This window comes from Citrobacter sp. CK188, assembly GCF_030333525.1.
Lineage (GTDB): Bacteria > Pseudomonadota > Gammaproteobacteria > Enterobacterales > Enterobacteriaceae > Citrobacter_B > Citrobacter_B koseri.
Genome location: NZ_JAOWFU010000032.1, coordinates 57,672 through 113,824, shown reverse-complemented (window position 1 = coordinate 113,824; position 56,153 = coordinate 57,672). Strand labels below are relative to the sequence as shown.

The 56,153-nt window shown below is 54.7% G+C and carries 57 protein-coding genes (2 of these 57 cut by a window edge); 36 read left to right on the top strand and 21 right to left on the bottom strand.

What is annotated here, in order from left to right; all coding sequences use genetic code 11:
- The 3 genes from OGV67_RS11555 to OGV67_RS11545 all read right to left on the bottom strand — a co-directional run.
- Window positions 1-444: the beginning of an Hcp family type VI secretion system effector gene (locus OGV67_RS11555; protein WP_200003515.1), read on the bottom strand. The gene continues 1,542 nt to the left of window position 1, outside the view; the window shows 444 of its 1,986 coding nt (coding positions 1-444); its start codon is at window positions 442-444; its stop codon lies off the left edge, out of view.
- A 225-nt stretch (window positions 445-669) separates the two neighbouring features.
- Window positions 670-3,102 (bottom strand): glycyl radical protein, encoded by a 2,433-nt coding sequence (locus tag OGV67_RS11550; protein ID WP_115614925.1) that lies wholly within the window; start codon window positions 3,100-3,102, stop codon window positions 670-672.
- Between the two features lie 4 nt (window positions 3,103-3,106).
- A complete protein-coding gene (locus tag OGV67_RS11545; protein WP_012133135.1) occupies window positions 3,107-4,006 on the bottom strand; it encodes a glycyl-radical enzyme activating protein in 900 nt (299 codons plus the stop codon).
- Between the two features lie 135 nt (window positions 4,007-4,141).
- Between OGV67_RS11545 and fsa the strand changes: the two genes are divergently transcribed.
- The gene (fsa, locus tag OGV67_RS11540) at window positions 4,142-4,804 is read left to right on the top strand and encodes a fructose-6-phosphate aldolase (protein ID WP_115614924.1); all 663 of its coding nucleotides are present in this window, start codon (window positions 4,142-4,144) and stop codon (window positions 4,802-4,804) included.
- A gap of 159 nt (window positions 4,805-4,963) precedes the next feature.
- Here the strand turns inward: fsa and moeB are convergent, their stop codons facing one another.
- Entirely contained in the window at window positions 4,964-5,731 is a 768-nt protein-coding gene (gene moeB / locus OGV67_RS11535) for a molybdopterin-synthase adenylyltransferase MoeB (RefSeq protein ID WP_012133132.1), read from the bottom strand.
- Complete coding sequence (gene moeA, locus OGV67_RS11530; RefSeq protein WP_115614923.1) at window positions 5,731-6,966, bottom strand: molybdopterin molybdotransferase MoeA; 1,236 nt, start codon at window positions 6,964-6,966, stop codon at window positions 5,731-5,733. Before moeA ends, moeB begins: the two co-directional genes overlap by 1 nt.
- A 205-nt stretch (window positions 6,967-7,171) precedes the next feature.
- On the opposite strand from moeA, the gene iaaA reads away from it, so the two are divergent.
- The 5 genes from iaaA (at window position 7,172) to gsiD (ending at window position 13,509) form a co-directional block, all read left to right on the top strand.
- Window positions 7,172-8,113: a beta-aspartyl-peptidase gene (iaaA, locus tag OGV67_RS11525; protein ID WP_115614922.1), complete on the top strand. Its 942-nt coding sequence runs from the start codon at window positions 7,172-7,174 to the stop codon at window positions 8,111-8,113.
- A gap of 10 nt (window positions 8,114-8,123) precedes the next feature.
- Complete coding sequence (gene gsiA / locus OGV67_RS11520) at window positions 8,124-9,995, top strand: glutathione ABC transporter ATP-binding protein GsiA (protein ID WP_024130503.1); 1,872 nt, start codon at window positions 8,124-8,126, stop codon at window positions 9,993-9,995.
- Between the two features lie 35 nt (window positions 9,996-10,030).
- The gene (gsiB, locus tag OGV67_RS11515; RefSeq protein ID WP_115614921.1) at window positions 10,031-11,569 is read left to right on the top strand and encodes a glutathione ABC transporter substrate-binding protein GsiB; all 1,539 of its coding nucleotides are present in this window, start codon (window positions 10,031-10,033) and stop codon (window positions 11,567-11,569) included.
- A gap of 105 nt (window positions 11,570-11,674) precedes the next feature.
- Complete coding sequence (gene gsiC, locus OGV67_RS11510) at window positions 11,675-12,595, top strand: glutathione ABC transporter permease GsiC (RefSeq protein WP_012133127.1); 921 nt, start codon at window positions 11,675-11,677, stop codon at window positions 12,593-12,595.
- A 2-nt stretch (window positions 12,596-12,597) separates the two neighbouring features.
- A complete protein-coding gene (gene gsiD, locus OGV67_RS11505; protein ID WP_012133126.1) occupies window positions 12,598-13,509 on the top strand; it encodes a glutathione ABC transporter permease GsiD in 912 nt (303 codons plus the stop codon).
- Between the two features lie 128 nt (window positions 13,510-13,637).
- Here gsiD and rimO read toward each other — a convergent pair whose 3' ends face one another.
- The gene (gene rimO / locus OGV67_RS11500) at window positions 13,638-14,963 is read right to left on the bottom strand and encodes a 30S ribosomal protein S12 methylthiotransferase RimO (protein WP_024130502.1); all 1,326 of its coding nucleotides are present in this window, start codon (window positions 14,961-14,963) and stop codon (window positions 13,638-13,640) included.
- A gap of 231 nt (window positions 14,964-15,194) precedes the next feature.
- On the opposite strand from rimO, the gene bssR reads away from it, so the two are divergent.
- Together bssR and OGV67_RS11490 are read left to right on the top strand one after the other, a co-directional pair.
- A complete protein-coding gene (gene bssR / locus OGV67_RS11495; protein ID WP_024130501.1) occupies window positions 15,195-15,578 on the top strand; it encodes a biofilm formation regulator BssR in 384 nt (127 codons plus the stop codon).
- 103 nt (window positions 15,579-15,681) lie between these two features.
- Window positions 15,682-16,797 (top strand): PQQ-dependent sugar dehydrogenase, encoded by a 1,116-nt coding sequence (locus OGV67_RS11490; RefSeq protein WP_047457915.1) that lies wholly within the window; start codon window positions 15,682-15,684, stop codon window positions 16,795-16,797.
- Here the strand turns inward: OGV67_RS11490 and OGV67_RS11485 are convergent.
- Entirely contained in the window at window positions 16,794-17,420 is a 627-nt protein-coding gene (locus tag OGV67_RS11485; RefSeq protein ID WP_049008548.1) for a glutathione S-transferase family protein, read from the bottom strand. The genes OGV67_RS11490 and OGV67_RS11485 overlap by 4 nt on opposite strands.
- A 244-nt stretch (window positions 17,421-17,664) precedes the next feature.
- On the opposite strand from OGV67_RS11485, the gene dacC reads away from it, so the two are divergent.
- A complete protein-coding gene (dacC, locus tag OGV67_RS11480) occupies window positions 17,665-18,867 on the top strand; it encodes a serine-type D-Ala-D-Ala carboxypeptidase (protein ID WP_024130500.1) in 1,203 nt (400 codons plus the stop codon).
- Between the two features lie 106 nt (window positions 18,868-18,973).
- Here the strand turns inward: dacC and deoR are convergent, their stop codons facing one another.
- The gene (gene deoR / locus OGV67_RS11475; protein ID WP_115614920.1) at window positions 18,974-19,732 is read right to left on the bottom strand and encodes a DNA-binding transcriptional repressor DeoR; all 759 of its coding nucleotides are present in this window, start codon (window positions 19,730-19,732) and stop codon (window positions 18,974-18,976) included.
- Between the two features lie 71 nt (window positions 19,733-19,803).
- The gene (gene ybjG / locus OGV67_RS11470; RefSeq protein WP_110494498.1) at window positions 19,804-20,412 is read right to left on the bottom strand and encodes an undecaprenyl-diphosphate phosphatase; all 609 of its coding nucleotides are present in this window, start codon (window positions 20,410-20,412) and stop codon (window positions 19,804-19,806) included.
- A gap of 312 nt (window positions 20,413-20,724) precedes the next feature.
- Between ybjG and OGV67_RS11465 the strand changes: the two genes are divergently transcribed.
- A complete protein-coding gene (locus tag OGV67_RS11465; protein ID WP_115614919.1) occupies window positions 20,725-21,957 on the top strand; it encodes an MFS transporter in 1,233 nt (410 codons plus the stop codon).
- Between the two features lie 38 nt (window positions 21,958-21,995).
- On the opposite strand, the gene OGV67_RS11460 is transcribed toward OGV67_RS11465, so the two are convergent.
- Entirely contained in the window at window positions 21,996-22,811 is an 816-nt protein-coding gene (locus OGV67_RS11460; RefSeq protein ID WP_012133115.1) for a Cof-type HAD-IIB family hydrolase, read from the bottom strand.
- Window positions 22,811-24,019: an MFS transporter gene (locus OGV67_RS11455; protein ID WP_115614918.1), complete on the bottom strand. Its 1,209-nt coding sequence runs from the start codon at window positions 24,017-24,019 to the stop codon at window positions 22,811-22,813. Before OGV67_RS11455 ends, OGV67_RS11460 begins: the two co-directional genes overlap by 1 nt.
- Before the next feature lie 86 nt (window positions 24,020-24,105).
- Between OGV67_RS11455 and OGV67_RS11450 the strand changes: the two genes are divergently transcribed.
- Window positions 24,106-24,648 (top strand): TetR/AcrR family transcriptional regulator, encoded by a 543-nt coding sequence (locus tag OGV67_RS11450; RefSeq protein WP_047457895.1) that lies wholly within the window; start codon window positions 24,106-24,108, stop codon window positions 24,646-24,648.
- A 167-nt stretch (window positions 24,649-24,815) separates the two neighbouring features.
- Here OGV67_RS11450 and OGV67_RS11445 read toward each other — a convergent pair whose 3' ends face one another.
- Entirely contained in the window at window positions 24,816-26,501 is a 1,686-nt protein-coding gene (locus OGV67_RS11445; RefSeq protein WP_012133110.1) for an aspartate:alanine antiporter, read from the bottom strand.
- Window positions 26,502-26,771: 270 nt separating this feature from the next.
- Between OGV67_RS11445 and OGV67_RS11440 the strand changes: the two genes are divergently transcribed.
- A complete protein-coding gene (locus OGV67_RS11440) occupies window positions 26,772-27,149 on the top strand; it encodes an inner membrane protein YbjM (RefSeq protein ID WP_024130498.1) in 378 nt (125 codons plus the stop codon).
- Window positions 27,150-27,179: 30 nt separating this feature from the next.
- Here OGV67_RS11440 and OGV67_RS11435 read toward each other — a convergent pair whose 3' ends face one another.
- Window positions 27,180-27,443 carry a GrxA family glutaredoxin gene (locus tag OGV67_RS11435; RefSeq protein ID WP_024130497.1) on the bottom strand — a complete coding sequence of 88 codons (264 nt, stop codon included), beginning with the start codon at window positions 27,441-27,443 and terminating at the stop codon, window positions 27,180-27,182.
- Between the two features lie 171 nt (window positions 27,444-27,614).
- On the opposite strand from OGV67_RS11435, the gene OGV67_RS11430 reads away from it, so the two are divergent.
- From OGV67_RS11430 to OGV67_RS11375, 12 genes are all read left to right on the top strand, one after another.
- On the top strand, window positions 27,615-27,905 hold the full coding sequence (locus OGV67_RS11430) for a YbjC family protein (protein ID WP_115614917.1): 291 nt from the start codon (window positions 27,615-27,617) through the stop codon (window positions 27,903-27,905).
- Complete coding sequence (gene nfsA / locus OGV67_RS11425; RefSeq protein WP_012133106.1) at window positions 27,889-28,611, top strand: nitroreductase NfsA; 723 nt, start codon at window positions 27,889-27,891, stop codon at window positions 28,609-28,611. Before OGV67_RS11430 ends, nfsA begins: the two co-directional genes overlap by 17 nt.
- A gap of 52 nt (window positions 28,612-28,663) precedes the next feature.
- A complete protein-coding gene (gene rimK / locus OGV67_RS11420) occupies window positions 28,664-29,566 on the top strand; it encodes a 30S ribosomal protein S6--L-glutamate ligase (RefSeq protein WP_024130496.1) in 903 nt (300 codons plus the stop codon).
- Window positions 29,567-29,655: 89 nt separating this feature from the next.
- Window positions 29,656-30,132 (top strand): YbjN domain-containing protein, encoded by a 477-nt coding sequence (locus OGV67_RS11415; protein ID WP_047457888.1) that lies wholly within the window; start codon window positions 29,656-29,658, stop codon window positions 30,130-30,132.
- Window positions 30,133-30,549: 417 nt separating this feature from the next.
- Window positions 30,550-31,662 (top strand): spermidine/putrescine ABC transporter substrate-binding protein PotF, encoded by a 1,113-nt coding sequence (gene potF, locus OGV67_RS11410; RefSeq protein WP_012133103.1) that lies wholly within the window; start codon window positions 30,550-30,552, stop codon window positions 31,660-31,662.
- Between the two features lie 97 nt (window positions 31,663-31,759).
- Window positions 31,760-32,893 (top strand): putrescine ABC transporter ATP-binding subunit PotG, encoded by a 1,134-nt coding sequence (potG, locus tag OGV67_RS11405; RefSeq protein WP_012133102.1) that lies wholly within the window; start codon window positions 31,760-31,762, stop codon window positions 32,891-32,893.
- 9 nt (window positions 32,894-32,902) lie between these two features.
- Complete coding sequence (gene potH / locus OGV67_RS11400) at window positions 32,903-33,856, top strand: putrescine ABC transporter permease PotH (protein WP_047457887.1); 954 nt, start codon at window positions 32,903-32,905, stop codon at window positions 33,854-33,856.
- The gene (gene potI / locus OGV67_RS11395; RefSeq protein WP_012133100.1) at window positions 33,853-34,698 is read left to right on the top strand and encodes a putrescine ABC transporter permease PotI; all 846 of its coding nucleotides are present in this window, start codon (window positions 33,853-33,855) and stop codon (window positions 34,696-34,698) included. Before potH ends, potI begins: the two co-directional genes overlap by 4 nt.
- 60 nt (window positions 34,699-34,758) lie before the next feature.
- Window positions 34,759-35,247, top strand: a complete 489-nt coding sequence (locus OGV67_RS11390) for a YbjO family protein (protein WP_112002244.1) — start codon at window positions 34,759-34,761, stop codon at window positions 35,245-35,247.
- 40 nt (window positions 35,248-35,287) lie between these two features.
- On the top strand, window positions 35,288-36,418 hold the full coding sequence (gene rlmC / locus OGV67_RS11385; protein ID WP_115614916.1) for a 23S rRNA (uracil(747)-C(5))-methyltransferase RlmC: 1,131 nt from the start codon (window positions 35,288-35,290) through the stop codon (window positions 36,416-36,418).
- A 132-nt stretch (window positions 36,419-36,550) separates the two neighbouring features.
- Complete coding sequence (locus tag OGV67_RS11380) at window positions 36,551-37,258, top strand: response regulator transcription factor (RefSeq protein ID WP_047457883.1); 708 nt, start codon at window positions 36,551-36,553, stop codon at window positions 37,256-37,258.
- Window positions 37,242-38,711: a sensor histidine kinase gene (locus tag OGV67_RS11375; protein ID WP_115181794.1), complete on the top strand. Its 1,470-nt coding sequence runs from the start codon at window positions 37,242-37,244 to the stop codon at window positions 38,709-38,711. Before OGV67_RS11380 ends, OGV67_RS11375 begins: the two co-directional genes overlap by 17 nt.
- Window positions 38,712-38,748: 37 nt before the next feature.
- On the opposite strand, the gene artJ is transcribed toward OGV67_RS11375, so the two are convergent.
- The 6 genes from artJ to OGV67_RS11345 all read right to left on the bottom strand — a co-directional run bounded on the left by artJ (window position 38,749) and on the right by OGV67_RS11345 (window position 43,520).
- Window positions 38,749-39,480 carry an arginine ABC transporter substrate-binding protein ArtJ gene (artJ, locus tag OGV67_RS11370; protein ID WP_012133094.1) on the bottom strand — a complete coding sequence of 244 codons (732 nt, stop codon included), beginning with the start codon at window positions 39,478-39,480 and terminating at the stop codon, window positions 38,749-38,751.
- A 263-nt stretch (window positions 39,481-39,743) separates the two neighbouring features.
- Complete coding sequence (gene artM, locus OGV67_RS11365; protein WP_012133092.1) at window positions 39,744-40,412, bottom strand: arginine ABC transporter permease ArtM; 669 nt, start codon at window positions 40,410-40,412, stop codon at window positions 39,744-39,746.
- Complete coding sequence (artQ, locus tag OGV67_RS11360) at window positions 40,412-41,128, bottom strand: arginine ABC transporter permease ArtQ (protein WP_049009773.1); 717 nt, start codon at window positions 41,126-41,128, stop codon at window positions 40,412-40,414. The genes artM and artQ overlap by 1 nt, the downstream gene beginning before the upstream one ends.
- A gap of 6 nt (window positions 41,129-41,134) precedes the next feature.
- Window positions 41,135-41,866, bottom strand: a complete 732-nt coding sequence (gene artI, locus OGV67_RS11355; RefSeq protein ID WP_024130494.1) for an arginine ABC transporter substrate-binding protein ArtI — start codon at window positions 41,864-41,866, stop codon at window positions 41,135-41,137.
- 17 nt (window positions 41,867-41,883) lie between these two features.
- Window positions 41,884-42,612, bottom strand: coding sequence for an arginine ABC transporter ATP-binding protein ArtP (gene artP, locus OGV67_RS11350; RefSeq protein ID WP_024130493.1), 729 nt, complete (start codon window positions 42,610-42,612; stop codon window positions 41,884-41,886).
- A 392-nt stretch (window positions 42,613-43,004) separates the two neighbouring features.
- Entirely contained in the window at window positions 43,005-43,520 is a 516-nt protein-coding gene (locus OGV67_RS11345) for a lipoprotein (RefSeq protein WP_012133088.1), read from the bottom strand.
- Window positions 43,521-43,647: 127 nt separating this feature from the next.
- On the opposite strand from OGV67_RS11345, the gene OGV67_RS11340 reads away from it, so the two are divergent.
- The 3 genes from OGV67_RS11340 (at window position 43,648) to OGV67_RS11330 (ending at window position 45,715) form a co-directional block, all read left to right on the top strand.
- Window positions 43,648-43,971, top strand: coding sequence for a heavy metal-binding domain-containing protein (locus OGV67_RS11340; protein ID WP_012133087.1), 324 nt, complete (start codon window positions 43,648-43,650; stop codon window positions 43,969-43,971).
- Window positions 43,968-44,798: an N-acetylmuramoyl-L-alanine amidase gene (locus OGV67_RS11335; RefSeq protein WP_047457875.1), complete on the top strand. Its 831-nt coding sequence runs from the start codon at window positions 43,968-43,970 to the stop codon at window positions 44,796-44,798. The genes OGV67_RS11340 and OGV67_RS11335 overlap by 4 nt, the downstream gene beginning before the upstream one ends.
- 293 nt (window positions 44,799-45,091) lie before the next feature.
- A complete protein-coding gene (locus OGV67_RS11330; protein WP_012133085.1) occupies window positions 45,092-45,715 on the top strand; it encodes a helix-turn-helix domain-containing protein in 624 nt (207 codons plus the stop codon).
- Between the two features lie 86 nt (window positions 45,716-45,801).
- Here OGV67_RS11330 and OGV67_RS11325 read toward each other — a convergent pair whose 3' ends face one another.
- Window positions 45,802-46,302 (bottom strand): type II secretion system protein GspB, cryptic system variant, encoded by a 501-nt coding sequence (locus OGV67_RS11325; RefSeq protein ID WP_115614914.1) that lies wholly within the window; start codon window positions 46,300-46,302, stop codon window positions 45,802-45,804.
- Window positions 46,302-47,879, bottom strand: coding sequence for an ExeA family protein (locus OGV67_RS11320; protein ID WP_115614913.1), 1,578 nt, complete (start codon window positions 47,877-47,879; stop codon window positions 46,302-46,304). Before OGV67_RS11320 ends, OGV67_RS11325 begins: the two co-directional genes overlap by 1 nt.
- A gap of 300 nt (window positions 47,880-48,179) precedes the next feature.
- Between OGV67_RS11320 and gspC the strand changes: the two genes are divergently transcribed.
- The 9 genes in view from gspC to gspK are tightly spaced (at most 14 nt apart) and all read left to right on the top strand, a layout consistent with a single transcriptional unit that may run on beyond the window.
- Window positions 48,180-48,911, top strand: a complete 732-nt coding sequence (gene gspC / locus OGV67_RS11315) for a type II secretion system protein GspC (RefSeq protein ID WP_024130492.1) — start codon at window positions 48,180-48,182, stop codon at window positions 48,909-48,911.
- 13 nt (window positions 48,912-48,924) lie between these two features.
- Window positions 48,925-50,847: a type II secretion system secretin GspD gene (gene gspD, locus OGV67_RS11310; RefSeq protein WP_115614912.1), complete on the top strand. Its 1,923-nt coding sequence runs from the start codon at window positions 48,925-48,927 to the stop codon at window positions 50,845-50,847.
- A 14-nt stretch (window positions 50,848-50,861) separates the two neighbouring features.
- Window positions 50,862-52,340 (top strand): type II secretion system ATPase GspE, encoded by a 1,479-nt coding sequence (gene gspE, locus OGV67_RS11305; RefSeq protein WP_115614911.1) that lies wholly within the window; start codon window positions 50,862-50,864, stop codon window positions 52,338-52,340.
- Window positions 52,340-53,548, top strand: a complete 1,209-nt coding sequence (gene gspF, locus OGV67_RS11300) for a type II secretion system inner membrane protein GspF (RefSeq protein WP_071259562.1) — start codon at window positions 52,340-52,342, stop codon at window positions 53,546-53,548. The genes gspE and gspF overlap by 1 nt, the downstream gene beginning before the upstream one ends.
- Window positions 53,549-53,550: 2 nt before the next feature.
- A complete protein-coding gene (gene gspG / locus OGV67_RS11295; RefSeq protein WP_286465547.1) occupies window positions 53,551-54,000 on the top strand; it encodes a type II secretion system major pseudopilin GspG in 450 nt (149 codons plus the stop codon).
- Entirely contained in the window at window positions 54,000-54,485 is a 486-nt protein-coding gene (gspH, locus tag OGV67_RS11290) for a type II secretion system minor pseudopilin GspH (protein ID WP_012133074.1), read from the top strand. Before gspG ends, gspH begins: the two co-directional genes overlap by 1 nt.
- Window positions 54,478-54,858 carry a type II secretion system minor pseudopilin GspI gene (gene gspI / locus OGV67_RS11285; RefSeq protein ID WP_115614910.1) on the top strand — a complete coding sequence of 127 codons (381 nt, stop codon included), beginning with the start codon at window positions 54,478-54,480 and terminating at the stop codon, window positions 54,856-54,858. Before gspH ends, gspI begins: the two co-directional genes overlap by 8 nt.
- Window positions 54,855-55,520, top strand: coding sequence for a type II secretion system minor pseudopilin GspJ (gspJ, locus tag OGV67_RS11280; RefSeq protein WP_047457854.1), 666 nt, complete (start codon window positions 54,855-54,857; stop codon window positions 55,518-55,520). Before gspI ends, gspJ begins: the two co-directional genes overlap by 4 nt.
- Window positions 55,517-56,153, top strand: partial view of a type II secretion system minor pseudopilin GspK gene (gspK, locus tag OGV67_RS11275; RefSeq protein ID WP_286465544.1) — the 5' portion only. 380 nt of this gene lie beyond the right edge of the window; only the first 637 of its 1,017 coding nucleotides appear in the window; the start codon lies at window positions 55,517-55,519; the stop codon falls past the right edge of the window. The genes gspJ and gspK overlap by 4 nt, the downstream gene beginning before the upstream one ends.

Below are 56,153 nucleotides of genomic sequence, written 5' to 3'. Positions count from 1 at the left end.
GTAATCGAATTCGGTACCGGCGATGAGATGACGACTCAGAATATAATCGTAATCCACCGATATATATTCATAGTGCATATCGTTCATTTTAGCTAACTGATTAACAGATCGTATTGTTGCACCGCGAAGTTCGATAAGATAAAACTTTTCCATGTGTCCGTGTTTATTAGTACGGTAAATATCAAACGTCAGTTTTAGACGTTCATTATTATTAATGGCGTTATTGAGTAATGGAGAGCTTTTATCCAGGAGTTTGCAAAATTGCAGAACGTGGTGATGGATACGTCCGTTAACGCCGTCCACTGCCTGCGTCAGGCTGAAAACAAAGATTTCATTTTCGTGTCCCAACTGATAGCGGTTACCAACAGAGGCCAGTGAACCACAACCTGCAGAAATCTTTCCCTGAATATCACCCTCCAGCGTTAAATAAATAATGTTACTCATTTGCTTTCCTGAGTGGGGTGTTTAATCAGGAATAAGCCTAATGATAAAACTGAGGTGTTAACCTGTTATTAATCAAATTAAACGGAAAAAGTGGCCATTATTTAAACGTAAAAGGAATAACTAACATGTTAAATTATAGTGGGTACGGAAAGAAGTATCTTATTATCAGCGTAGTCATATGCAAAAAATCCCCAGCAATGTATGCCGGGGATTTGTGTCTACAAATTAAAGTGTATGTTCAGTACGGGCGATGATATCGTCCTGCGCATCCGGCGACAGTGCGGTAAAGAAGGCGGAATAACCGGCCACCCTGACCACCAGATCGCGATACTGATCCGGGTGCTTCTTCGCGTCCAGCAGCGTTTCGCGCGACACGATGTTGTACTGAATATGCCAGCCTTTATGCACTTCGAAGAAAGTGCGCAGCAGTATCATCAGCTTCTGCTTGTCGGATTCGTTCTCCAGCGTCGCCGGGTTCAGCTTCTGGTTGAGCAACACGCCGCCGAGAATTGAGCCGGTAGGCAGTTTGCCGACGGAGCCAATAACCGCCGTTGGACCGAGATGGTCAGTACCGGAAGCCGGGCTTGCCCCTTCCGCCAGCGGGGTATGCGCTTTACGGCCATCCGGCGTCGCCATCGTTGCCGCGCCAAACGGTACGTTTGCAGAGATGGACGAGGTTCCGGCGTAATAGTTGCCGCCGGTCGGGCCGCGACCGTAACGCGGGTTGTGATACTGCTTCAGCTCGTCGATATAGGTCTGATAAGCGCGGGCCAGCAGGGTATCGACGGTGTCATCGTCGTTACCGTATTTTGGCGCGCCGTTGATCAGCCGCTGGCGTAACTGTTCATGAGTGAGGCCTTCAAAGTCATCGGCCAGTGCGGCGGCAAGCTGCTGTTGGCCGATAGCCCCCTGTTCAAAGACCAGTTTTTTCACCGCCGCCAGGCTGTTGCCGAGGTTAGCGATACCGACCTGCAAACCGGAAACCCAGTCATATTTCGCGCCGCCTTGCTTGATGCTCTTCGCGCGTTCGATGCAATCATCCACCAGCGCCGAGCAGAGAATGTCATGGACGTTCTCTTCCAGCATGGTGTCAACCACGTACTCGATTTCGATCGACTTGCGCGTGTAGTAGCGAATCTGCGTATCCCAGGCGTCCATCACTTCATCGAAGCTGGTGAAGTTACCGGCGGAGAGCGCCTTTTCCTGCGGCAGGAAGACTTTACCGCTGGTGGCGTCGCGACCGCCTTCCAGCGCTGCCAGCATCACGCGGGCAAAGTTAATGAAGCTCATGCCGGTGCAGCGGTAGCCCCATTTGCCGCCCACGGCGGTTTCGATACAGCCGATGGCCGCGTAGTCGTAAGCGTCTTGTGGGTCGATACCGAGTTTAATAAATTCCGGGATAACGATTTCGTCGTTGTTGAACGCGGGCATCCCAAAGCCGCAGCGAATAACCTGCACGCAGGCATCGAGGAAGTCGTTGCTCATTCCGGCGTGATAGCGCACGCTGAGGTTCGGCTGGGTGGAACGCAGGCGGCCGCAGGACTCCAGAATAGCGTAAGAGAGCGGATTGACCGCATCCACCGGCTGACCGTTGACCAGACTCTGACCGCCAATGGTGACGTTCTGATACAGCGGGCTGCCCGCAGAGGCTTTGGAGTGAGAGCCGGAGCGGATCTTGTTCACTTCCAGCAGCTTCAGCCAGCAGCTGTGCAGCAGTTCAATCGCGTGTTCGCGATCCAGCGTCTGGTTTTGCTCTACATCACGACGGTAATACGGCCAGAGATACTGGTCCATACGTCCAAACGAGACGGAGTGGCCGTTAGACTCGATTTGCAAAATCAGCTGGATGAAATAGCACAGTTGCAGCGCCTGCCAGAACGTCTGCGGCGGCTGATGGGCGATGAGATCGCAGTTCTCCGCCATCGCCAGCAGTTCGTCACGGCGGCTTTCACGGCTTTCTGTCGCCGCCATCTGACGCGCCAGGTCGGCAAAACGTTTGATGTGCAGGCTGACCGCCTCCAGCGCGATATCAATCGCTTTCAGGAACTGCTCGCCGTGCAGGTCTTCCAGTTCGGTCAGGTTAATGCGCGAACGGCGTTCCGCCACCTTGTCACGCAGACCATCAAGACCTTTTTCCAGCAGCAGCGGGAAGTTTACCGCCAGGTGCGCGTCGCCGGAGGTCATGTTGCCCTCGGCTTTAATGATGCCGGTTTCCAGCAGACCTTTTTGCTCATCGGTAAACATGCCGTAGCAGCGGTCCTGTACCGTCTGACCACGCCACCACGGACACACGGCGTGTAAAACGCGTTTGTTCTCTTCGCTGACCGCAAAACCGGCGCCAGGGCGATCGGCCAGATCGTCGATCTCTTTTTCAATCCACGAGACGGTGTATTCCGGGAAGATCGGCGCGGCGCGCACTTCGCTTGCCTGGTTGCCGATAATCAGTTCGTCATGTTTGATCCAGATAGTGCGTTCTGCCAAATGGTGCGCCAGCGCCAGCGCGCGACGAACCGGAATCGGCTTATCCAGATGTTGCTGATACATCTCGGTGTAGTGCTGCGCGCGCTCCGTACATACGGGCGGCTTCACAATGTGCACCAGCGCGGTTTTATGCGCTTTGATGCGGTCGCTGAGCGTATCCAGTTTCAGTGTGGTCATGGGATTATCCTCGTAAAGTCGCGGTTAAACCTTTGCTGCTGGCGTACTGCTGCGCAAAATCAAGCAACGCGGGCGCATCAAGTGGTTTGTCCGGGGCATAGTAGGGCTGACTGAGTAAGTGGTATTTATTGATGCCCAGCGTGTGATAGGGCAGAAAATGGATCTCACCGACGTGCAGTTCGTCGGCGGCAAAATCGGTAATGGCTTTGATCGCCTCTTCATCGGCGTTAAAACCCTGAATGAGCGGCACGCGGATGATCATTTTTTTACCGGCGGCAGCGAGCTTTTTCAGGTTTTCCAGTACGCGAGAAGCGCTGCCATCGGTCCACTGCTTAAACGGCGCCTCGGCAACGTGTTTTAAATCGGCGAGGAACAGATCGACATTCGGCAGGGAAGGTTCGATATATTTCCACGGTACGTGCAGACAGGTTTCGACCGCGGTATGGATACCCGCATCATGGCTGGCTTTGAACAACGCGGCGGCCAGTTCCGGCTGCATAAAGGGCTCGCCGCCGGAGAGCGTTATACCGCCGCCGCTGCGATCGTAAAACGGCTTGTCGCGCAGTACGGTGTCCATGATCTCTTCCACGCGCTTTGTTTCGCCGCAGACGGTTAACGCCTGAGTAGGGCAGCAGTGGGTGAGGGCGTCCATATGCGCATCGGTCAGTTTTTCGCGATGAATAAGCAGGCCGTTCAGCGCGCGTTCGATCACCTCTGGCGCGGCTTGTGCGCACAGCGTGCACCCGTCAAGGCACAGGCGCGCATCGTATAAGAGATCTCTGGCGCGTGCGCGGCTTTCCGGGTTCTGGCACCAGCGGCAGCCCAGCGAGCAGCCTTTCAGGAAGACAACGGTGCGAATGCCGGGGCCATCATGGGTAGAATAGCGCTGAATATTGAAAATCATAAACGGCCTCTCTTTCTTTCGTATAAAGATTAAATAACTTTCGAATGAAAGTTATGTTGACGCAGGTCAACTCTCAGAGAGGTTTTGTCGTGATAGTCTTAAACTATGCAAAATCTCACAGTTTGAGGAATGGTTATGGAACTCTATCTGGATACGTCTGACGTTGAGGCCGTGAAATCGCTGGCGCGTATATTCCCGCTGGCAGGGGTGACGACGAATCCCAGTATCGTGGCGGCAGGTAAAAAACCGTTGGAGGTGTTACTCCCGGAATTGCACGACGCGATGGGCGGACAGGGGCGTTTATTCGCTCAGGTGATGGCGAGCACGGCGCAAGGAATGGTCAGCGATGCGCGTAAGCTGCGGGCGATTATTCCTGATATCGTGGTAAAAGTGCCGGTTACAGCCGAAGGACTGGCAGCGATTAAGTTGTTGAAATCGGAAGGTATTCCGACGCTGGGGACGGCGGTTTACGGCGCGGCGCAGGGGTTGTTATCCGCGCTGGCGGGTGCCGACTACGTTGCGCCTTACGTTAACCGTGTGGACGCACAGGGCGGGAACGGTATTCAGACGGTTAATGATTTGCAGCAGCTACTGAAAATGCACGCCCCGCACGCCAAAGTGCTGGCGGCCAGTTTTAAAACGCCGCGTCAGGCGCTGGACTGCCTGTTGGCCGGGTGTGAATCCATCACCCTGCCGCTGGATGTCGCGCAGCAGCTTATCAGTTACCCGGCTGTCGATGCCGCAGTAGCGAAGTTTGAGCACGACTGGCAGGGCGCGTTCGGACGAACGTCACTTTGAGCGACGCGTACGCCGCCATCCGGCAACATGCCCGGGGCGCTGCGCTTGCCGGGCCTACAAACCATCGTCAGGCCGGATAAGGCGTTAGCCGCCATCCGGCAACATGCCTGGGGCGCTGCGCTTGCCGGGCCTACAAACCATCGTAGGCCGGATAAGGCGTCAGCCGCCATCCGGCACCTGTGCTCCGCATACCTCGCAACCCGGATTGCGCATTAATTTCATTTCGCGGAACTGACAGGTCATCGCGTCGTACATCACAATTTTGCCGGATGCGGGTTGACCGTAATGCGCCAGCAATTTGATGGCTTCCATCGCCTGCAATGAACCGATCACCCCTATCAGCGGCGCCATGACGCCCGCTTCCACGCAGGTGAGGGCGTTCTCGCCAAACAGACGGCTCAGACAGCGGTAGCAGGGTTCGCCTTCCTGCCAGGTAAAGACGGTGATCTGTCCTTCCATACGGATGGCGGCGCCGGAAACCAGCGGCACTTTGGCGGCGAAACATCCGGCATTAAGCTGATTACGGATGGCAACATTGTCAGTACAGTCCAGCACCAGATCGTGCCCGGCGATAAGCGCATTCAGCGCCGGTTCGTCCAGCAGGGCGTTGATCGGTGTAAGGGTGATATAAGGGTTGATGCGCGCCAGCGCCTCGCGCGCCGAATCCACCTTCGGCTGCCCGACGGTGGCATCGCTGTGCAGCGTCTGGCGTTGCAGGTTCGACACTGAAACGGTGTCAAAGTCGAGCAGCGTGAGCTGCCCAACGCCCGCGCCCGCGAGGTACTGCGTTGCCGCACACCCGAGTCCGCCCAGGCCAACGACCAGCACCCGTGCATCCTTTAGTGCTTCCTGTCCTTCAAAATCGAACCCTCGCAGAATGATTTGCCGGTTGTAGCGCATCATCTCCTGGTCGCTGAGTTCCGCCATTACAGGCCTCCAAACAGCGCGTTAAACGGCTCGACTTCCACCCATTCGCCCGCGTCAACGTTGCCGCGATCGCGTTCCAGCACGATAAAACAGTTACCCATGCTAAAGGAGCTGAAAATATGCGAACCTTGGTGTCCCGTGGTGGTGACTTCCAGTTCGCCGTCGGCCGTGCGTTGCAGAATGCCGCGCTGAAAATCAAGACGACCCGGCGTTTTCTTCAGCCGTGAAGCGGTACGCACGCGCTGACGCGCTGGCAGACCGCTGGCGATATTGCCGCTAAGTTTCGCCAGCAACGGCTGCACGAGCTGATAGAACGTCAGCGCCGCAGAGACCGGGTTGCCCGGCAGACCGCAGAACCAGCTGTTGCTCAGTTTACCGAAGGCGAACGGTTTGCCCGGTTTAATCGCCAGTTTCCAGAACGCGATTTCCCCCAGCTCTTCGAGGATCGTTTTGGTGTAATCCGCCTCGCCCACTGAAACGCCGCCAGAGCTGATAACCACATCGGCCTGGCTGTCAGCTTCGATAAAGGCGGCGCGTAGCTGCTGCGGGTTATCGCGAATGATCCCGAGATTGATCACCTCGCAGCCTAACTGCTCAAGCATCAAGTGTACGGTTAAGCGGTTGGTATCATAAATTTGCCCGTCGCCCAGCGGCTGACCCGGCAATTGCAGTTCATCGCCGGTGGAGAACAGCGCCACGCGCACTTTGCGCACGACCTGCGCTTCGGCGATGCCCAGCGAAGCCAGTACCGGCAGTTCTGCGGTGGTCAGGCGAGTCCCCGCCGGGAAAACCACGGCGTCATGGGTGATGTCTTCCCCACGGCGGCGGATGTTTTGCCCGCTACGAACGTCAGCGGTAAAGCGGATGCCCTCGTCGGTTTGCTCCGTCTGTTCCTGCATGATCACCGCCTCACACCCCGCAGGCACCGGCGCGCCGGTCATAATGCGGATACAGGCGCCAGCAGGCCATTCCCCCTGGAACGGTTGCCCGGCAAAGGCTTTCCCCGCCACCGGCAGCGGTTTACCAGCGGTCAGATCCGCCAAACGCACCGCGTAACCGTCCATTGCGGCGTTATCGAATCCCGGAACGTCCAGCGGAGAGACCACATCGTTTGCCAGGATACGGCCAAAACAGTGAACCAGCGGCAGGGTTTCGAATGCCGTGAGTGGCGTAATGCGCGACAACATCTGGGTGAGCGCCGTTTCAAGCGGCATCAGTCCGGCGGTAAATTCCATGAAAACACTCCTGCGAGGCAAAATCGAATCCGTCTATTATGTCAGAAAATGCGGGCAGGCTGTATGCCACCTCAGACTTAGGGGCTGGCCCTTTACCTTTACATGCCGCCTGCATCTTTCTATATTCAAAAATCGAATCAATAACTCACAACAATTCTGATATTTATAGGGAAAGTTGTGTGCCACCGCTAACGGACGACAAATAATGGGCAAAGCAGTCATTGCTATTCACGGCGGCGCAGGCGCAATTACGCGCGCACAGATGAGCCAGGAGCAGGAACAGCGCTATATTCAGGCGCTGTCGGACATCGTCGAAACAGGACAGAAAATGCTGGAGGCGGGCGAAAGCGCGCTGGATGTGGTGACGGAAGCGGTGCGTTTGCTGGAAGAGTGCCCATTATTCAATGCCGGGATCGGCGCGGTTTACACGCGCGACGCCACCCACGAGCTGGATGCCTGCGTCATGGACGGCAATACGCTTAACGCAGGCGCTGTCGCTGGCGTTCGCCATTTACGCAACCCGGTGCTGGCCGCCAGGCTGGTGATGGAGCAAAGCCCGCATGTGCTGATGATGGGGGACGGGGCGGAAGCGTTTGCGGCTTCCCGGGGGATGGAGCGCGTTTCTGCCGATCTTTTCTCCACGCCTGAGCGCTATGCGCAACTGCTGGCGGCGCGTGACGCCGGAGAAATGGTGCTCGACCATAGCGGCGCGCCGTTGGATGAAACCACTAAAATGGGCACCGTGGGCGCGGTGGCGCGGGATCGGTTTGGTAATCTGGCGGCGGCCACGTCGACGGGCGGCATGACGAATAAACTGCCTGGTCGCGTAGGCGACAGCCCGCTGGTCGGGGCTGGGTGTTACGCCAACAATGCCAGCGCGGCGGTTTCCTGTACCGGAACGGGCGAGGTGTTCATCCGCGCATTGGCGGCCTACGATATCGCCGCGCTGATGGACTACGGCGGACTCAGCCTGGCGGAAGCCTGCGAGCGTGTGGTCATGGAGAAATTGCCTGCGCTGGGCGGCAGCGGTGGGCTGATTGCCGTCGATCACGAAGGCAACGTCGCCCTACCTTTTAACAGCGAAGGCATGTATCGCGCCTGGGGATATGCCGGAGATACGCCAACGACGGGGATCTACCGGGAGTGAGGAGCAACAGGTGCCACACAGTCACGAATTAGACGCCAGCGACGTACTGGCGGTCAAAAATTTGAACATTGCGTTCGAGCAGGAGCAGCAACGCGTCAGCGCGGTGCGCAATGTATCGTTTCGGCTTCAGCGAGGCGAAACGCTGGCGATTGTCGGTGAATCGGGATCGGGGAAATCCGTTACGGCGTTATCGTTGATGCGCCTGATCGAGCAGGCGGGCGGCGACGTTCACTGCGATCAGATGCTGCTTCGGCGGCGTAATCGCCAGGTCATTGAACTGGGAGAGCAAAGCGATGCGCAGATGCAGCGCGTGCGCGGCGCGGATATCGCCATGATCTTTCAGGAGCCGATGACCTCGCTTAACCCGGTATTTACCGTGGGTGAGCAGATTGCCGAGTCCATTCGTCTGCATCAGGGGGCGAGTCGCGAAGAGGCAATGGCGGAAGCGAAACGGATGCTTGACCAGGTGCGTATTCCTGAGTCGCAGGCCATCTTATCGCGTTACCCGCATCAGCTTTCTGGCGGGATGCGCCAGCGGGTGATGATCGCGATGGCGTTGTCGTGCCGCCCGGCGGTGCTGATTGCCGATGAACCGACCACCGCGCTGGACGTCACGATTCAGGCGCAGATCCTGCAACTGATCAAAGTGCTGCAACAGGATATGTCGATGGGGGTGATTTTTATCACCCATGATATGGGCGTGGTGGCCGATATTGCCGATCGCGTCCTGGTGATGTATCAGGGCGAAGCGGTGGAGACCGGCAGCGTTGAGCAAATTTTCCACGCGCCGCAGCACCCTTATACCAAAGCGCTGCTGGCCGCCGTGCCGCAGTTAGGCGAGATGAGCGGACACGATCTGCCGCGCCGCTTTCCGCTGATTTCACTGAACGATCCCGATCGTGTGGAACCGCAAACCGAGCAGGACACGGTGGTGGCAGGCGATCCGATCCTGCAAGTGCGCAACCTGGTGACGCGTTTTCCGCTGCGTAGCGGCATTCTTAACCGCGTGACCCGTGAAGTGCATGCGGTGGAAAACGTCAGCTTTGATCTCTGGCCTGGCGAAACGCTCTCGCTGGTGGGGGAATCCGGCTGTGGTAAATCGACCACCGGGCGGGCGTTGCTGCGGCTGGTGGAGTCGCAGGCTGGCGAAATTACCTTCAACGGGCGGCGGATCGACACGCTTCCTGCCGGTAAGTTACAGCCGCTACGGCGAGATATTCAGTTTATTTTTCAGGACCCTTACGCTTCGCTCGACCCGCGCCAGACGGTGGGTTACTCCATAATGGAACCATTGCGGGTGCATGGTTTGCTGGAAGGCGAGGCGGCCGCGTCGCGGGTGGCGTGGTTGCTTGAGCGCGTAGGATTGCGCCCGGAACATGCGTGGCGTTATCCGCATGAGTTTTCTGGCGGCCAGCGTCAGCGTATCTGCATCGCCCGCGCGCTGGCGCTGAATCCAAAAGTGATTATCGCCGATGAGTCAGTCTCCGCGCTGGATGTCTCGATTCGCGGGCAGATCATTAATCTGTTGCTCGATTTGCAGCGGGAAATGGGCATCGCGTATCTGTTTATTTCACACGATATGGCGGTGGTGGAGCGCATCAGTCATCGCGTGGCGGTGATGTATCTGGGGCAGATTGTGGAAATCGGCCCCCGCCGGGCGGTGTTTGAAAATCCGCAGCATCCCTATACCCGTAAATTAATGGCGGCAGTACCGGTGGCCGATCCTTCCCGGCACAGGCCGCAGCGTGTGCTGCTGTCGGACGATATCCCCAGCAACATCCGTAAACGTGGGGAGGAGATCGCGCCCGCTCCATTGCAGTTAGTCGGGCCGGGGCATTATGTCGCGCGCCCGCAGGCAGAAAATGCGTTATCGCGTTTATAACATCTCATAAAACAGGCAGGGTTCAGGAGAATAATATGACAACATTTGTAACCCGTAATTGGCTGGTTGCGCTGAGCGTCGCTTCTGCACTGGCGGCATCTCCGGCGTTTGCTGCTAAAGATGTGGTGGTAGCGGTAGGCTCTAATTTCACCACGCTCGATCCGTACGATGCGAACGACACCTTATCGCAGGCGGTGGCGAAGTCGTTTTATCAGGGGCTGTTTGGTCTTGATAAAGACATGAAGCTAAAAAATGTGCTGGCTGAAAGCTACACCGTTTCCGACGATGGCCTGATCTACACCCTGAAGCTGCGCGAGGGGGTAAAATTCCAGGACGGCACCGACTTTAACGCAGCGGCGGTGAAGGCCAACCTCGATCGCGCGAGCGATCCAGAAAACCATCTCAAACGCTACAACCTGTATAAAAACATCGATAAAACCGAAGCGGTCGATCCGACGACGGTAAAAATTACGCTGAAACAACCGTTCTCGGCGTTTATCAATATTCTGGCGCACCCGGCGACGGCGATGATCTCTCCGGCCGCGTTGGAAAAATACGGTAAGGACATTGGCTTCCATCCGGTCGGCACCGGGCCGTATCAGCTGGATACCTGGAACCAGACTGATTTCGTGAAAGTGAAGAAATTTGCGGATTACTGGCAGAAAGGCTTACCTAAACTGGATACGATCACCTGGCGTCCGGTAACGGACAACAACACCCGCGCGGCAATGCTGCAAACCGGGGAAGCGCAATTTGCATTCCCGATCCCTTACGAGCAGGCGACAATTCTGGAGAAAAACAAAAATCTACAGTTGGTTGCCAGCCCGTCGATCATGCAGCGTTACATCAGCATGAATGTGACGCAAAAACCGTTCGATAATCCGAAGGTGCGGGAAGCGCTGAACTACGCCATCAACCGTCAGGCGCTGGTCAAAGTGGCCTTTGCCGGTTATGCGACGCCTGCCACGGGCGTAGTGCCGCCAGCCATTGCGTATGCGCAGAGCTACGCGCCGTGGCCTTACGATCCGGCGAAAGCGCGCGAACTGCTGAAAGAGGCGGGCTATCCGAATGGGTTTAGCACCACGCTGTGGTCGTCTCATAACCACAGCACCGCGCAGAAAGTGCTGCAATTTACGCAACAGCAGCTGGCGCAGGTCGGTATTAAGGCGCAGGTAACGGCGATGGACGCCGGGCAGCGTGCGGCAGAAGTGGAAGGCAAGGGGCAGAAAGAGAGCGGTGTGAGGATGTTCTACACCGGCTGGTCGGCTTCCACGGGGGAGGCGGACTGGGCGTTGTCACCGCTGTTTGCCTCGCAAAACTGGCCGCCAACGCTGTTCAATACTGCGTTCTACAGCAACAAGCAGGTTGATGACGACTTAGCGGCAGCGCTGAAAACCAACGATCCGCAGGAGAAAGCGCGCCTGTATAAAGAGGCGCAGGACACCCTCTGGAAAGAGTCCCCCTGGATTCCGCTGGTGGTGGAAAAACTGGTCTCAGCCCACAGTAAAAATTTGACGGGTTTCTGGATCATGCCGGACACTGGCTTCAGTTTTGATGACGCGGATTTGCAGTAAGCAACGCGCGCCCGATGGTTTTATCCGGCTTGCAGACGCAGTTCGTTGCAGGTCGGATAAGGGATTTACGTCGCCATCCGGCAAAAGGTTTGTAAAGGGAGCCTGATGCTTAATTATGTGCTTAAGCGCCTGCTGGGGTTGATTCCGACCCTGTTTATTGTGGCGGTGCTGGTGTTTTTATTTGTTCATCTGTTGCCTGGCGATCCGGCGCGGCTGATTGCCGGGCCGGAGGCTGACGCGCAGGTGATTGAACTGGTGCGCCAGCAGCTTGGTCTCGATCGGCCGTTGCATATCCAGTTCTGGCATTACATGACTAACGTGTTGCAGGGAGATTTCGGCACGTCGATGGTGTCTCGTCGTCCGGTATCGGCAGAGATTGCCAGCCGCTTTATGCCGACGCTGTGGTTGACCATCACCAGTATGGTATGGGCGGTACTGTTCGGGATGACCGCCGGGATTATCGCCGCCGTCTGGCGTAATCGCTGGCCGGACAGACTCAGCATGACGCTGGCGGTAACCGGGATTTCGTTCCCGGCGTTCGCACTGGGGATGCTGCTGATGCAGATATTCTCCGTTGAGCTGGGGTGGTTGCCGACCGTGGGCGCAGATAGCTGGCAGCACTATATTCTTCCCTCCATCACGCTTGGCGCCGCCGTTGCGGCCGTGATGGCGCGCTTTACCCGAGCGTCGTTTGTGGATGTCCTCAGTGAAGACTATATGCGCACCGCGCGCGCGAAAGGGGTCAGCGAAACCTGGGTGGTGCTGAAACACGGTCTGCGTAACGCCATGATCCCGGTTGTGACCATGATGGGGTTGCAGTTTGGCTTTCTGCTCGGCGGTTCGATTGTCGTCGAGAAGGTCTTTAACTGGCCCGGACTGGGGCGATTGCTGGTTGATTCAGTGGAAATGCGCGACTACCCGGTGATTCAGGCTGAAGTGCTGCTGTTTTCCCTGGAGTTTATTCTTATCAATTTAGTGGTGGATGTGCTCTATGCCGCCATTAACCCGGCTATCAGGTACAAGTAAGGATGCGATTATTTAACTGGCGCCGTCAGGCGGTTTTAGATGCCATGCCGCTGGTCAAACCCGACCGGGTGCGTACGCCGTGGCATGAATTCTGGCGGCGTTTTCGCCGTCAGCATGTGGCGATGATCGCAGGGATATTTGTGCTGTTGCTGATCCTGGTGGCGATATTCGCCCGCTGGCTAACGCCTTTCGATGCGGAAAATTACTTTGATTACGATCGCCTGAATGACGGTCCTTCGGCGGCGCACTGGTTTGGCGTGGACTCGCTGGGGCGGGATATTTTCAGCCGCGTCCTGGTCGGGGCGCAAATTTCGCTGGCGGCCGGTGTTTTCGCCGTCTTTATCGGCGCGGCGCTTGGCACGGTGCTTGGGCTAGTTGCGGGCTATTACGAAGGCTGGTGGGACCGGCTGATTATGCGTATTTGCGATGTGCTGTTCGCGTTTCCGGGCATTCTGTTAGCGATTGCGGTCGTGGCGGTGCTCGGTAGCGGTATTGCGAATGTGATTATCGCCGTCGCTATCTTTTCTATCCCCGCGTTTGCCCGTCTGGTGCGCGGAAACACATTAGTGCTGAAACAGCAGACGTTTATTGAGTCGGCGCGCAGTATTGGCGCCAGTGACGCGACGATTTTGTTCAACCATATTTTGCCCGGCACGGTCTCGTCGATCGTGGTCTTTTTCACTATGCGCATCGGGACGTCGATTATTTCTGCGGCAAGCCTGTCGTTTCTGGGGTTAGGCGCGCAGCCGCCAACGCCGGAGTGGGGGGCGATGCTCAATGAAGCGCGGGCGGATATGGTCATCGCGCCGCATGTGGCGATTTTTCCGGCGGTGGCGATTTTCCTGACGGTGCTGGCGTTTAACCTGCTGGGCGACGGGCTACGCGACGCGCTGGACCCGAAGATTAAGGGGTGAATGTAGAACCGTAGGCCTGATAAGCATGTAGGCCTGATAAGACGCCTCAGCGTCGCCATCAGGCATTGCGCCCGATGGCGGCATAAATGCCTTATCCGGCCTACGGGTTTTACGATAATTTGGGCGAATTAAACGCGGCTGCCCCACAGGTCATATTCGTCGGCGTTATCAACTTTCACGCGGATAACGTCGCCGGGTTTAACGTTGGTTTCACCGTTGAGGTAGACCGCGCCGTCGATTTCCGGTGCGTCAGCCATGCTGCGGCCAATCGCGCCTTCTTTGTCAACCTCGTCGATAATGACCAGGATTTCGCGCCCCACTTTCTCTTGCAGACGTTCTGCGGAGATCTGCTGTTGCAGCTGCATAAAGCGGTTCCAGCGCTCTTCTTTCACCTCTTCCGGCACCTGATCCGGCAGCGCGTTCGCGCCAGCGCCTTCGACCGGGCTGTACTTGAAGCAGCCGACGCGATCCAGGCGCGCCTCTTTGAGGAAGTCGAGCAGCATCTGGAAATCGTCTTCCGTCTCGCCAGGGAAACCGACGATAAAGGTCGAACGCAGGGTCAGTTCCGGGCAAATCTCACGCCACTGTTTGATGCGCGCCAGTTGGCGATCGACAGCGCCCGGACGCTTCATCAGTTTGAGAATGCGCGGGCTGGCATGTTGCAGAGGGATATCCAGATACGGCAGGATTTTGCCCTCCGCCATCAGCGGGATCACGTCATCAACGTGCGGATAAGGGTAGACGTAGTGCAGGCGCGTCCAGATGCCCAGTTTTGACAACTGCTCGCAAAGGTCGACCATGCTCGTTTTTACCGGCTCGCCGTTGTGGAAACCGGTGCGGTGCTTCACATCCACGCCGTAAGCGGAGGTATCCTGGGAAATGACGAGGATCTCTTTCACGCCCGCATCGACCAGACGTTTGGCCTCGCTTAACACTTCGCCAATCGGACGGCTGACCAGATCGCCGCGCATGGACGGAATAATGCAGAAGGTGCAGCGATGGTTGCAGCCTTCAGAAATCTTCAGGTAGGCGTAGTGACGCGGGGTCAGCTTAACGCCCTGTTCCGGCACCAGGCTCAGGAACGGGTTGTGCTTCGGTTTTGGTACGTAATGGTGAACGTGTTCCAGAACCTGCTCATAGCTATGCGGCCCGGTGATTTCCAGCACTTTAGGGTGCACTTCACGGATCTGATCGACTTTCGCGCCCAGGCAGCCGGTGACGATCACCTTGCCATTTTCAGTCAGCGCTTCACCAATCGCTTCCAGAGACTCCTGTACGGCGCTGTCGATAAAGCCACAGGTATTGACGATCACCATGTCGGCGTCGTCGTAGCTCGGTACGACGTCATAGCCTTCGGTACGCAGTTCAGTCAGGATTCGCTCCGAATCAACCAGGTTTTTCGGGCAGCCCAGGGAAACGAAGCCGATTTTCGGCTGGCGGGTTACATTGCTCATAGCTTAAAAATTGTTCAGTTATTGGAATGGTCAGGGCAGGGATTCTACAGAGATCCGGGCAAAAAATGTATCGCTATCTCATCGCCTGTGCGGGTAAGCGCGCCACGGGGTTTATAGCAAATATGTAAAGTATGTTAATACCGAGTGAATTATTGATCTCAGGCAGCACTTTGTTCAAAAAATGACCATACTATTAAGTTGCAGTATGGTTGGAAAGAGGAGGAACAAGGTATGGTCGTTGACAGACTAAGAACCGAGCTACTTAACAAGCTGATAAACGCCCGAATCGATCTCGCCGCTTATTTGCAGTTAAGAAAGGCGAAAGGCTATATGTCAGTCAGCGAAAGTGATCATCTGCGTGACAACTTTTTTGAACTGAATCGTGGGCTTCACGATAAATCACTGCTGCAAGGTCTGCATCTGGATCAGGAAGAATGGAATGCTTTACATCGTGCTGAAGGCGCACTGGCAGCTGCCGCAGTATGTCTCATGAGCGGACACCATGACTGTCCGACGTTTATCGCCGTCAACGCAGAGAAACTTGAAAACTGTCTGACAACATTGACGCTGAGTATCCAGAGCCTGAAAGCGCAATCACCGCTTGAACAGGTCTAAGTCAGGGGGAGGCGACTCCCCCTTTTCGTTAAGTTTTTGTAAAAATCAATCCGCGCTGTCCCTTGCTGACTACGCTTTAACGCAGGGTCATACAGGAGGCGGTATGCGTCGGACACTTTTCTCTGTTGCCTTATTGGCACTGTTTTCTCCCTTCGTGAATGCAGAAACCCCGGCGGTGAAGGTGGAGGTTTTGCAGACCAAACTTGATCATCCTTGGGCGCTGGCTTTTCTGCCGGATAACCGCGGTATGTTGATAACTCTCAGAGGCGGCCAGCTTCGTCACTGGCAGGCGGGTAAAGGGCTTTCCGATCCGATAACGGGTGTGCCGAAGGTCTGGGCGAACGGGCAGGGGGGATTACTGGACGTGGCGCTCGCTCCTGATTTTGAGCAGTCTCGCCGCGTCTGGCTCAGTTTTTCTGAGGCCGATCGCGAGGGGAAAGCCGGAACGGCGGTAGGCTTCGGGCGACTCAGCGATGACCTGAAGCATCTGGAGGAATTCCAGACCGTTTTTCGTCAGATGCCGAAACTCTCAACCGGTAATCATTTCGGCGGACGACTGGTTTTTGATGGCAAAGGCCATCTGTTTATCGGGCTTGGCGAAAATAATCAGCGCCCTACCGCACAGGATCTGGACAAGTTGCAGGGAAAAGTGGTGCGCCTGACCGACCAGGGGAGCGTGCCGCCGGATAATCCCTTTGTGAATCAGACCGGCGCGCGCCCTGAGATCTGGTCGTACGGCATACGTAACCCGCAGGGTATGGCGATAAACCCGTGGAGCGATGCGTTGTGGTTGAATGAGCATGGCCCGCGCGGCGGCGATGAAATCAATATCCCCGAAAAAGGTAAAAATTATGGCTGGCCGCTGGCAACCTGGGGCATCAACTACAGCGGCTTTAAAATCCCGGAAGCGAAAGGTGAAATTGTCGAGGGAACGGAGCAGCCGATCTTCTACTGGAAAAAATCGCCAGCGGTCAGCGGCATGGCGTTTTATAACAGCGACACGTTCCCTCAATGGAAGCAGAAACTGTTTATCGGCGCGCTGAAAGAGCAGGATGTGATTGTCCTGAGCGTTAACGGCGATAAGGTGACGGAGGACGGACGGATTCTGGGCGACAGAGGGAAACGTATTCGCGATGTGCGCGCAGGACCCGACGGTTATTTATATGTCTTAACCGACGAGTCCGACGGAGAACTGCTGAAAGTCAGCCCACGCGCTTAGCTGACCGGGATCATCACCGTTTTACGAAATGCCGGACGTTCGGTAAGTTGCTGATACCAGCGCTCAAGGTGAGGGCGCGGCGTCCAGCTCAGGCCAACGTTAAACAGGTTGTAGACGAAGGGGGCGATCGCGATATCCGCCGTGCCGAACTCCGCGCCGGAGAACCAGGTCTGGCTGGCCAGCGCCTCATCAAGAATGCCAAACAGGCCGTCGCAGACGTTGGCGCCGGCGTCGATCGCCGCCTGGTCGCGCTGCTCCGGCGGGGTGCGGACTAAACCCATCAGGATCACACGATGCGCCGGGCTTAACGTCTGGTTTGCCCAGTCCATCCACTTTTCCCCTTCTGCCCGTCGCGCCGGAGAGTCTACCCACAGACGCTTTTGCCCATACTGCGCCGCCAGATAGCGGACGATGGTATTGGACTCCCAGAGCAAAACGTCCGTTTCATCATCGCGCAGCAGCGGCACCAGGCCATTCGGGTTCATCGCCAGATAGTCAGCGTCATGATTCAGCCCGAACTGCCCGCCTGCCAGAATTTGCGTATAAGGCAGCTCCAGTTCGTCGAGCGTCCATCGCACTTTTTTGACGTTGGTTGAGTTATTCCGTCCCCACAGCGTAATCATAGTTACCCCTCAAATTGTTCTGCAATCGGTATCCGACTCGTCCCATGGTGGGATAAAGCTAACATTTACGCAACAGCTTGCAAAAAAATCCTCACGGAGGCAGCGCAGCGTGGCGTTATTGCATAAACTTTAAAAACTTTACCAACTTACGGTTTCTTTAAGTTCGTTAGTGCGTTATTACTCACCGCACTTATAACACGGTGGTATGGCGTGTTTTTTTGGAATGGATACTCGGGTGGCATTTATGACGCAATACTCTTCTTCCCTTCGTAGTCTTGCTGCGGGTTCAGCACTCTTATTCCTTTTTGCGCCGACGTTACAGGCGGCTGAGCAGACAACGGCGCCGCCGAGCGTTGATGCGCGCGCGTGGATTTTAATGGACTATTCCAGCGGCAAGGTGCTGGCGGAAGGCAACGCCGACGAGAAACTGGACCCCGCCAGCCTGACCAAAATTATGACCAGTTACGTCGTCGGGCAGGCGCTGAAGGCCGGAAAAATTCAGCTCACGGATATGGTGACGGTAGGAAAAGACGCCTGGGCCACGGGCAACCCGGCTCTGCGCGGTTCGTCGGTCATGTTCCTTAAACCCGGAGATCAGGTCTCGGTATCCGATCTCAACAAGGGTGTGATTATCCAGTCGGGTAACGACGCCTGTATTGCGCTTGCGGATTATGTTGCCGGAAGCCAGGAGTCGTTCATTGGTTTGATGAATGGTTACGCGAAAAAACTGGGGCTGACCAACACAACGTTCCAGACGGTTCACGGGCTGGATGCGCCGGGGCAGTTTAGTACCGCGCGTGATATGGCGCTGCTGGGCAAAGCGCTGATCCATGATGTGCCGGAAGAGTACGCCATTCACAAAGAAAAAGAGTTCACTTTCAACAAGATTCGCCAGCCGAACCGTAATCGCCTGCTGTGGAGTTCTAATTTGAACGTTGATGGCATGAAAACCGGGACAACGGCAGGCGCCGGATACAATCTGGTGGCCTCTGCGACTCAGGGAGATATGCGTTTGATCTCCGTCGTGCTGGGGACGAAAACCGATCGCATCCGTTTTAATGAGTCAGAGAAATTGTTGACCTGGGGCTTCCGCTTCTTTGAAACGGTGACACCCATTAAACCAGACGCGACTTTCGTGACTCAGCGCGTCTGGTTTGGGGATAAGAGCGAGGTGAATCTGGGCGCGGGAGAGGCGGGTTCCGTGACGATTCCGCGCGGACAGCTGAAAAACCTGAAGGCCAGCTTTACGCTGACTGAACCGCAGCTGACCGCGCCGTTGAAGAAAGGCCAGGTTGTCGGCACCATCGACTTCCAACTCAACGGAAAGTCCATTGAACAGCGTCCGCTGATGGTGATGGAAAACGTGGAAGAGGGCGGCTTCTTTGGGCGGATATGGGACTTCGTCCTGATGAAATTCCACCAGTGGTTTGGCGGCTGGTTCTCTTAATCGCGGTGACGGTGCCGGATGGCGCTAACGCTTATCCGGCCTACGATACGTGCATATTTGTAGGCCGGATAAGGCGCGGCAGCGCCGCCATTCGGCAAACCTTACATCAATACATCAACGTAATGCGCTGCGCTTTGGTATAATCGACAAACTCATCGTCGGGGCGGCAGTCGCTCACTACCGCATCAAAACGCGTTAATTCCCCCATCCGCGCGGGGCGCACCTTGCCGAATTTACTGTGATCCACCACCAGAACATGGTATTGCGCCATCGACATGGCCCAGTGTTTCACCGGCAGTTCTTCGAGGTTAAAACAGGTTGCCCCTTTGCTGATATGAACGCCTGCGGCGGAATAAAAGGCGATATCAGGGCAGATATTATTCAGGGTTTCCTGAAAATCGAGCGGTTTGAAAATGGCGTTGCTGGCGTGAAATTCCCCGCCGCACAGAATCGCCCGGCATAGCGGTTTTTCCTGGAGCGCCAGAAACGTATTCAGGGAATAACAGACGGCGGTGAAAGGCAATTCGTTATCAATGGCTTCAATGATCCACGGCGTGGTGGTGCCGCAGTCAAAAAAAATCGTCTGATGCGCCTGTACCAGACCGGCGGCCAGCTGCGCGGCGCGGCGCTTCTCTTCAACCAGGCGGGATTTTTGATCGCTCAATAAATAATGGCTGGCGCTGCGGGGTTCCAGAACAATATACCCGCCCAGTAACACGACGGGCGCGCTTTTATTATTCAGGTCGCGACGAATGGTCATCTCCGATACGCCCAGCAGAGTCGCGGCTTCTTTCAGGTGTAATTTATCGCTGCGTTTTAGCGCTTGCAGCAATTGACCAATACGCTCGTCGCGTCGTGTTTCCATAATTCCCCTGGACAGTTGAATAAGCACTCTGCACAGTACAGAGCGCTTAATACTACTCTTTTTTCACCAGGTTAGTCACGTACCCAGCCTTTACGAATGGGCAGCGCGAAGCAGACGCGGTAGCACGTTTGTAGGCCGTGGTAGAGAGCAACCCCATATTTTTGCCACAGCATTTGCGTGCTCAGGCAGCCGATCATCCCGACCAGCAAACCGCCGAGCATATCCAGCGGCCAGTGAACGCCGAGGTAAACGCGTGACCAGGCGACCGTCACGGCCAGTACCATGAGCAGTATGCCAGACCAGACGCGGTGCCAGAATAAAAACGCCAGCGCAAAGGTAAAGACAACGGTGCCGTGGTCGCTCGGGAAGGAGTCATCGGGCGCGTGATGCAGGAAGTTATAGCCGATACGATCGACAAAAGGGCGATCGTGCGGGAAAAGATGTCCCATTATCCAGGAGATCGTCAGGCTGATGAGCAGCGCGATACCCATTTTAATCACCAGCTGGCGTTGAGCGCAGACCCGATCGCGCGGCCCCCATAACCAAAGCACAACGGCCAGCAGCGGCACGATGTTAATCAAATCTCTGGCAATAAAAATGGCCAGAGCGATCATCCACTGTGCGGAGTCGGGGGTGGCATTGATTAAGTAAAACAGCGAGTTGTTAAGGTTTTCCAGCATAACATCCAGACTCAGTACAGTGATTAAACGAAACGACCCTACGTGCTCCGGGTAAGGGCGAGAATACAAAGTGCCGCAACGGGGGGAAAGCGGTATTGTCTTATTTACCTGTAAAATGAGGAAATTTAAGACAATGGCGCGAGCTTATTCGCCATGATAGCGCCAGCAACTTAAATTAACCTTAAAGCAAAAGGTCACGAAGGATGATTATGTAAAAATGTGCGCATTTTGTTTTTAAATCACATAATTCGCTATCTCAGGTAACGTACTTTCATTACACTTTGCGCGATTTTTTATTTGCGAAGAGATTGCATGCAAAACCTTTCACAAACAGGCGTCCGGCTCGGACGTCAGGCACTGCTTTTCCCTCTCTGTCTGGTGCTTTACGAATTTTCTACGTATATCGGCAACGATATGATCCAGCCGGGGATGCTGGCGGTGGTGGAACAGTATCAGGCCGGGATCGACTGGGTTCCGACCTCGATGACCGCCTACCTGGCGGGCGGGATGTTTTTGCAGTGGCTGTTAGGGCCGCTGTCGGATCGTATTGGACGCCGCCCGGTGATGTTAGCGGGCGTGATCTGGTTTATCGTCACCTGCCTTGCCACACTGCTGGCGCAAAACATTGAGCAGTTCACCCTGCTGCGTTTTTTGCAGGGGGTAAGCCTGTGCTTTATTGGCGCCGTGGGGTACGCCGCCATTCAGGAATCCTTTGAAGAAGCGGTGTGTATCAAAATTACGGCGCTAATGGCTAACGTTGCCCTGATTGCGCCGCTGCTGGGGCCGCTGGTGGGCGCCGCCTGGGTGCATGTTCTGCCGTGGGAAGGGATGTTTGTTCTGTTTGCCGTACTGGCGGCGATTGCTTTTGTCGGCTTACAGCGCGCGATGCCGGAGACCGCGACCCGCCTCGGCGAGAAGCTGTCGCTTAAAGAACTGGGGCGGGATTACAAGCTGGTGCTGAAAAACGTGCGGTTTGTTGCCGGCGCGCTGGCGCTGGGGTTCGTCAGCCTGCCGCTGCTGGCGTGGATTGCCCAGTCGCCGATCATTATCATCAGCGGTGAGCAGCTCAGCAGCTATGAATATGGCTTGTTGCAGGTTCCTGTCTTTGGCGCGCTGATTGCCGGGAATCTGGTGCTGGCGCGGTTGACCTCCCGGCGAACGGTGCGCGCATTGATTATCATGGGCGGCTGGCCGATTGTGGCGGGATTGCTGATCGCCGCAGCCGCGACGGTGGTCTCTTCCCATGCGTATCTATGGATGACGGCGGGTCTGAGCGTCTACGCTTTTGGCATCGGCGTGGCGAACGCGGGGCTGGTGCGTCTGACCCTGTTTGCCAGCGATATGAGCAAAGGCACGGTTTCTGCGGCGATGGGGATGTTGCAGATGCTGATCTTTACCGTGGGTATTGAAGTAAGCAAGCATGCTTATCTGAGCGGCGGCAACGGCTTATTCAGCCTCTTCAACCTGGCGAACGGCATTCTCTGGCTGCTGCTGATGGTTATCTTCCTGAAAGACAAACGGGTAGGGGATTCACAGGAAGGGTGAGGCCGTCCGGCGCAGCGCCATCAGGCCTCAAAGAGGCATTACCCACTGAACGGGGCTTCGTTTTTCAGCACGCGGTCGATAACGTCCAGCACGCCTTCCGCGTTATTCGAGCCCGCCCGATATTTCGCCGCAGAGGCCACCGCCGCTCCGGCGTTTTCCATCGCAAAACTGAATCCGGCCTGACGCAGCATCTCAATATCATTGCCGCCGTCGCCAAACGTCACGACCTCATCATTGTTAATCCCCCAGCGTTGTTGCAGCAGACGCAAGCCGTTCGCTTTGTGTACGCCGGGAATGATCAAATCGATGCTGCCGTAACCGGTGTGAACCGGCACCATGATATCGCCAATCGCATCATGCAGCGCCGTCTGAACCTGGGGAATACGGTCATCAGTAATGTTGAGGCCGAATTTAAAGAACACGTCATTGATGTTGTCGAAGCTGTCCACGAACTCAAGGCGATGGTAGTACATCGCCGCAACCTGTTTCAGTTCATCGTTGTACTGTTTCAGGGTATAGGCGCTGTTTTTACCGCAGGCGATGATTTCAATATCCGCGCGGGTCAGCAGATGATCGACAACGGCAGCAAAATCCTCTTTCGCCAGTTCGCCGTTGAACACGTCTTCGCCCTCGCTGACCACCCAGCCGCCGTTTTCAGCGACAAAGGCGATTTCGTGGGCGATCTCTGGAAAGAAAGAGATTAACTGGTAATACTGATTACCGCTGGCGACCACAAAACGGATGCCTTTCTGCTTCATTAGCCGATACTGCGCCATAAACCGGTCGCGATTATAGGTTTTTTGATCGCTCAAAAAGGTGCCATCCATGTCTACCGCAATTAGCTTGATACCCATTAACTATTCTCCATAACAGATTGAGTGTTCGATGTTGGTTTGGCGACAGCCTTCGCGACAAGAGCGGCCAGGATGACCAGCGCCAGCACAACCAGCATTGCGCTGCGCAAACCATAATGTTCGCCAAGATAGCCCAGCAGCGGCGGCCCCACCAGGAAGGCCAGATAACCGGTTGTCGCCACCACGCTGACGCGGGTTGGCGCGTCCGGGCCGGTATCGCTGGCCGCTGAAATCGTTAGCGGGAAGCCAAGCGACGCCCCAAGCCCCCAGAGAATAACGGAAACGCCCGCGACCCAGGCGCTGTCGACGAAGATAATCAGACCAATACCGAGCGCTCCCATTAGCGCGCTGGCGCGGACTACCGCCACGCGGCTATAACGGTCGATAAACCAGCCGCCGGTAAAGCGCCCGACGGTCATACCGAGCGTAAAGCCCGCATAAATCAGCGAGCCGGACGTTGGGCTGAAGCCGTGACCATCCACCATCAGAAGCGGCAGCCAGTCGTTGGCGGACCCTTCAGCGAAGGCCATTGCCAGTACCACCACGCCGATCAACAGTAGCTGGACATCGCGATAAAAAGGTACGCCTTTTTCCGTTGTGTGGGCGCCGTTGGCGGCGTTTTTCCCCGTGCCGTCGGGAATGGCGCGAATAGCAATAAAAATGGGGGCGATCGCGACGAGAGCCGCCAGCAGGATATGAGCGTTGGCAGGGACGTTAAAGGCGGTTAGCGCCATGCCGACGCCAGCGCCAGCCAGCGTACCGAAGCTGTAAAAACCGTGCATCATCGGCAGGACGGTTTTATTCATTTCACGTTCAACCGCCGCCCCTTCGACGTTGATAGCGACTTCGGCGGCGCCAAAGCTGGCGCCGAATACGCCTAAGCCAAGCGCAAAAACCAGCGGAGAAGCGAACCACAGCGCAATGCTGAGGATAACCATCCCCGCAACGGCGCAGGACATGGTGGTCTGAATGACGTTGCGCGTGCCAAATCGTTTTACCAGCCAGGCGGAACACAGAATACCGCTCATCGAACCGATGGAAAGCCCAAACAGCACCGCCCCCATTTCTGCCGTTGATACCGAAAGGATATCGCGAATGGCGGGGGTGCGGGTTGCCCATGAGGCCATCAACAGCCCTGGCAAGAAGAAGAACATAAAAAGCGCCCAGGTCCGGCGTCTTAAGGCTTTACGTGATGAGATGGCGGTCATTGATTCAAACTGAAAAAAGAGAATACAGGGGACAACACTAGCAAGTTTGTGTACATTTGTACACAAACGTGATGAGAGGAAAAGCAGTGCGACGAGCTAACGATCCCCTGCGGCGAGACAAAATCGTTCAGGCCACGCAGGAAGCGATAATAACGCATGGCATTCACGGCGTTACGCACCGCAAAATCGCGGCGATAGCGCAGGTGCCGCTCGGGTCGATGACCTATTATTTTTCGGGAATCGATGAGTTGCTGATCGAGGCGTTAAGCCGGTTTACAGAAACAATGTCGCACCAGTTTCAGTCATTCTTTGCCGATGTCACGAACGTTCAGGACGCCTGTCACGCCATTACCGACATGATCTACAGCTCGCTGGTGACTACGCCAGATAATATGGAGCTGATGTACCAGCTGTATGCCTTCGCCAGCCGAAAACCGGCGCTGAAAACGGTGATGCAGAACTGGATGCAGCGCAGTCAGCAAACGCTGGAGCAGTGGTTTGAACCGGTGACCGCCCGTGCGCTGGACGCGTTTATCGAAGGCATGACCCTCCATTTCGTCACCGACAGAGCGCCTTTAACGCGGGACGATATTCTGGTCATGGTGAAGCGTATTGCCGGGCAGGCGTGAAATTCAGGCAACAAAAAACCCATCAACCTTGAACCAAAATGGCGGGGTTAATGGGCTCCACAAATTGGGGACATCAAAGAAAAGCAGTGGCACTAGTTATGACTGACGCCTTGAAGAAAAGTTCTGCTTACCTGCAAAAATTTTTCACTTAAAGGCAAACTTCAGTTTTATCCTAAGCCCGGCCAGATGATGACAATAAGTGTCCCCGCCAGCGTTAACAGAACGTTGGCTATCGCGTAGGTTCCGGCATAGCCTAATGCCGGAATGTTGCTGCGCGCCGTGTCGCTGATGATCTCCATTGCCGGAGCACAGGTGCGCGCGCCCATCATGGCGCCGAAGAGCAGGGCGCGGTTCATACGTAATACATAAGCGCCGAACAGGAAGCAGATAATGACCGGCACCAGGCTCACCACAAGACCGGCAATCAACATTTGCCCGCCGACCGCGCCAAGCCCGTTCCCGATGCCGCTGCCCGCGCTCAGGCCGACGCCGGCCATAAAGACCATCAGACCAAACTCTTTCACCATGTTCAGCGCGCCCTGCGGGATGTACCCGAAGGTGGGGTGGTTAGCTCGCAGGAAACCGAGCATGATCCCGGCGAACAGCAGTCCGGCGGCGTTGCCGATGCCAAAGCTGAAATTACTGAACTGGAAGGTGATCATCCCGATCATCAGGCCGATGATAAAGAAGGCGCAGAAGGCCAGCAGATCGGTTACCTGACTGTGAATCGAGATAAAGCCGATACGGTCCGCGACGGTTTTCACGCGACGCGCATCGCCACTCACCTGCAAGACGTCGCCTTTATTCAGCACCACGTTGTCGTCGATCGGCATTTCAATCTGGCTGCGGATCACGCGGTTAAGGAAGCAGCCGTGGTCGGTCAGCTTCAACTGGGCGAGACGGCGGCCTACGGCATTGTGGTTTTTCACGACGATCTCTTCGGTCACGATGCGCATGTCGAGCAGGTCGCGGTCGAAGACTTCTTTGCCGTTACGGAAGCTGGGGTCCAGTCGGGCGTGTGCATCCGGGTAACCAACCAGGGCAATCTCATCGCCCATCTGCAATACCGCGTCACCATCCGGGTTCGCCAGAATACCGTTACGGCGGATGCGCTCAATGTAGCAACCGGTCTGACGATAGATGCCCAGCTCGCGCAGATTTTTCCCGTCGGCCCAGGCCACCAGTTCCGGGCCGACGCGATAAGCGCGGATGACCGGCAGATAGACCTTGCGGTTGGCGTCGGTATCCAGGCCGCGCTCGCGGGCAATCTGCTGGGCGCTGGTTTGCAGATCCTGATGTTGCAGTTTCGGCAGGTAACGTGCGCCGACAATCAGGCTGACCAGGCCGATGAGGTAGGTCAGCGCGTAGCCCAGGCTCAGGTTGTCCAGCGCGACCGAGAGCTGCGAACTCTCCATACCGGAATGGCGTAACGTGTCGCCTGCGCCGACCAGCACAGGGGTCGAGGTCATGGAGCCCGCCAGCATACCGGCGGTCAGGCCGATATCCCAGCCAAAGAGCTTACCCAGCCCTAATGCGATCAGCAGCGCGCTACCGACCATGACCAGAGCAAGCATCAGGTAATTTTTGCCGTCGCGAAAAAAAATAGAAAAAAAGTTGGGGCCAGCTTCGACGCCGACACAAAAAATAAACAGCATAAAGCCCAGATTTAGTGCATCGGTGTTAATACTAAAGTGCTGCTGCCCTAATAATAGGGAGACCACTAAAACGCCAATGGAATTACCGAGTTGGACTGAACCCAGGCGTAACTTACCCAGACATAGCCCGAGAGCCAGGACCACAAATAATAACAGGATGTAATTCCCATTTAACAAATCTGCGACGTTTATATTCACGGAGACTAACTTCTTGTTTACCAGTAAGCTGTTGAAAGAAATGACAATTTACGCTAATGTTTTTGCCAGAAATTATGAGGCGTCGGCATCGTATCGGCGCTCAAATAAAAGCAGCACAACAATTTAATTCGCTAGTTTAATCTCATTACGTATCAACGGCTATAAGAATCGTGTGGGTGTGTTTTTGGCATGGAATGCCGAACGACTTTATCTGACTGGACGCCTTCGGGCGAAAAAAGTGTTCGATAGAGATAGTGTCAGGAGGAACGATTGAAACATAAACAAGGTTGGGCGGGTGCAATCTGCTGCTTTGTACTCTTTATTGTGGTGTGCCTTTCATTAACGATGCATATGAAAGGGGCATTTCGGGTTGCCGGGCATCCTGAGATTGGGCTGTTGTTTTTTACGTTACCTGGCGCGGTGGCCAGTTTTTTTTCCCATCGCAGAGAAGTCATTAAACCTCTTATCGGCGCCATGCTGGCCGCGCCATGTTGTCTGGTCCTGATGCGATTTGTTTTTATGCCTACGCGCTCCGTATGGCAAGAACTGGCGTGGTTGTTCAGTGCGGTGTTCTGGTGTGCGCTCGGCGCGCTTTGCTTTTTATTTATCAGCAGCCTGTTTAGTCAGCGGCGTAAAAAGAACCGATAACGCCCTCCGGGAGAGGGCGTAAAGCAGCGATCAGGCGAACAGGTTCAGATTCTCTTTTGCCCAAGCCTCAAAATCGGTGTAACCGCCGATGTGTTTCTGATCGACAAAAATCTGCGGTACGGTCTCTACCGGTTTACCCACGGTTTTTTCCAGATCCGCTTTGGTAATGCCTTCAGCATGAATATCAATATAGCGATAGTTAAAATCATCGCGCTCAGTGCTCAGTTTTTCTGCTAACTCTTTCGCACGCACGCAATACGGGCACCCTGGGCGACCAAAAATAACGGTAAACATTGTTTTTTTCCTCGAACTCATAGCCTTGTGACGAATGGCGGCTATGATGCCGTTAAACGACGCGTCTGAAAAGCAGGTTGCGCCTGTTGCTTTGATACCTATAGGCTATATCTGTTAAACACGATAAACCTGAACGCGTTACACTGAGCATCCGTTATCCGGGAGGCCCTTATGCGCTCGATTGGCGCTTTACCCAAAAGCGTGTTGATTCTGGAAATTCTCGGTATGATTTTGCTGGCAGCGGCGTTGCTGCCGCTCAATCAGTACCTCACATTACCCGCGCCGATGAACAGCCCGCTGGCGGTAACGGTGATGATATTTCTCGGTATCCTGCTTATGCTTCCCGCTACGGTGGCGCTGATGTGGCGGATCGCGCAGCTTATTGCGCCGCAACTGATGACGCGCTCACCCGATTCTTCTTCCCGTTCAGCAAGAGAAAAACCGCATGACTCCAACCATTGATTTAATCCGTGGTCACCGTTCTATTCGTCATTTCACCGATGAGCCGATTTCCGATGCGCAGCGTGAGTCGATTATTGCCGCCGCGCGGGGAACCTCAAGCTCCAGTTTTTTACAGTGCAGTTCCATTATCCGCATTACCGATAAAGCCATGCGCGAAGCGCTGGTGCCCCTGACGGGCGGGCAAAAGCACGTTGCGCAGGCCGCGGAATTCTGGGTTTTCTGCGCTGATTTTAATCGTCACTTACAGATTTGCCCGGACGCGCAGCTCGGGCTGGCGGAACAGCTGCTGCTGGGCACGGTCGATACGGCGATGATGGGGCAAAATGCGCTGACCGCTGCCGAATCCCTGGGGCTGGGCGGCGTCTACATCGGCGGTATCCGCAATCATATTGAAGCGGTTACGGAACGGCTGAAATTACCGAAATATGTCCTGCCGCTGTTTGGGCTGTGCCTCGGCTGGCCTGCGGATAACCCTGGCGTTAAGCCGCGTTTGCCCGCAGAACTGGTGGTGCATGAAAATCACTATCAGCCTGTGGATGCCGCGCTGCTGGCGCAATATGATGAGCAGATCGCGGAGTATTACCTGACCCGCGACAGCAATACGCGCCGCGATACCTGGAGCGACCATATTCGTCGTACCATCATCAAAGAGAATCGCCCGTTTATTCTGGACTATTTGCATAAACAGGGTTGGGCGACGCGCTAACACCCGGTGTATGATACGCAGGCTTTTACCAGGTCTTTTAGAGAGGTGCAGGGTGAAAATTGCCATATTGTCCCGGGACGGAACGCTCTATTCTTGTAAACGCCTGCGCGAAGCAGCGATGAAGCGCGGCCATCTGGTCGAAATACTCGATCCGCTTTCCTGCTATATGAACATCAGCCCGGCGGCCTCTTCTATTCACTATAAAGGCCGCCAGTTGCCGCATTTTGATGCCGTCATCCCCCGTATTGGCTCCGCCATCACGTTTTACGGTACAGCGGCGCTGCGTCAGTTCGAAATGCTGGGTAGCTATCCGCTGAACGAATCCGTGGCGATTACCCGCGCGCGCGATAAACTGCGTTCGCTACAGTTACTGGCCCGGCAGGGAATTGACTTGCCCGTTACCGGCATTGCGCATTCGCCGGATGACACCAGCGATCTGATCGACATGGTCGGCGGCGCGCCGCTGGTGGTAAAACTGGTGGAAGGTACGCAGGGCATTGGCGTGGTGCTGGCGGAAACCCGGCAAGCCGCAGAGAGCGTGATTGATGCGTTTCGCGGTCTCAACGCGCACATTCTGGTGCAGGAGTATATCAAAGAGGCCAGAGGGCGTGACATCCGTTGTCTGGTCGTGGGCGACGAAGTGGTGGCGGCCATTGAGCGGCGGGCAAAAGAGGGCGATTTTCGCTCCAACCTTCATCGCGGCGGTATGGCGAGTATCGCCAGTATCACGCCGCGTGAACGAGAGATCGCGATAAAAGCGGCGCAGACGATGGGGCTGGATGTTGCTGGCGTCGATATTCTGCGCGCGGAGCGTGGGCCGCTGGTCATGGAAGTGAACGCCTCTCCGGGTCTGGAAGGGGTAGAAAAAACGACGGGAGTGGATATCGCCGGGCGAATGATCCAGTGGATCGAGCGTCACGCCACCCCCGAATTTTGCCTTAAAACGGGCGGTTAATCGCAATATCGTTCCCGATCGTGGTATGACGCGGTCTTTTTGCGTAAGCTGTGCCGGTAATTTTTTATCGTAAGAGGTAGCACATTATTATGACATCACTGGTCGTTCCTACTCTGGATACGTTGCGTCAATGGCTCGACGACCTGGGCATGAGTTTTTTTGAATGTGATACCTGTCAGGCGCTGCATTTGCCCCATATGCAAAATTTTGACGGCATTTACGATGCGAAAATCGACCTGGTGGATAACACGGTGCTGTTTTCCGCAATGGCGGAAGTGAGGCCCTCTGCGCTGCTGCCGCTGGCTGCCGATCTGTCGGCAATTAACGCCAGCTCGTTAACGGTGAAAGCGTTCCTGGATATGCAGGATGATAATCTGCCAAAACTGGTGGTTTGCCAGTCTTTATCCGTTATGCGGGGTGTGACGTATGAACAGTTCGAGTGGTTTGTTCGTCAGAGCGAAGAGCAGATTTCTATGGTGATTCTGGAAGCCGGAGCGCATCAGCTGCTGTTCAGCGCAGAAGAGGACGCGCAAAAAAGTAGCGCTGAAAATCATTTTCTTCACTGAAATCTGCGCACATGCAACCTGAAGAATGACGCGTCTAACGCAGTCGCTGCCAGAGCGGCTGCTGTTTGCATTTTTTTATTCTGCCTTTAACCTTTCTTTAAAGAATAATTCACCTCCTTTCCGCCTGTTTCGCTTTATCACATAGACAAAACCTGCATAAAAAATTGATAAAAGGCGTTTTTTAATCTGAGCTATAGCCTCGAACCCTGGCTAAAGTTATTCTTGCGAAGCTTTTACACGTCATCCTTCAGACAACCTCCTGAATGATTTTGTGTATTTATGGCGAGCAATGACGGCAGGGAGAGAGCCCTCTCTTCTGTAACTGTGTCGAGTGACAAAATATGCACGTTTCTTGCATATCTTAGAATGCAACTTTTTTGGTTCGTTTGTTAACGAACTTTCAGAAGGAAAGAGATTATGACCGCCTTAAATAAAAAATGGCTATCGGGTCTGGTTGCGGGTGCTCTGATGGCCGTCTCTGCCAGCACGCTCGCCGCTGAACAAAAAACACTGCATATCTATAACTGGTCTGATTATATCGCCCCGGATACGGTCGCGAACTTTGAAAAAGAGACCGGTATCAAAGTGGTCTATGACGTCTTCGACTCCAACGAGGTACTGGAAGGGAAACTCATGGCCGGGAGCACCGGTTTTGATCTGGTTGTCCCGTCGGCCAGTTTTCTGGAACGCCAGCTCACTGCGGGCGTATTCCAGCCGCTGGATAAAAGCAAACTACCTGGCTGGAAAAACCTCGATCCAGAGCTGCTGAAGCTGGTAGCGAAGCACGATCCCGACAACAAATACGCGATGCCGTATATGTGGGCGACTACCGGTATCGGTTATAACATCGATAAAGTTAAAGCGGTGCTGGGGGCTGACGCGCCGGTCGATAGCTGGGATCTGGTGCTGAAACCTGAAAATCTGGAAAAACTTAAAAGCTGCGGCGTCTCCTTCCTTGATGCGCCTGAAGAGGTGTTCGCGACCGTGCTGAACTACCTGGGGAAAGATCCCAACAGCACCAAAGCGGATGACTACACGGGGCCTGCGACCGATCTGTTGCTGAAGCTGCGCCCGAACATTCGTTATTTCCACTCGTCTCAATACATAAACGATCTGGCGAACGGCGATACCTGCGTGGCGATTGGCTGGGCAGGGGACGTATGGCAGGCGGCTAACCGCGCGAAAGAAGCGAAAAACGGCGTGAATATCTCCTTCTCCATTCCGAAAGAGGGGGCGATGGCGTTCTTTGATGTGTTCGCGATGCCTGCTGATGCGAAAAACAAAGAAGAGGCTTATCAGTTCCTCAACTATCTGCTGCGCCCGGACGTGATCGCCCACATTTCCGACCATGTGTTCTACGCCAACGCCAACAAAGAAGCGACGGCGCTGGTCAGCGCTGAAGTGCGTGACAACCCAGGCATTTATCCGCCTGCGGATGTGCGAGCGAAAATGTTCACGCTGAAAGTGCAGGAACCGAAGATCGACCGTGTGCGTACGCGTGCCTGGACGAAGGTGAAAAGCGGTAAATAAGCCGCTGTATCAGAACGTTGCCCGGTGAGGTTTACCGGGCAATGCGCACTTTTATGGTGCGTTTGCACTGATTTTTGTTTATGCCGGAGAGCACCCCGTGAACGACGCGACCCCCCGCCCACAGGCGAAAACCCGTAAAGCGCTGACGCCGCTTCTTGAAATCCGCAACCTGACAAAATCATTTGATGGTCAACACGCCGTGGATGATGTCAGCCTCACCATCTATAAAGGCGAAATATTTGCGCTGCTTGGCGCATCGGGCTGCGGGAAATCCACGCTGCTGCGTATGCTGGCCGGATTTGAACAACCCTCCGCCGGGCAAATCATGCTCGATGGCGTCGATCTGGCGCATGTCCCGCCTTATCTGCGCCCTATCAATATGATGTTTCAGTCCTATGCGCTGTTCCCCCATATGACGGTGGAGCAGAACATTGCGTTTGGGCTAAAGCAGGACAAGCTGTCGAAGGCGGAAATCACCGCGCGCGTGAACGAAATGCTGGGGCTGGTGCATATGCAGGAGTTCGCTAAACGTAAGCCTCATCAGCTTTCCGGCGGCCAGCGTCAGCGTGTGGCGCTGGCGCGTAGCCTGGCGAAACGCCCGAAGCTGTTGCTGCTCGACGAACCGATGGGCGCGCTGGATAAAAAGCTGCGCGACCGGATGCAGCTGGAAGTCGTCGATATTCTTGAACGCGTTGGCGCGACCTGCGTAATGGTGACGCACGATCAGGAAGAGGCGATGACGATGGCCGGGCGAATTGCGATCATGAACCGTGGGAAATTCGTGCAGATTGGCGAACCGGAAGAGATTTATGAACATCCGACCACCCGCTACAGCGCGGAATTTATCGGTTCTGTGAATGTCTTTGAAGGCTTGCTGAAGGAACGTCAGGATGATGGGCTGGTCATTGATTCACCGGGGCTGGTGCATCCTCTGAAGGTGGATGCGGATGCGTCCGTTGTCGATAACGTTCCGGTGTATGTGGCGCTGCGCCCGGAAAAAATCATGCTGTGCGACGCGCCGCCAGAAGACGGCTACAACTTTGCCGTGGGTGAAGTGGTGCATATCGCCTACCTCGGCGATTTGTCGATTTATCATGTGCGGTTGAAAAGCGGCCAGATGTTGAGCGCTCAGTTACAGAACGCGCATCGCTATCGCAAAGGGTTGCCGACCTGGGGCGATGAAGTGCGTTTATGTTGGGATGCGGACAGCTGCGTGGTGTTGACGGTTTAAGGAGCGAAAATGAGTACACTTGAACCTCCGGCTCGCGATAAAAAGCCCGGCGGCCTGACGCTGTGGCTGGCGCGGATGCAAATGAAGCATGGGCGTAAGCTGGTCATCGCGGTGCCGTACCTTTGGCTGATCCTGCTTTTTCTGCTGCCGTTTCTGATCGTGTTTAAAATCAGCCTGGCGGAGATGGCGCGGGCGATCCCGCCCTATACCGATCTGGTGGCGTGGGCCGACGGGCAGCTATCCCTGACCCTCAATCTGGGAAACTTCCTGCAACTGACGGACGATCCGCTCTATTTTGACGCCTATTTGCAGTCTTTGCAGGTGGCGGGCGTTTCGACTCTCTGCTGTTTGCTGCTGGGGTATCCGCTGGCCTGGGCGGTGGCGCACAGCAGGCCGTCAACGCGTAATATTCTGCTGTTGCTGGTGATCCTGCCGTCCTGGACCTCGTTTTTGATTCGCGTTTACGCCTGGATGGGGATTCTGAAAAATAACGGCGTGCTGAACAACTTCCTGATGTGGCTGGGGGTTATCGATCATCCCCTGACGATTTTGCATACCAATCTGGCGGTGTATATCGGTATTGTCTACGCCTATCTGCCGTTTATGGTACTGCCGATTTATATCGCGCTGACGCGCATTGATTATTCGCTGGTGGAGGCCTCGCTGGATCTGGGCGCGCGTCCGCTGAAAACCTTCTTTAGCGTCATTGTGCCGTTAACGAAAGGGGGAATAATTGCCGGATCGATGCTGGTGTTTATTCCGGCGGTGGGGGAATTTGTGATCCCGGAACTGCTCGGCGGGCCAGACAGCATTATGATCGGCCGCGTACTGTGGCAGGAGTTCTTCAACAACCGCGACTGGCCGGTGGCCTCTGCGGTGGCTATCATCATGTTATTACTGCTGATTGTACCGATTATCTGGTTCCATAAGCATCAGCAAAAAAGCGAGGGGGAACTCGGATGAATACTTTACCGGTGGTTCGTTCGCCCTGGCGAATTGTTATTCTGGTGCTCGGGTTTACCTTCCTGTATGCGCCGATGCTGATGCTGGTCATCTATTCGTTTAACAGCTCGAAGCTGGTGACTGTCTGGGCGGGGTGGTCTACGCGCTGGTATGGCGAGCTGTTCCGGGATAGCGCGATGATAAGCGCCGTCGGCCTGAGTCTCACGATTGCCGCTTGCGCCGCGACAATGGCGGCTATTCTGGGGACGATTGCCGCCGTGGTAATGGTGCGTTTTGGCCGTTTTCGTGGAGCGAATGGCTTTGCGTTTATGATCACCGCGCCGCTGGTTATGCCGGATGTGATTACCGGGCTGTCGCTGTTGCTGCTGTTTGTGGCCCTGGCCCATGCTATCGGCTGGCCCGCAGATCGCGGAATGCTGACAATCTGGCTGGCGCACGTTACCTTCTGTACGGCCTATGTGGCGGTGGTTATTTCATCGCGTCTGCGCGAACTGGATCGCTCGATTGAAGAGGCGGCGATGGATCTTGGCGCGACGCCGTTAAAAGTGTTCTTTGTGATTACGCTGCCGATGATCATGCCTGCGGTGATCTCTGGATGGCTGCTGGCTTTCACGCTGTCGCTGGACGATCTGGTGATCGCCAGTTTTGTCTCTGGCCCGGGGGCGACGACATTGCCGATGCTGGTCTTCTCCAGCGTGCGTATGGGGGTTAACCCGGAGATTAACGCGCTGGCGACCCTTATCCTCGGCGTGGTAGGCATTGTCGGTTTTATCGCCTGGTATCTGATGGCGCGCGCAGAAAAGCAGCGGATGCGTGATATCCAACGTGCAAGACGCGGCTGAAGAAACTAAAATCTGCCAACCTGGCAACACGTTACCGTGGGCAAACGCGGTAACGTTTTCATGGAAGACGATTCGTTGGGATTTTTTAAGAAATCATCCTCATCACATGCCCGTTTAAATGTACCCACGCTGGTGCAGGTGGCGGCGCTCGCGATTATTTTGATCCGCTGCCTCGATTTGCTGATGATTTTTAACACGCTCGGCATGCGGGGAATGGGGGAGTTTATTCATCGCAGCGTGCAAACCTGGAATCTGACGCTGGTGTTTTTAGGCAGCCTGGCGCTGGTCTTTACTGAAATATATTGCGCGTTTTCGCTGGTGAAAGGGCGCAACTGGGCGCGCTGGGTGTACCTGCTCACGCAGGTTATTGCCGCAGGCTATCTGTGGGCGGCGTCGCTGGGCTATGGCTACCCGGAACTGTTCAGTATTGCCGGGGAGTCGAAACGCGAAATTTTGCACACGCTGGTGATGCAGAAATTGCCGGACATGCTGGTTCTGATGCTGCTCTTTATTCCTGCGGGCAGCAGGCGGTTCTTCCGTTTGCAATAACGTGTATAATCCTCGCCCCTGGTAATATGAAGGTCTTTGTATGCAGTGCGCACTCTACGACGCCGGTCGCTGTCGATCCTGTCAGTGGATAGTCCAGCCGATCCGCGATCAACTCTCCGCCAAAACCGCCGATCTAAAGGGGCTGCTTGCCGATTTTTCGGTTGAACAGTGGTGCGCGTCGGTCAGCGGCCCGGAACAGGCCTTTCGTAATAAAGCCAAAATGGTGGTCAGCGGCAGCGTGGAAAAGCCGCTGTTAGGCATGTTGCATCGCGACGGCACCCCGGAGGATTTGAGCGACTGTCCGCTCTATCCCGACACGTTTGCTCCCGTTTTCGCCGCGCTGAAGCCGTTCATCGCCCGTGCCGGGTTAACGCCTTACAACGTGGCGCGCAAACGCGGCGAGCTGAAATACATCCTGCTGACGGAAAGCCAGTTCGATGGCGGCATGATGCTGCGGTTCGTGCTGCGCTCAGAAACCAAACTGGCGCAGCTGCGCGCGGCGCTGCCGTGGCTACAGGCGCAGTTACCGCAACTGAAGGTTATTACCGCGAATATTCAACCGGTACACATGGCGATTATGGAAGGGGAGACGGAGATCTTCCTGACGGAGCAGCAGGCGCTGGCAGAACGTTTTAACGATGTGCCGCTGTGGATCCGTCCGCAGAGCTTTTTCCAGACCAACCCGGTCGTTGCGAGCCGTCTGTATGCGACGGCGCGTGACTGGGTGCGTCAGCTACCTGTTCATCACATGTGGGATCTGTTTTGCGGCGTCGGGGGATTTGGTTTGCACTGCGCCACCCCGGAAATGACGTTGACGGGTATTGAGATCGCACCAGAGGCAATCGCCTGCGCGAAGCAATCCGCTGCGGAACTGGGGCTGACGAATCTTCATTTTCAGGCGCTGGACTCCACCCGATTCGCCACCGCGCAAGGAGAGGTGCCGGAACTGGTGCTGGTGAACCCGCCGCGTCGCGGCATTGGAAAAGCCCTGTGCGACTATCTTAGCCAGATGGCGCCGGAATACATCATCTACTCCAGCTGCAACGCGCAGACGATGGCAAAGGACATTGCCAACTTGCCGGGCTACCGTATTGAGCGTGTTCAGCTTTTCGATATGTTCCCGCATACCGCGCATTATGAAGTGTTAACGCTGTTGACCAAAGCACGCTGACCGGTAGGCCGGGTAAAGCGAAGCCGCCGCCTGGCGCAACGTCCGCACAAAGTTCAACAAAATGTGAACTCTTCCCCCCTGTGAAATCGGGTAAGCTTAAGTCATTGGCATTGAGAGAATGAAGGCTTACCCATGAAGCAGATCCTGCTGGTGGAAGATGACCACGACATCGCGGCGCTCCTGCGCCTCAATTTAGAAGACGAAGGCTACGCCATTACTCACCAACCGGATGGGGGCAAGGCGTTACAGTGCCTTGAAACCCAACCCTGGGATGCCGTGATCCTCGACCTGATGCTCCCCAACGTTGACGGTCTGGAAATTTGTCGTCGCATCCGTCAGATGACCCGCTACCTGCCGGTGATTATTATCAGCGCCCGCAGCAGCGAAACGGACCGCATTACCGGGCTGGAAACCGGGGCAGATGATTACCTGGCAAAACCCTTCTCGGTGCAGGAGCTGATCGCGCGCATCAAAGCGCTGTTTCGCCGTCAGCAGGCTATGGGGCAGGCACAGACTGCCGGGCATATTCAGGCTCATGGCCTGACGCTTGATCCGCTGGCGCGTACGGTGCGCTTGCACGGTCAGGACGTGGACCTCACGCCGCGTGAATTTGAGCTGCTGTACTTCTTTGCCCGTCATCCCGGCGAAGTCTTTTCGCGTCTGGCGCTGCTGGAACAGGTCTGGGGCTATCAGCACGAAGGGTATGAGCACACCGTCAACACCCACATTAATCGCCTGCGCATCAAGATTGAAAAAGATGCCGCTGAACCGGAGATTATTCGTACCGTCTGGGGCAAAGGTTACAAATTTGCGGAGCTGAACCATGATGCGGCGCTTTAGCCTGAGCCAGCGGCTGACGCTGCTGTTCATTCTGCTGCTGATGCTCTGCGCCACCGTTGCCTGCGCGGTGCAACTCTACAGCAGCATGCAGTACGGCAACGCGATGGTGCAGCGGCTGTCCGGCGGGCTGGCGCAACAAATTGTGCAGCGTGAACCCATTCTGGATGCGCAGGGCAGAGTTGATCGCAGCGTGCTGAAGCCGCTGTTTGACCGCCTGATGACCTTTAACCCGAGCGTTGAGCTGTATGTCGTCTCCTCTGACGGCGAACTGCTGGCCGATGCCGCACCGCCGGGCCATATCCAGCGGCAAAAGATCGATATTAGTCCATTGCAAACGTTTCTCAGCGGCGCAGCGATGCCCGTCTATGGCGACGATCCGCGTAGTCAGAGTCAGAAGGTTTTCAGCGTTACCCCTTTACGTCAGGATGGTGAGCTTAAAGGCTATTTGTACATCATCCTGCAAGGTGAAGAGTCAAATGCGCTGGCAGAAATGGCCTGGCATAAAGCACTCTGGAGTACGGTGTTGTGGTCCCTGCTATGGGTGGCGCTGTTCGGCCTGCTGGCGGGGTTACTGATCTGGTACTGGGTGACGCGCCCGGTAAAACGCCTGACGATGGACGTTGCCGGGCTGGAGCAGGACAGCATTACCGCCATCAAACAGCTGGCGGCACAGCAGCCGGAGACCACGGTGAGTGATGAAGTTGCGGTGCTGCGCAATACTTTTATCGAGCTGGCGCGCAAAATCGCCGGTCAGTGGGATCAACTGGCCGACAGCGACCGGCAGCGCCGGGAGTTTATCGCCAATATCTCGCATGACTTACGCACGCCGCTGACGTCATTGCTGGGCTACCTGGAAACGTTATCGCTTAAATCCGCTACGCTGACGCCGCAGGAAACGCAGCAATATCTCGCCACTGCGCTGCGTCAGGGGCACAAGGTGCGGCACCTGTCGCAGCAGCTTTTCGAGCTGGCGCGGCTTGAGCATGGCAGCATTAAACCGCAACTGGAGCGCTTTGCTATTGGTGAGCTGATTCAGGATGTGGCGCAAAAATTCGATCTGACGATAGAGACCCGGCAGTTGCATTTGCAGGTCGATATGCCGCATTCCCTGCCGCTTATCAATGCTGACGTCTCGATGATAGAGCGGGTAGTGACGAATCTGCTGGATAACGCCGTGCGCCATTCGCCGCAGGGGAGCACTATCCGGCTGAAGGTGTGGCAGGAGGAGGCGCAGCTACAGGTAGAGGTCAGCGACAGCGGGCCAGGTATCGACGAAGCGTTGCGTGAACAACTGTTCCAGCGACCATCGGTGCTGGGGCATCAGGCGTCGCGGGAAGATCGCGGAGGGTTAGGGCTGCTGATTGTAAGACGGATGCTGGAACTGCACGGCGGTGGGATCAGGCTGATGGATTCAGTGAGTGGCGCGCGGTTTAGGTTCTTTGTGCCCTTATAGAATTGCCGGATGGCGCTGCGCCATCCGGCAAGGAAGATTACTGCGGGAACCACTGATCGCTGATTTTCTGATAAGTGCCATCAGCTTTGATTGCCGCCAGCGCGGTGTTCAGTTTTTCCAGCAGCGCTTTATTATCCGGGCGCACAGCGATGCCAAGGCCGGTGCCGAAGTATTGCGGATCGGTCACTTTTTCTGTTGCCGCGCCCAGTTGCGGATTGGTTTTCAGCCACTCATTCACCACGGCGGTATCGCCGAATACGCCATCAATACGGCCATTTTTCAGGTCGATAATCGCATTCTGGTAGCTGTCATAAGCCACGGTTTTCACTTCAGGATGCTTATCTTGCAGGTATTTCTGGTGCGTGGTGCCGTTTTCCATGCCGATACGTTTCCCTTTCAGGTCGGCAAAGGTTTTATAGCTGTCTTTTTTCGCAATCACCAGCGCGGAGTTGGCATAGTAAGGGCTGGTGAACGTCACCTGTTTGCTACGCTCAGGGGTAATATCCATACCAGAGATAACCGCGTCATATTTTTTGAATTTCAGCGCCGGGATCAGGCTGTCAAACGCATGGTTGGTAAAAGTACAGTCGGCCTGCATTTGTTTGCATAACGCAGTCGCCAGATCGATATCGAAACCGACGATTTTATTGCTCGCATCCAGTGATTCGAACGGCGGGTAAGTGGCGGAAACGCCGAAATTGATTTTATCGGCAGCTGAGGCGCCAGCGGCGAAAGTAGCGAGTAATGCGGCCAGAACTAACTTTTTCATGGTGGAACTCCCGTCTGTCAATCTTATGATTATTCACCGTGTCTGCGGCATGGGTTTACAATGCCATTTAATGAATTTATATGCAATAAAAATGATTAAGTATTTTTGTTGTTATAAAAAAAGACGGACAGCTTAGTGGCTTGTCCGTCTTTATGATTTCGTTTTATGCATTTATGTCGATGATTTTGTAGGCTGGATAAGGCGCTTGCGCCATTGCCTGATGGCGACGCTGACGCATCTTATCAGGCCTACATATGATGTTCTTAATTCCTGCGCTCAAACGCCAGCGCTTTACGCTCGATGAGGCGCATCAGCAAGGTTAGCAAACCGTTGACGATCAGATAAATCACGCCAGCCGCGCCAAATACCATCACATCGTAGGTACGACCGTACAGCAGCTGGCCGTGGCCCATCACTTCCATCAGCGTAATGGTGTACGCCAGAGACGTACTCTTGAAGACCAGCACCACCTCATTGGAGTAAGAGGAGAGGGCGCGTTTAAACGCGTACGGCAGCAGGATCGCCAGGGTATCTTTTTTGCTCATCCCCAGCGCGCCGCAGGACTGCCACTGGCCTTCCGGGATCGCGCGAATCGCGCCATAGAACAACTGCGTGGTATAGGCCGCGCTGTTGAGCGACAGGGCAAGTAAGGCGCATAGCCACGGCTCGGACAGCAGATGCCAGAGTACCGGGTAATCCTGTAACGACGGGAATTGCCCCGGGCCGTAGTAGATCAGGAAGATTTGCACCAGCAGCGGCGTACCGGTAAACAGCGTAATGTAGCCGCGAACCAGCCATACCAGCACCGGTGTTTTCAGCGTCAGAATGATGGTGAAAATCAGCGCCAGGATCAGCGCGACGATGATAGACGCAACCGTCAGCGTCAGGCTGGTGTGCAGCCCTTTCATCAGTTCAGGTAAATACTCAAACATCAGCCTGGTCTCCGCTCAAAACGTGTCGCGCGCAGGTCAATGCGTTTGAGAATATACTGACTCACCAGCGTAATCACCAGATAGATAGCCGCAGCCACAATGTACCAGGTGAACGGTTCCTGAGTGCGCGTGGCGATGCTTTTTGTTTGCAGCATCAGATCGTTCACGCTGATAAGGCTGACCAGCGCGGTATCTTTCAGCAATACCAGCCACTGGTTGCCCAGCCCTGGCAGCGCATGACGCCACATTTGCGGCATCACCAGGCGGAAGAAAATCGCGGTTTTTGATAAGCCCAACGCCTGACCAGATTCCCACTGTCCAGACGGAACCGCTTTCAGCGCGCCGCGCAGCGTTTGCGACGCGTATGCCGCATACAGCAACGACAGCGCGATGACGCCGCACAGGAACGGACTGACGTCGAAGTCTTCAATCTGCATCTGCAACGGGATTTGCACAAACCCCAGGTTGATGGTGAAGCCATCAGACAGCATCAGCAGAAGCTGAGAGGAACCGAAATAGATAAACAGCACCACCAGAATTTCCGGCAGGCCGCGCAGAATCGTGACCAGTGCGGAACCTGTCCAGGCTATCGGGCGCCATTTTACGGACTCCCAGACGGCAAAAATCATAGCGAGGACGAGGCCGATGATCAGCGCACAAACGGCAAGGCCGACGGTCATCCCGGCGGCGCTTGCTAAAGGAAAAAATTCGTTCATCAAGTCTTACTTCTGGAACCATTTGTTGTAGATGGTTTCGTACGTGCCATCTTGCTTCACTTTTTCCAGCGCAGTGTTGAATTTCTGCTGTAGTTCCGTGTTGCCCTGGCGTACCGCGATGCCGAGGCCGGTGCCGAAGTAATCTTTGTCGGTCACTTTATCGCCAACCGGCGCCAGCTTCGGATTATCTTTCAGCCATTCAGTGACCACGGCGGTATCGCCGAACACGCCGTCAATACGACCATTTTGCAGATCCAGCTTCGCGTTCTGGTAGCTGTCATAAGGCACGGTGGTGATTTCCGGGTGCTTATCCATGATGAACTTCTGGTGGGTAGTGCCATTCTGTACGCCCACTTTTTTGCCTTTCAGCTGATCGATGCTGGTGTATTTACCCTGCTGACCGATGAACAGCGCGGAGTTGTCATAGTAAGGCGTGGTGAACAGAACCTGCTTTTCACGCTCAGGCGTGATGTCCATACCGGCCATCACCGCGTCGAAACGACGGAACTTCAGGCTTGGGATCAGGCTGTCAAACGCCTGGTTGGTAAAGGTGCAGGTCGCGTCAATCTCTTTACACAGCGCATTGGCCAGATCGACGTCAAAGCCGACGATTTTGTTACTGGCATCCATAGATTCGAACGGAGGGTAGGATGCTTCCGTGGCGAAACGGATGGTTTGAGCTGCTGTAGCGGAAAGGCTAAAGCCTGCAATTAGCGCGGCAATCAGAACTTTTTTCATTGTCATTGTCCCGAATCTTAGTGAGATAAATAGTTTTTAAATGCATCGGTCTGCGGGTTCGCAAAGCAGCTCGCATCCCCTTGCTCGACGATGTGACCGTTTTCCATATAGATCACCCGGCTGGCGGTTTTACGCGCCACTTCTACTTCGTGAGTGACGATCACCTGGGTAATTTTGGTTTCCGCCAGTTCACGAATAATACTGACGATTTGCGCGGTGATTTCCGGGTCCAGCGCGGCGGTTGGCTCGTCAAACAGCAGCACCTGCGGCTCCATCATTAACGCACGAGCGATAGCCACACGCTGTTGCTGACCGCCGGAAAGATGCAGAGGATAGCGATCGCTGTAAGGTTTCAGACGCAGACGTTCCAGCAGTTTCTCGGCACGCGCCAGCGCCTGGTCTTTTGACAGACCCAGCACGCGGCAGGGCGCTTCAATCAGGTTTTGTTGTACCGTGAGATGCGGCCAGAGATTGTATTGCTGAAAAACCATGCCTACGTTCTGGCGCAATTCACGAATCGCCTTGTCGGAAGGCGTTTTCGTGAAGTCGAAATGATTTCCTGCGATAGTGAGCGTGCCGGAGCGCGGCATCTCAAGCAGATTGAGTACACGCAGCAGCGAGCTTTTACCCGCTCCGCTTGGGCCAAGTAACACCAGCGTTTCGCCCTGAGGGCAATCCAGCGTGATATCGAACAGCGCCTGATGCGCGCCGTAGAAGCAATTAATGCCGTTTAATTGAATACTCATTGATTCTCGTATGCTGGCAGTCTGATAACTGTACACGTCATCCTTCATGCTGCCTCTTTGTTGGCTGCTGAGTGACTCGTCTCACCCTGAGACTCGCCCTTACGAACCGTTGCTCGCGACGTTCAAATCTGTTCCTGACAGATTTGTCACTCCAGTCACTTGCCGCCTCGACGCATCATGAATGATTTTGTGTATGTTGAGGCCGCAGATAGTACCTTTGACAGAATAGTTATGCAATATTTATGCGTTAAAAGTTAAATGCAAACCGCATTCTTCACTAAACATAGCACAAAATAGCGGGGGCGGTAGGCGGCAAGAATAATTGTCGGCATTCTATGCAGAATGCCAGACAATTTGTGGGGCTTATGATTTATCGACGTTTTGTCGGGTGATCAGCGGTTTTCGACGGACTGGCGCAGCGTACCGGCTGGCGCGTGGACGCTGCCGCCAAGATAACGTACATCATCAATAACCCAGCACTGACCCTCATGGATCATCAGCACTTCGTCGCGCCAGGTCTGGTCGCCTTGCTTCAGCTCCACGCGCAGTGGGATGTTACGGGCGTCGCGATTAGGAATGGTGGACGCGCTGGCTACGCTGGCGCTATCCGGGAAGGTGGTGCGGCTGGAGAACGGGTCGCTGCTCATCAACTGGCGGTGTTCGCCATCACGGCTGGCGTCAGAGAGCAGTTTTGCCAGGTTGTCGCTTAAGTAAGGGCGAAGGGCGGTAATGTCGTTAGTACGGTTTTGAATGCGGTAGTCATAAAATTGTTGAGCCACGCTGTCCGGCCCGCCTTCTATGCACGACCCGCTGCGCGGGCCATTGTCTTTATAAGCAGGAGTGACGGTTGTGCAGGCACTGAGCAGCAGTGCGCAAGGGACGAGCAGAGAGAGTTTGCTGTAGCGCATAGTGATTTCCTTATAAGCGATCTGCCAAAAAGCGATCTACGATAATCAATTATATCTTTTCAATGATAGCGTATCGGTCTGATAATGCGTTTGAGATCGAGTGCTTAGGTAAACAAGGAGATCGGCTATGCAGTTTTCGACAACCCCGACGCTGGAAGGGCAGAACATCGTGGAATATTGCGGTGTGGTAACGGGTGAAGCCATTTTGGGCGCCAATATTTTCCGTGACTTCTTCGCGGGTATTCGCGATATCGTCGGCGGACGTTCGGGTTCCTATGAAAAAGAGTTGCGTAAAGCGCGTGAAATCGCTTTTCAGGAACTGGGCGAACAGGCGAAAGCGCTGGGGGCGGATGCGGTTGTGGGCATCGACATTGACTATGAGACCGTAGGCAAAGACAGCAGTATGCTGATGGTGAGCGTCAGCGGGACGGCGGTAAAAACGCGCCGATGAGACGCCTGCTCTGGCTGGTCGCGTTCGCGCTTCTGTTAACCGGGTGCGCGGGCGAGAAAGGGATTATTGATAAAGACGGGTATCAGCTGGATACCCGTCATCAGGCACAGGCGGCGTACCCGCGCATCAAAATCCTGGTCATCCACTACACGGCGGATGACTTTGATACCTCTCTGGCGACGTTAACGGATAAAAACGTCAGCTCACACTATTTAATTCCTGCTGTACCGCCGCTTCACCGTGGCAAGCCGCGTATCTGGCAACTGGTGCCAGAGCACGATCTGGCGTGGCACGCGGGCATCAGCTTCTGGCGCGGCGCAACGCGCATCAACGACACGTCTGTTGGTATCGAACTGGAAAATCGCGGCTGGCAAAAGTCGGCGGGAATGAAATACTTCGCCCCGTTTGAACCTGCGCAAATTCAGGCCCTGATCCCACTGGCGAAAGAGATCATTGCCCGCTACGACATTAAGCCGCAAAACGTGGTGGCGCATGCGGATATTGCCCCGCAGCGTAAAGACGATCCCGGCCCTCTGTTCCCCTGGCGCGATCTGGCGGCGCAGGGCATTGGCGCCTGGCCTGATGAACAGCGCGTGGCGTTTTATCTGGCGGGACGCGCGCCCAATACGCCAGTCGATCCCGCATCATTGCTCGACTTGCTTTCGCGTTATGGTTACGAGGTCAAACCGGAGATGACCGCGCGTGAACAGCAGCGGGTGATCATGGCGTTCCAGATGCATTTCCGCCCGGCGTTATGGAACGGGGTGGCGGATGCGCAAACGCAAGCGATTGCTAATGCGTTACTGGAAAAATATGGCCAGAATTAATGGCGCTGACGTCGTGATAAAAGTCAGTTAACTTGTTTATTTTCATCGAAATTCATTTTGGATAAAAATCAAATTAATCTATGGTTAATTGACTTTAAATTCCCCTCATCTATGATTGATTTTATCAGGAAGATATTTCTTATACGCTAAAAGTCGTGAAACTTAGCGCGCACAATCTTTTTTTTTGCTTAATTTTATTTTTAACCAGGTTGAATCAGTGAGTGACATTAAGCTGAGGTTATCACTCGTCGCTTGTCATTAAATTCAAATCAATATTCTTTGAAAGGCATAATATGTTAAGCATTTACGGTAAGAAAATTCGTCCGCATCATGAAATGGAACGTATTATTTCTTTAACGTCAGGTTATAAAGAAAAAACCTTAAAAAAATGGCAGAAAATCACCACCAGTGACTCGGAATATATTCATATTATCGTGAGTGGTGACGTTGAATTTCGCCGTACCTCCGATGAGTTATGTATGTTTACCCTGCAAGGGCAGTGTATCTTTGGGCTGTCTGCCATCTTTTATGGTTCTCTGCATATGTATGGGCTTGCTCGTACCAATACCGTCGTGCGCTCAATCAAAAAAGATGAGTTTATGCGCCTGTTGACTGAACACAGTTTATGGCCAGATCTCACCAGGGTGCTGTCATGGTATATTTGCCTGCTTAGCAAACGTGATGATGTTTTGGTTGCCCGTAGCGCTTACTCTGTTATTCGTGAATTTTTAATCGAAATTAATGAGCTGATTATTCACCATAACCGTGACATCAATGTATACGACTATATTCAGGAGTATACGAATTTTGCCCGCAGTACGATCATCAAAATTCTCTCTGACCTTAAAAAAGGAAACTATATCGTCATTGAGAAAAGCCGATTAATGTCGATGACGACCTTGCCAGAAAAATATTAATCACATTTCCCATTGTCTCCTCTTCAGCTAATGAAGCGGAGGCCGTTGGGGGGTGCATTAAGGCGTAATGATGTTTTCTTGCGTCATCAATCATCGGGCGGTTCCGGTATTTTTCCCTGCTGATAGTCCTCTTTTTGCTCCTGTAACGCTTGCAGGAAACGCGCTTTCAACGATGGCGTCTGTTCTTCCGCGCCGGGCAATGCCCGATCCGAGAGATCGCCTTCCGGCGCTTGCCGCCAGTCGTTGTCTTGACTTACCGGCGCTTCATCCTGCAATGGGGGTAACGCCTGGGGAGCAGGGGCCGGTTTGGGGGCTGGCTGCGGGAATGGCTTCGAAATATAAACATAGTGCATCTCAGAAAGCCGGGTATCCGGGTTTTCCATTTTTGTCGGTTTCGGCTCAGGCATCGGATGATGACAGTTCCAGTAAATATGGGCATACAGTCCGGCAATAATAAACGTGCAGAGGGTCAGCAGCCACATCATGGCGAGGAACAGCACTTTTTGGGGCGCCGGAAGGCGCCAGGCAAAATAGACCGCTTCTCCCGTCGTGAAACTGCGCTGTGCAGCAAGGCAAATGGTGGACATTATTTCGTGTTCCCTTGCGTTTTATGTTCCTGCTTCTGGCTTGGTGTTTGCGCCAGTACGCCCGGAACGCTGTTGGTTGCGCGCATTAACTGCATCAGCGTCTCTTCGCCGGCGATGCCGTCGACATGCAGTCCTGCCTTATCCTGAAATTCACGGGTGCGTTTTGCCAGTTCAGCCGTCCAGCTTCGCGAGTGGGTCAGCGGTTCATTCAACGTCTGGCTTAGCGTTTGATCCAGCCACGCCAGGTCTTTATCGCCGCTGGTCGCGCTAATCTCATCTTTCCCTTGCGGCGTTAAACGATGCAAAAGCGTGTAATTTCCGGTGGCGTGTTGATTAAACCAGTGTCTGCTTACCTGCCAGGTTCGGTTATTGATCAGAAGATCGAGCGACTGTTTATCAACGTGGGCTACGACGGCGTAATTCAGGTGATTACCCGTTTTGATCTCTCCTGCCCACGGATAACCTTCCTGTTCCAGCGCCTGTAAAGACGTATTCCCCTGACGACACATCAGGTTCACTCGCGCTGCGTTCTGGCATAGCGCATCGTTCGCGGAAGCATCATAACCCCACATAAGATAGAGCTGATGCATGGCGTCTGACTGATTCACCACCTCATTTTCAATGGTGGGCATAACAGGCGCAGTCGCTTCAGGCAGCATCTTTTTCCAGCTGGCCGGAACCGGCACTTGTTGCGGCAGGCGAGACGCGATCGCGCCGGAAAAGTACCAGCCGCAGCAGGCGAACAGGACGGAGGCAAACAGCCCTGCGGTTGCCAGGCGTTTACCGCGCGATGTGGGCGGCAGGAGTTCACCGGCAGCCAGGCGTAAATGGCGTGGGGAAACCTGTATCGCCCGCTCGGTCCATGCGGCAAGCAGCGCCAGATGCGCCAGTTTATTGAGTCCGGTTACGCGGCCTTTGGTCAGCGCATGCATTCTGCGCACCCGCGCGGGCGTCAGTGGCGAGGTATCGACGTTTTGTTCGTCCATCTGTGCCCCGACGTAGTCGATATATTCACGGCAGGTCAGCGAACGTAGCGCAAGGCAGGTATGAACGCGGGGCTGTAAACCAGAATGATCCAGAAGACGGGATTTCTGATCGGGAGAGCCGGTCAGAAGAATCGTGAGCGGGAAGTTCAGCTCTTGCGCCCGCGTCAGCAACATACCCAGAACATCCCAACAATTATCTTTCATGGCCTGTGCCGTGGAGAGGATCAGCAGTTTGCCTTTTTTATTACGCGAAGGCGTTTCCTCATGCCATTGGCGCAAAATGGCATCAATGGCATAAATTTTGTTTTTACCCTCTTTAACGGCAGGGTTCAGTTTATAGAGCAGCATACTGGCGCTCAGTTTGGGGAAGGCGTTAATGGCCAGCGCAGGTGTGCCGCCGTTACGCAGTTTTTCCACAAAGGCATTGTCTAATTCAGGTTCGTCAGAAAACAGACCGATGATGCCGGGCACGTTGGTTTTTTCCTGCAACAGGGAAAAGATGTCCTGATGATAATGAACGAAAAACTCCCCCGTTCGCCGGGTGAGTTTGCCAAACGGCTGAGCGGAAAATTTAAAATGATGCTGATACATGGTGTCTCGCTGTACTTTCTGGCTTCTGGAAACGTTGCGCTAAAAATAATTGAGCGGGTTTATTCGGGCAAATACCGGACAGGAGAAAATTACTCTGATTATTTTCGCTAACACCAGTAAGTGAAATCGTCAATGTTTTTCTGCAATAAAGTTGCCGGGAAAGCGAGTGGTCGACTTTCTTGCCGCTCATTACTATTTGCCGCACCGATTGGCGCAGCTGGTGCTGCAAAATTTAGCTTTATTAAAGGCATTTAAATAATGAGGATGCAGCTTTTCTCCCGATTGATTGCACCCTGCATGATGTTTGTTTTACTGATATTCAGCGGACATCAAGGGTATGTCGTTTTTAAAAACTATAATAAGGTTACAAACAAGTTAAATAACAGAAAAATTAACGTGCGTAAAAATGACGAAAAAGAAAAGTCATTTGCGCTTTTTCAACCTGCCGTCTGGCAGCGAAATACGCCAGCAGCGGTTAAATCGCCGCTCTCTGCCGAGATTGAAGGCATCGTCAGCAGCGATGAAAAATGGCTATCGTTTGCCGTTATTAAAACGCCTGCGGGACAGCAAAGTTATCGCGAAGGCGAAAGCCTCGTGGGAGTGAGTGACGCCTGTATTGAGGAGATCAATAACGACAATGTGGTGGTTAATTATGAAGGTACTACGCAGGTACTGGCATTAAAGAAACCTGATTATTTCAGAGGCGGTGTTGAAAGCGGCCCGCTACAAAAACCGACAAACGATGCCGGTGCAGAGAGCCTGCATCTTAATGATGTCCTGGTGCTAAAACCGTTTATCGAAAAAGGTCGTCTGGAGGGGTACGAAATCAACCCGCGCAATGCTTCGTCTTTCTTTCAGAACAGTGGGCTGGAGAAGGGCGATGTGGTTGTGAAGGTGAACAGTACCGATATGACGAAAGAAGAACAGGCGAAAAGCATCATTGCTGGCTGGTCAAAAATGAAAGAAGCGGCGGTAGTCGTAAGACGTCACGCTCACCTGGAAAATATTCAGGTCAATGTTTTAAACAACTAACAAGTGAATTGCCATGAAGAAATTTCCGTGGGCGTGCGTGGCGCTGACAACTCTGGCGTTATATTCCAGTTCGCTCTTTGCGGCGAATTTTAGCGCCAGCTTTAAAAATACTGATATTCGTGAATTTATTGATACGGTTGGCCGTAATCTCAATAAAACGATTCTGGTCGATCCGTCGGTACAGGGAACCGTATCGGTTCGGACGTATAACGTCCTGACCGAAGATGAATACTATCAGTTTTTCCTCAGCGTGCTGGATTTGTACGGACTTTCTGTGATTCCGATGGATAACGGCATGGTGAAAGTGGTTCGTTCATCCGTTGCGAGAACCGCGGGAACGCCGATTGCCGACAGCAAAAATCCCGGTAAAGGGGATGAAATTATTACCCGCGTCGTGCGGATGGAAAATGTACCGGTACGCGAACTGGCACCGCTGTTGCGCCAGCTGAACGATGCGACCGGTATCGGCAACGTGGTGCACTTTGAGCCGTCAAACGTCCTGCTGCTCACCGGTAAAGCCTCGGTGGTGAACCGCCTGGTCGATCTGGTTCAGCGCGTCGATCGTTCCGGCGTACAGCGGCGCGAAATCGTTCCGCTACACTACGCCTCCGCGAAAGAACTTTCGGATATGTTGAATAACCTCAACAACGAAGAACAAAAAGGGCAGAACGCACCGCAACTGGCGACCAAAGTGGTGGCGGATGAGGAGACGAATAGCCTGGTCATTAGCGGCAGTGAAGAAGCGCGGGCGCGTACCCGCACGCTGATAGCGCAGCTTGATCGCGAGCAGAATAACGAGGGGAATACCCGCGTCTTCTACCTGAAATATGCTAATGCCGCCAAAGTGGTGCCGGTGTTAACGGGCATTGGGGAGCAGATGAAGGACAAGCCGGGCACGGCGAAAAGTAAATCGCCGGTTGCCGCGACCGATCTGAATATTACTGCCGACGAGTCGACAAACTCACTGGTGATCACCGCGCAGCCGAACGTGATGAACTCGCTTGAGAAGGTGATCGACAAGCTGGACATTCGCCGTCCCCAGGTACTGGTGGAAGCCATTATCGCTGAAGTGCAGGATGGCGCCGGAACCGATCTCGGCGTGCAGTGGACGAGTAAACACGGCGGCGTACAGTTTGGCGCAACCGGTCTGCCGATCGGCCAGGTTAAGAACGGGACGATAAAAGGCGTGAATTTTACCGGTATGGCGACAGGTTTCTTTAACGGCGATTTCGGCGCGCTGATGACGGCGCTGTCGACCAACGGCAAAAACGACATTCTCTCCACGCCGAGCGTGGTGACGCTGGATAACAAAGAAGCATCGTTTAACGTTGGTCAGGATGTGCCGGTGCTTTCTGGTTCGCAGACGACGACGGGCGACAACGTCTTTAACACCGTTGAGCGTAAGACGGTGGGGACGAAGTTGAAGATCCTGCCGCAGATTAATGACGGCGACATGATCCACATGAAGATCGAGCAGGAAGTTTCCAGCGTGGACGCCAGTTCGACGGAGGATTCGTCTTTAGGCCCCACCTTTAACACCCGCACGATCAATAACGAAGTGATGGTTCACAGCGGGCAGACGGTAGTGCTGGGAGGGCTTATCGAAAATGTCACCAAACAGAATGTGTCGAAAGTGCCGCTGCTTGGCGATATTCCTCTGGTGGGGCAACTGTTCCGCTACACCTCGCAGGATACCACCAAGCGAAACCTGATGGTCTTTATCCATACCACCGTTCTGCGCGATGACGATAACTACAGCGCCGCGTCGAAAGAGAAATACGACCAGGTGCGCGCGCGCCAGCAGCAGCGTATGGAGGAGAAAAAAATGGGCATCCTGGAGCCGGACGATAACGCCATTCTGCCCGCGTTCCCGTCGCCCGTAAAAACCAGCACTGCTGCGCCAGCCACGGCGTCGCGCAATCCGTTTAAAGAGTAAGCCGGGGGTGTCGCGTGGATGAATTAAGCAAAAATTTGTGCAGCAGCAGCTTCGCAAAAGACAACGGTGTGCTGCTTTATCACAACGACATATATATCCGTGAGGATGCGCCCGCGTTTGCCCTGCTGGAGATGCGTCGCGTGCTGGGGCGTGCCTTTACGCCGGTAACATTAACGCCAGAAGCGTTTGAAGAGATGCTGGCTAAAATCTGGCAGCAGAATAGCGGTGTTTCGCAGCAGCTGGTTGATGATATGGATGCCAATATCGATCTGATGGCGTTAACCGAGGAGATCCCCGATAACGAGGATTTGCTGGATAACGATGAAAACTCGCCGGTTATCCGTCTGATTAACGCCATTCTTGGCGAGGCGGTGAAGGATGGCGCGTCGGATATCCATATCGAAACCTTTGAGCGCACGCTGAGTATCCGTTTTCGCGTTGACGGCGTGCTGCGTCCTGTATTGCAGCCCGCGCGTAAGCTGGCGCCGCTGCTGGTATCGAGGATTAAGGTGATGTCTAAACTGGATATCGCCGAAAAACGCCTGCCGCAGGACGGTCGCATCTCCCTGCGCATTGGGCGTAAAGCGGTGGATGTGCGTGTCTCAACCATCCCGTCGCAGTATGGCGAGCGGGTGGTCATGCGTCTGCTGGATAAAAGCAACCTGAAGCCGGATATCAATAAACTGGGGCTGATCGACGAAGAACTGGAACAGCTCAAAGGACTGATTGGCCGCCCGCACGGGATTATCCTGGTGACCGGGCCGACCGGGTCCGGTAAGAGCACGACGCTTTACGCCATCCTCTCGGCGCTAAACGGCCATGAACGCAATATTCTTACCGTTGAAGATCCGATCGAATATGAACTGGAAGGCGTGGGGCAGACGCAGGTTAACCCGCGAGTGGATATGACGTTCGCCCGAGGCCTGCGCGCGATCCTCCGTCAGGACCCGGATGTGGTGATGATCGGTGAAATTCGTGACGGCGAAACCGCGCAGATTGCGGTTCAGGCGTCGCTTACCGGCCATCTGGTCATGTCTACGCTGCATACCAACAGCGCGGCGGGAGCGATTACCCGGTTGCGCGATATGGGGCTGGAGTCGTTTTTAATTGGTTCATCGCTGCTTGGCGTCATTGCCCAGCGTCTGGTTCGTCGGCTGTGCCCTCACTGCCGTGCCGTCAGTCCGCTGGATGATAATGAAAAACCGCTGTTCAGCTTTATGGAGAGCCCCCCCGACGTGATTTATCGCGCCGTGGGGTGTGAACAGTGCCGCCAGAGCGGTTACCAGGGACGCGCCGGTATTCATGAGTTTCTGCTGGTGGACAGCGCGATGCGCCGCGCTATTCATGAAGATAAAGACGAAATGCCGATTGAAACTCAGCTGTTTAAGCAGGCCTACAGCCTGCGGGAAAATGGTTTGTTGAAGGTGATCTCCGGCGTCACCTCGCTGGAGGAAGTGATGCGTGTTACCGCCGAGCGCGGAGGTGACGAATAATGGCCTGGTTCGCATGGACGGCTACGGATGCCGCCGGGAAAACCCGGCGCGGCGCCTTGCAGGCTGAAGGCCCAAAGCAGGTGCGCCAGACGCTGCGCGAACAGAAGCTGATGCCGATCAGCATTACGCTCACCAGCGAGCGCGCCGCCGGAAAGGGGGCTCAGAAAGGCGCAAAACTTTCGACACCGGTGCTCTCAATGTTTACCCGCCAGCTGTCGACGTTGGTTAATGCCGCACTGCCGCTGGAGAGTGCGCTGAAGGCGATTTCTAAGCAGACGGAAGACAAAAAGCTGGCGGTGATGGTCGGTGAGATCCGCGATAAAGTGGTGGAAGGGCACACGCTTTTCGACGCTTTCAGCCAGTTTCCGCGTACTTTCGACAAGCTCTATTGCACGCTGGTGATGGCAGGGGAAAAGACCGGGCATCTCGGCGGCGTGCTGGAAAAGCTGGCTGAATACAACGAACAGCGACAGAAAATGAAAAGCAAGCTGTCGCAGGCGATGGTCTATCCCATCACCCTGACGGTGGTGGCGATTGCGGTTATCTCCATTCTGCTGGTGGCGGTGGTGCCGCAGGTCATCGAACAGTTTGTGCATATGAAGCAGCAGTTGCCCGTCACCACCCGTACCCTGATTGCGGTCAGCGATTTTTTGCAGGCTTACGGAATGGTTATCGGCGGCGGCCTTGTCGGATCGTTTATCGCTTTTAACGCCTGGCTTAAAAAAGAGCGTCATCGTTTTGCATATCACCGCTGGCTGGTGAACCGTTCGCCGCTGAAAAAACTGGTCTGTGCAATAAACAGCGCCCGTTACATCCGCACCCTGAGCATTTTACAAGCCAGTAGCGTGCCGTTGCTGGAAGGTATGTATATCGCGATGGACGGTATTGAGAATCTGTATGCGCGTCAGGTGCTGGAACAGGCGGCGGATACCGTGCGTCAGGGCGCGTCATTATATAACGCACTGGAGCAGGCCAGATTATTTCCGCCAACCATGCTTTATATGATTGCTTCTGGCGAAGAGAGCGGCGAACTCGGTTCATTAATGGATCGCGCCGCCGAAAACCAGGAGTCGGCATTACAACATCGCATTACATTAACGCTGTCGGTATTCGAACCGGCGCTGGTGGTGACGATGGCGACGGTGGTTTTATTTATCGTACTGTCAATATTACAACCGCTTCTTCAGCTCAATAATATGGTGGGTTAATTATGTCTGTGAAAAAAAATAGCCTGAAAGGTCAGGCTGGGTTTACTTTGCTCGAATTAATGGTGGTCATCGTTATTCTTGGCGTTCTGGCCAGCATGGTGGTGCCGAATCTGATGGGGAATAAAGAGAAAGCGGATGCGCAAAAAGCGACCAGCGATATTGTCGCACTGGAAGGCTCGCTGGATATGTATAAGCTCGATAACCATCGTTACCCAACCACCGAACAGGGGTTGCAGGCGTTGGTGACGAAGCCGGAGATCGCGCCGATTCCCAACGGCTATCGTGCTGACGGTTATATTCGCCGTCTGCCGCAGGACCCGTGGGGAAATGATTACATTCTGGTTAGCCCTGGCGAACATGGCGCGGTAGATGTTTTCTCCTCCGGCCTGGATGGTGAAGCGAATACCGCCGATGATATAACGAACTGGTCTTTAGATAAAAAAGATAAGTAATGAATAAGCAACGTGGATTTACATTGCTGGAAATTATTCTGGCGCTGGTTATTTTTGCCAGCTGCGCCATGATGGTGGTTTCGACAATACCCTCACGCAGCGGCGCAGATATATTAGGCCAGCAATTACAATCCCTCGTTGAATATGGTTCTGATCGGGCAGTGATGGACGGAAATATAGTCGGGCTGGTGATGACGCCAACGGAATATCAGCTGGTGAAGTGGGCCGGGGAAAACGGCGGGCGTCATTGGGCGCCGCTGACAGCCGGGCGTATTTTCACCCACGGACAGTTTCCTGAAGAGATGCACGTTTCGCTCGCTCCCCAGCGTCTGGCGGCCACGCCTGATGCCGATCCGCAGGTGCTCTTTTTACCGGATGGGGAAATTAGCCGATTCACGCTGACGTTGCAGAGCTATGACAAACAGCACCATTTCCGCGTGGTGTCGCAGGGCGCTTCACCCGTTTTGGTAGAGAACAATGACTAAACCGGAAGCGAAAGAACAGGGCATGACGCTGTTGGAAGTCATGGTGGCGCTGGTGATCTTTTCTACCGCAGCGCTGGCGTTGATGAATTCCGTCTCGCTGAATGTGCGTTTTACGCACGGTCTTGCCGATACGCTACAGGCCAGTTGGATTGCGGAAAACCAGCTCGCGCAAGCGCAGCTTGCAAAAAGCGTTTTTCCCGACGTCGCTGAAGAAGGCAGTGAAACGATGGGCGGACGCAGCTGGAACTGGCGCAAACAGAGGGTGAAAACCGATGACAAGGCGTTTGCCGATGAAGTCCAGGTGTATGCCGAAGGCGAAGAGAGCCAGCCGGTCATCACGCTGCGGGTTGTCCCGCCGAAGGAGCGCAAATGAATACGCCACTCCGTCGCCAGCAAGGTTTTACGCTGCTGGAGATCATGATTGCGCTGACGATTTTTGCCGTGATCAGCACCCTTGCCTGGCAAATCCTTGACGGTGCGATGCGCACCACCACGGCAACGGATGCTGCTGCGACGACGCTTAATCAGCTTCAGCGAGCCTGTAACCTGCTGGAGCGCGATTTCTCTCAGCTCCAGCCGCGCGCGCCGCGCAATGAAACGGATGTGTTCCGTCTGGATCAACATGCCGTTGAGCTGACGACGGTAAGCGGCGTCAGTGGGCAAATTCAGCTGGAACGCGTGCGCTGGCGGCTGGAGGCGCATCGCCTGTGGCGTGATGTCTGGCCTGACATTGATAGTCCGGCTGACGTGAGCCCAGAAGAAGTACCGATTTTAAGCAACGTTAAAGCGATGAAGTGGCGATTCTGGCGACAGGGCTGGCAGACGACATGGGTTGAAACCGCCCATCAGCCGGAAGGCGCCGAACTGACGCTGACGATGGAAAACGGGGATACCTGGCGCTGGGTGTTTATGACGCCGGGAGACATGCCGGAAATCCAGGGAGCAAAGAAAGACGAAAGCGCTGAGGCTGCACAACCCACGCCTGCTGACGTTACGGCATCGGTTCCGCCAGCACGCGGTGGAGAACAGCAATGAACACGCAATCGGCGCAAAAACAGCGCGGCGTCGCGCTGCTGGTGGTGTTGATTTTGCTGGTGATGATGTCAGCGCTGGCGGCAAAGATCGGTCAGCAGTTTTGCCGAAATTTGCAGAAAACCCGCTATCAGGTCAGTCAGCAGCAGCTGCGCTGGGCGATGCAAGGCCAGGCTGCGGCGATAAAAGATCGTCTGCAAACCGACGCCAGCGGTGAGAGCAATGGATTATCGCCAGAAGGCGCGTGGCACGAACCGCTGGAAACTCAGGGTGAGAACTATACCGTCGTGAGCCAGATTGAGGACGCCCAGACCTGCTTTAACGTGAACAGTCTGCTGGCCATTGACCCTGCGCCTCCTGCGGATAGTGCCGCCGCGCAGCCGACAAAGCCGGTGAAAGAGCAGATTGTTGAACAGTTGCTGATCGACAGCGGAATCAGTACGGCAGCGGCGGAAGAGGTTTATCAACAACTGGTGGATTATCTGGACGCTGACAACACAACCGCAAAAGAGTCTCTGGAAAGCGATGCCTGGGCGGGTGTGATGCCGCAGCGCCTTCCTGCGAATCAGATGATGCGCACCATCAGCGAGATAAAACGGTTACCGGGTTTTCCGGTGGCGGCTTATCCCCGCGTCA

Excerpts from the sequence above, each read along its gene's own strand:
- OGV67_RS11550 (WP_115614925.1), bottom strand. The coding sequence starts at position 3,102 with ATGACCACACTGAAACTGGATACGCTCAGCGACCGCATCAAAGCGCAT.
- OGV67_RS11545 (WP_012133135.1), bottom strand. The coding sequence starts at position 4,006 with ATGATTTTCAATATTCAGCGCTATTCTACCCATGATGGCCCCGGCATT.
- fsa (WP_115614924.1), top strand. The coding sequence starts at position 4,142 with ATGGAACTCTATCTGGATACGTCTGACGTTGAGGCCGTGAAATCGCTG.
- moeB (WP_012133132.1), bottom strand. The coding sequence starts at position 5,731 with ATGGCGGAACTCAGCGACCAGGAGATGATGCGCTACAACCGGCAAATC.
- moeA (WP_115614923.1), bottom strand. The coding sequence starts at position 6,966 with ATGGAATTTACCGCCGGACTGATGCCGCTTGAAACGGCGCTCACCCAG.
- iaaA (WP_115614922.1), top strand. The coding sequence starts at position 7,172 with ATGGGCAAAGCAGTCATTGCTATTCACGGCGGCGCAGGCGCAATTACG.
- gsiB (WP_115614921.1), top strand. The coding sequence starts at position 10,031 with ATGACAACATTTGTAACCCGTAATTGGCTGGTTGCGCTGAGCGTCGCT.
- gsiC (WP_012133127.1), top strand. The coding sequence starts at position 11,675 with ATGCTTAATTATGTGCTTAAGCGCCTGCTGGGGTTGATTCCGACCCTG.
- gsiD (WP_012133126.1), top strand. The coding sequence starts at position 12,598 with ATGCGATTATTTAACTGGCGCCGTCAGGCGGTTTTAGATGCCATGCCG.
- rimO (WP_024130502.1), bottom strand. The coding sequence starts at position 14,963 with ATGAGCAATGTAACCCGCCAGCCGAAAATCGGCTTCGTTTCCCTGGGC.
- bssR (WP_024130501.1), top strand. The coding sequence starts at position 15,195 with ATGGTCGTTGACAGACTAAGAACCGAGCTACTTAACAAGCTGATAAAC.
- OGV67_RS11490 (WP_047457915.1), top strand. The coding sequence starts at position 15,682 with ATGCGTCGGACACTTTTCTCTGTTGCCTTATTGGCACTGTTTTCTCCC.
- OGV67_RS11485 (WP_049008548.1), bottom strand. The coding sequence starts at position 17,420 with ATGATTACGCTGTGGGGACGGAATAACTCAACCAACGTCAAAAAAGTG.
- dacC (WP_024130500.1), top strand. The coding sequence starts at position 17,665 with ATGACGCAATACTCTTCTTCCCTTCGTAGTCTTGCTGCGGGTTCAGCA.
- deoR (WP_115614920.1), bottom strand. The coding sequence starts at position 19,732 with ATGGAAACACGACGCGACGAGCGTATTGGTCAATTGCTGCAAGCGCTA.
- ybjG (WP_110494498.1), bottom strand. The coding sequence starts at position 20,412 with ATGCTGGAAAACCTTAACAACTCGCTGTTTTACTTAATCAATGCCACC.
- OGV67_RS11465 (WP_115614919.1), top strand. The coding sequence starts at position 20,725 with ATGCAAAACCTTTCACAAACAGGCGTCCGGCTCGGACGTCAGGCACTG.
- OGV67_RS11460 (WP_012133115.1), bottom strand. The coding sequence starts at position 22,811 with ATGGGTATCAAGCTAATTGCGGTAGACATGGATGGCACCTTTTTGAGC.
- OGV67_RS11455 (WP_115614918.1), bottom strand. The coding sequence starts at position 24,019 with ATGACCGCCATCTCATCACGTAAAGCCTTAAGACGCCGGACCTGGGCG.
- OGV67_RS11435 (WP_024130497.1), bottom strand. The coding sequence starts at position 27,443 with ATGTTTACCGTTATTTTTGGTCGCCCAGGGTGCCCGTATTGCGTGCGT.
- OGV67_RS11430 (WP_115614917.1), top strand. The coding sequence starts at position 27,615 with ATGCGCTCGATTGGCGCTTTACCCAAAAGCGTGTTGATTCTGGAAATT.
- nfsA (WP_012133106.1), top strand. The coding sequence starts at position 27,889 with ATGACTCCAACCATTGATTTAATCCGTGGTCACCGTTCTATTCGTCAT.
- OGV67_RS11415 (WP_047457888.1), top strand. The coding sequence starts at position 29,656 with ATGACATCACTGGTCGTTCCTACTCTGGATACGTTGCGTCAATGGCTC.
- potF (WP_012133103.1), top strand. The coding sequence starts at position 30,550 with ATGACCGCCTTAAATAAAAAATGGCTATCGGGTCTGGTTGCGGGTGCT.
- potH (WP_047457887.1), top strand. The coding sequence starts at position 32,903 with ATGAGTACACTTGAACCTCCGGCTCGCGATAAAAAGCCCGGCGGCCTG.
- potI (WP_012133100.1), top strand. The coding sequence starts at position 33,853 with ATGAATACTTTACCGGTGGTTCGTTCGCCCTGGCGAATTGTTATTCTG.
- OGV67_RS11390 (WP_112002244.1), top strand. The coding sequence starts at position 34,759 with ATGGAAGACGATTCGTTGGGATTTTTTAAGAAATCATCCTCATCACAT.
- rlmC (WP_115614916.1), top strand. The coding sequence starts at position 35,288 with ATGCAGTGCGCACTCTACGACGCCGGTCGCTGTCGATCCTGTCAGTGG.
- OGV67_RS11380 (WP_047457883.1), top strand. The coding sequence starts at position 36,551 with ATGAAGCAGATCCTGCTGGTGGAAGATGACCACGACATCGCGGCGCTC.
- OGV67_RS11375 (WP_115181794.1), top strand. The coding sequence starts at position 37,242 with ATGATGCGGCGCTTTAGCCTGAGCCAGCGGCTGACGCTGCTGTTCATT.
- artJ (WP_012133094.1), bottom strand. The coding sequence starts at position 39,480 with ATGAAAAAGTTAGTTCTGGCCGCATTACTCGCTACTTTCGCCGCTGGC.
- artM (WP_012133092.1), bottom strand. The coding sequence starts at position 40,412 with ATGTTTGAGTATTTACCTGAACTGATGAAAGGGCTGCACACCAGCCTG.
- artQ (WP_049009773.1), bottom strand. The coding sequence starts at position 41,128 with ATGAACGAATTTTTTCCTTTAGCAAGCGCCGCCGGGATGACCGTCGGC.
- artI (WP_024130494.1), bottom strand. The coding sequence starts at position 41,866 with ATGAAAAAAGTTCTGATTGCCGCGCTAATTGCAGGCTTTAGCCTTTCC.
- artP (WP_024130493.1), bottom strand. The coding sequence starts at position 42,612 with ATGAGTATTCAATTAAACGGCATTAATTGCTTCTACGGCGCGCATCAG.
- OGV67_RS11345 (WP_012133088.1), bottom strand. The coding sequence starts at position 43,520 with ATGCGCTACAGCAAACTCTCTCTGCTCGTCCCTTGCGCACTGCTGCTC.
- OGV67_RS11340 (WP_012133087.1), top strand. The coding sequence starts at position 43,648 with ATGCAGTTTTCGACAACCCCGACGCTGGAAGGGCAGAACATCGTGGAA.
- OGV67_RS11335 (WP_047457875.1), top strand. The coding sequence starts at position 43,968 with ATGAGACGCCTGCTCTGGCTGGTCGCGTTCGCGCTTCTGTTAACCGGG.
- OGV67_RS11330 (WP_012133085.1), top strand. The coding sequence starts at position 45,092 with ATGTTAAGCATTTACGGTAAGAAAATTCGTCCGCATCATGAAATGGAA.
- OGV67_RS11325 (WP_115614914.1), bottom strand. The coding sequence starts at position 46,302 with ATGTCCACCATTTGCCTTGCTGCACAGCGCAGTTTCACGACGGGAGAA.
- OGV67_RS11320 (WP_115614913.1), bottom strand. The coding sequence starts at position 47,879 with ATGTATCAGCATCATTTTAAATTTTCCGCTCAGCCGTTTGGCAAACTC.
- gspC (WP_024130492.1), top strand. The coding sequence starts at position 48,180 with ATGTTTGTTTTACTGATATTCAGCGGACATCAAGGGTATGTCGTTTTT.
- gspD (WP_115614912.1), top strand. The coding sequence starts at position 48,925 with ATGAAGAAATTTCCGTGGGCGTGCGTGGCGCTGACAACTCTGGCGTTA.
- gspF (WP_071259562.1), top strand. The coding sequence starts at position 52,340 with ATGGCCTGGTTCGCATGGACGGCTACGGATGCCGCCGGGAAAACCCGG.
- gspG (WP_286465547.1), top strand. The coding sequence starts at position 53,551 with ATGTCTGTGAAAAAAAATAGCCTGAAAGGTCAGGCTGGGTTTACTTTG.
- gspH (WP_012133074.1), top strand. The coding sequence starts at position 54,000 with ATGAATAAGCAACGTGGATTTACATTGCTGGAAATTATTCTGGCGCTG.
- gspI (WP_115614910.1), top strand. The coding sequence starts at position 54,478 with ATGACTAAACCGGAAGCGAAAGAACAGGGCATGACGCTGTTGGAAGTC.
- gspJ (WP_047457854.1), top strand. The coding sequence starts at position 54,855 with ATGAATACGCCACTCCGTCGCCAGCAAGGTTTTACGCTGCTGGAGATC.